The 57671-nt window shown below is 37.2% G+C and carries 52 protein-coding genes and 2 pseudogenes (2 of these 54 cut by a window edge); 34 read left to right on the forward strand and 20 right to left on the reverse strand.

What is annotated here, in order from left to right; genetic code table 11:
- The 4 genes from rsxC to H4J73_RS19255 form a co-directional block, all read right to left on the reverse strand.
- Positions 1-2098: the 5' portion of an electron transport complex subunit RsxC gene (gene rsxC, locus H4J73_RS19240; RefSeq protein ID WP_182182075.1), read on the reverse strand. The gene continues 32 nt to the left of window position 1, outside the view; 2098 of the gene's 2130 nt are visible here — the first part of the coding sequence; it begins with the start codon at positions 2096-2098; its stop codon lies beyond the left edge, outside the window.
- A gap of 10 nt (positions 2099-2108) precedes the next feature.
- Positions 2109-2675, reverse strand: coding sequence for an electron transport complex subunit RsxB (rsxB, locus tag H4J73_RS19245; RefSeq protein ID WP_220460131.1), 567 nt, complete (start codon positions 2673-2675; stop codon positions 2109-2111).
- Positions 2675-3256: an electron transport complex subunit RsxA gene (gene rsxA / locus H4J73_RS19250; protein WP_182182076.1), complete on the reverse strand. Its 582-nt coding sequence runs from the start codon at positions 3254-3256 to the stop codon at positions 2675-2677. The genes rsxB and rsxA overlap by 1 nt, the downstream gene beginning before the upstream one ends.
- Positions 3257-3412: 156 nt before the next feature.
- Positions 3413-5206, reverse strand: a complete 1794-nt coding sequence (locus H4J73_RS19255; RefSeq protein ID WP_310649682.1) for a GGDEF domain-containing protein — start codon at positions 5204-5206, stop codon at positions 3413-3415.
- Positions 5207-5779: 573 nt separating this feature from the next.
- On the opposite strand from H4J73_RS19255, the gene rimP reads away from it, so the two are divergent.
- From rimP to H4J73_RS19300, 9 genes are all read left to right on the forward strand, one after another.
- Positions 5780-6247, forward strand: coding sequence for a ribosome maturation factor RimP (rimP, locus tag H4J73_RS19260; protein WP_182182078.1), 468 nt, complete (start codon positions 5780-5782; stop codon positions 6245-6247).
- 101 nt (positions 6248-6348) lie between these two features.
- Positions 6349-7842, forward strand: coding sequence for a transcription termination factor NusA (gene nusA, locus H4J73_RS19265; RefSeq protein WP_182182079.1), 1494 nt, complete (start codon positions 6349-6351; stop codon positions 7840-7842).
- 20 nt (positions 7843-7862) lie between these two features.
- Positions 7863-10526, forward strand: coding sequence for a translation initiation factor IF-2 (gene infB / locus H4J73_RS19270; protein ID WP_182182080.1), 2664 nt, complete (start codon positions 7863-7865; stop codon positions 10524-10526).
- A 172-nt stretch (positions 10527-10698) separates the two neighbouring features.
- Positions 10699-11121 (forward strand): 30S ribosome-binding factor RbfA, encoded by a 423-nt coding sequence (gene rbfA, locus H4J73_RS19275; RefSeq protein WP_182182081.1) that lies wholly within the window; start codon positions 10699-10701, stop codon positions 11119-11121.
- Positions 11122-11133: 12 nt separating this feature from the next.
- On the forward strand, positions 11134-12096 hold the full coding sequence (gene truB, locus H4J73_RS19280) for a tRNA pseudouridine(55) synthase TruB (protein WP_182182082.1): 963 nt from the start codon (positions 11134-11136) through the stop codon (positions 12094-12096).
- 232 nt (positions 12097-12328) lie between these two features.
- Positions 12329-12598, forward strand: coding sequence for a 30S ribosomal protein S15 (gene rpsO / locus H4J73_RS19285; RefSeq protein ID WP_070376186.1), 270 nt, complete (start codon positions 12329-12331; stop codon positions 12596-12598).
- A 344-nt stretch (positions 12599-12942) separates the two neighbouring features.
- The gene (gene pnp, locus H4J73_RS19290; RefSeq protein WP_182182083.1) at positions 12943-15060 is read left to right on the forward strand and encodes a polyribonucleotide nucleotidyltransferase; all 2118 of its coding nucleotides are present in this window, start codon (positions 12943-12945) and stop codon (positions 15058-15060) included.
- Positions 15061-15158: 98 nt separating this feature from the next.
- Positions 15159-16055, forward strand: coding sequence for a lipoprotein NlpI (nlpI, locus tag H4J73_RS19295; RefSeq protein WP_182223383.1), 897 nt, complete (start codon positions 15159-15161; stop codon positions 16053-16055).
- Between the two features lie 32 nt (positions 16056-16087).
- Positions 16088-17485: a hypothetical protein gene (locus H4J73_RS19300; protein WP_182223384.1), complete on the forward strand. Its 1398-nt coding sequence runs from the start codon at positions 16088-16090 to the stop codon at positions 17483-17485.
- Between the two features lie 132 nt (positions 17486-17617).
- On the opposite strand, the gene H4J73_RS19305 is transcribed toward H4J73_RS19300, so the two are convergent.
- Positions 17618-17806, reverse strand: coding sequence for a hypothetical protein (locus H4J73_RS19305; RefSeq protein ID WP_182182086.1), 189 nt, complete (start codon positions 17804-17806; stop codon positions 17618-17620).
- A 180-nt stretch (positions 17807-17986) separates the two neighbouring features.
- Here H4J73_RS19305 and H4J73_RS19310 point away from each other — a divergent pair, with 180 nt between their 5' ends.
- The gene (locus H4J73_RS19310; protein ID WP_182182087.1) at positions 17987-19666 is read left to right on the forward strand and encodes a SufS family cysteine desulfurase; all 1680 of its coding nucleotides are present in this window, start codon (positions 17987-17989) and stop codon (positions 19664-19666) included.
- Here H4J73_RS19310 and tcdA read toward each other — a convergent pair.
- Both tcdA and H4J73_RS19320 read right to left on the reverse strand, forming a co-directional pair.
- Entirely contained in the window at positions 19663-20463 is an 801-nt protein-coding gene (tcdA, locus tag H4J73_RS19315) for a tRNA cyclic N6-threonylcarbamoyladenosine(37) synthase TcdA (RefSeq protein WP_182182088.1), read from the reverse strand. The two genes, H4J73_RS19310 and tcdA, sit on opposite strands and share 4 nt — an antisense overlap.
- A 775-nt stretch (positions 20464-21238) precedes the next feature.
- Positions 21239-22525 carry a citrate synthase gene (locus H4J73_RS19320; RefSeq protein WP_182182089.1) on the reverse strand — a complete coding sequence of 429 codons (1287 nt, stop codon included), beginning with the start codon at positions 22523-22525 and terminating at the stop codon, positions 21239-21241.
- A 407-nt stretch (positions 22526-22932) separates the two neighbouring features.
- Here H4J73_RS19320 and sdhC point away from each other — a divergent pair, with 407 nt between their 5' ends.
- The 8 genes from sdhC (at position 22933) to sucD (ending at position 32842) form a co-directional block, all read left to right on the forward strand.
- Positions 22933-23307, forward strand: a complete 375-nt coding sequence (gene sdhC / locus H4J73_RS19325) for a succinate dehydrogenase, cytochrome b556 subunit (protein ID WP_182182090.1) — start codon at positions 22933-22935, stop codon at positions 23305-23307.
- Positions 23301-23648, forward strand: coding sequence for a succinate dehydrogenase, hydrophobic membrane anchor protein (gene sdhD, locus H4J73_RS19330; protein WP_182182091.1), 348 nt, complete (start codon positions 23301-23303; stop codon positions 23646-23648). The genes sdhC and sdhD overlap by 7 nt, the downstream gene beginning before the upstream one ends.
- Entirely contained in the window at positions 23649-25421 is a 1773-nt protein-coding gene (gene sdhA / locus H4J73_RS19335; RefSeq protein WP_182182092.1) for a succinate dehydrogenase flavoprotein subunit, read from the forward strand. It abuts the gene before it with no gap.
- Positions 25422-25434: 13 nt separating this feature from the next.
- The gene (locus H4J73_RS19340) at positions 25435-26145 is read left to right on the forward strand and encodes a succinate dehydrogenase iron-sulfur subunit (RefSeq protein ID WP_182182093.1); all 711 of its coding nucleotides are present in this window, start codon (positions 25435-25437) and stop codon (positions 26143-26145) included.
- A 159-nt stretch (positions 26146-26304) separates the two neighbouring features.
- A complete protein-coding gene (locus H4J73_RS19345; RefSeq protein WP_182182094.1) occupies positions 26305-29112 on the forward strand; it encodes a 2-oxoglutarate dehydrogenase E1 component in 2808 nt (935 codons plus the stop codon).
- Between the two features lie 19 nt (positions 29113-29131).
- Complete coding sequence (odhB, locus tag H4J73_RS19350; protein WP_182223385.1) at positions 29132-30607, forward strand: 2-oxoglutarate dehydrogenase complex dihydrolipoyllysine-residue succinyltransferase; 1476 nt, start codon at positions 29132-29134, stop codon at positions 30605-30607.
- A gap of 196 nt (positions 30608-30803) precedes the next feature.
- Positions 30804-31970, forward strand: coding sequence for an ADP-forming succinate--CoA ligase subunit beta (gene sucC, locus H4J73_RS19355; RefSeq protein ID WP_182173260.1), 1167 nt, complete (start codon positions 30804-30806; stop codon positions 31968-31970).
- Positions 31970-32842: a succinate--CoA ligase subunit alpha gene (gene sucD / locus H4J73_RS19360; protein WP_182182097.1), complete on the forward strand. Its 873-nt coding sequence runs from the start codon at positions 31970-31972 to the stop codon at positions 32840-32842. The genes sucC and sucD overlap by 1 nt, the downstream gene beginning before the upstream one ends.
- 73 nt (positions 32843-32915) lie before the next feature.
- Here the strand turns inward: sucD and H4J73_RS19365 are convergent, their stop codons facing one another.
- Positions 32916-33206, reverse strand: coding sequence for a hypothetical protein (locus tag H4J73_RS19365; protein ID WP_182182098.1), 291 nt, complete (start codon positions 33204-33206; stop codon positions 32916-32918).
- A 72-nt stretch (positions 33207-33278) separates the two neighbouring features.
- Entirely contained in the window at positions 33279-33794 is a 516-nt protein-coding gene (locus H4J73_RS19370; RefSeq protein WP_182182099.1) for a TIR domain-containing protein, read from the reverse strand.
- Between the two features lie 1119 nt (positions 33795-34913).
- On the opposite strand from H4J73_RS19370, the gene H4J73_RS19375 reads away from it, so the two are divergent.
- The 4 genes from H4J73_RS19375 to H4J73_RS20700 all read left to right on the forward strand — a co-directional run bounded on the left by H4J73_RS19375 (position 34914) and on the right by H4J73_RS20700 (position 38548).
- Positions 34914-35618: an outer membrane beta-barrel protein gene (locus H4J73_RS19375; protein WP_182182100.1), complete on the forward strand. Its 705-nt coding sequence runs from the start codon at positions 34914-34916 to the stop codon at positions 35616-35618.
- Positions 35619-35898: 280 nt separating this feature from the next.
- A complete protein-coding gene (locus H4J73_RS19380; RefSeq protein WP_182182101.1) occupies positions 35899-36972 on the forward strand; it encodes a hypothetical protein in 1074 nt (357 codons plus the stop codon).
- A 98-nt stretch (positions 36973-37070) separates the two neighbouring features.
- Positions 37071-38213, forward strand: coding sequence for a transposase (locus H4J73_RS19385; RefSeq protein WP_259367955.1), 1143 nt, complete (start codon positions 37071-37073; stop codon positions 38211-38213).
- 65 nt (positions 38214-38278) lie between these two features.
- Positions 38279-38548 (forward strand): hypothetical protein, encoded by a 270-nt coding sequence (locus tag H4J73_RS20700; RefSeq protein WP_182250278.1) that lies wholly within the window; start codon positions 38279-38281, stop codon positions 38546-38548.
- Here the strand turns inward: H4J73_RS20700 and tnpA are convergent.
- The 3 genes from tnpA to H4J73_RS19400 form a co-directional block, all read right to left on the reverse strand.
- On the reverse strand, positions 38520-38837 hold the full coding sequence (gene tnpA, locus H4J73_RS19390) for an IS200/IS605 family transposase (protein ID WP_259366624.1): 318 nt from the start codon (positions 38835-38837) through the stop codon (positions 38520-38522). The two genes, H4J73_RS20700 and tnpA, sit on opposite strands and share 29 nt — an antisense overlap.
- Before the next feature lie 127 nt (positions 38838-38964).
- Positions 38965-41013 (reverse strand): hypothetical protein, encoded by a 2049-nt coding sequence (locus H4J73_RS19395; RefSeq protein WP_182223386.1) that lies wholly within the window; start codon positions 41011-41013, stop codon positions 38965-38967.
- Positions 41014-41079: 66 nt separating this feature from the next.
- Positions 41080-41619 (reverse strand): hypothetical protein, encoded by a 540-nt coding sequence (locus H4J73_RS19400; protein ID WP_182176830.1) that lies wholly within the window; start codon positions 41617-41619, stop codon positions 41080-41082.
- 210 nt (positions 41620-41829) lie between these two features.
- Between H4J73_RS19400 and H4J73_RS19405 the strand changes: the two genes are divergently transcribed.
- Together H4J73_RS19405 and H4J73_RS19410 are read left to right on the forward strand one after the other, a co-directional pair.
- Positions 41830-42993: a transposase gene (locus H4J73_RS19405; protein ID WP_182176831.1), complete on the forward strand. Its 1164-nt coding sequence runs from the start codon at positions 41830-41832 to the stop codon at positions 42991-42993.
- Positions 42994-43210: 217 nt separating this feature from the next.
- Entirely contained in the window at positions 43211-43492 is a 282-nt protein-coding gene (locus tag H4J73_RS19410; protein ID WP_182176832.1) for a hypothetical protein, read from the forward strand.
- A gap of 266 nt (positions 43493-43758) precedes the next feature.
- Here the strand turns inward: H4J73_RS19410 and H4J73_RS19415 are convergent, their stop codons facing one another.
- The 4 genes and pseudogenes from H4J73_RS19415 to H4J73_RS19430 form a co-directional block, all read right to left on the reverse strand.
- Positions 43759-44028: a hypothetical protein gene (locus H4J73_RS19415; protein WP_182250278.1), complete on the reverse strand. Its 270-nt coding sequence runs from the start codon at positions 44026-44028 to the stop codon at positions 43759-43761.
- A gap of 65 nt (positions 44029-44093) precedes the next feature.
- A complete protein-coding gene (locus H4J73_RS19420) occupies positions 44094-44660 on the reverse strand; it encodes a transposase (protein ID WP_182250276.1) in 567 nt (188 codons plus the stop codon).
- A gap of 25 nt (positions 44661-44685) precedes the next feature.
- Positions 44686-46260: pseudogene (locus H4J73_RS19425) on the reverse strand (IS3 family transposase).
- 173 nt (positions 46261-46433) lie between these two features.
- The gene (locus H4J73_RS19430) at positions 46434-46907 is read right to left on the reverse strand and encodes a transposase (RefSeq protein WP_182188773.1); all 474 of its coding nucleotides are present in this window, start codon (positions 46905-46907) and stop codon (positions 46434-46436) included.
- Between the two features lie 166 nt (positions 46908-47073).
- Between H4J73_RS19430 and H4J73_RS19435 the strand changes: the two genes are divergently transcribed.
- On the forward strand, positions 47074-47973 hold the full coding sequence (locus H4J73_RS19435) for a hypothetical protein (protein ID WP_182178377.1): 900 nt from the start codon (positions 47074-47076) through the stop codon (positions 47971-47973).
- Positions 47974-48168: 195 nt separating this feature from the next.
- On the opposite strand, the gene H4J73_RS19440 is transcribed toward H4J73_RS19435, so the two are convergent.
- On the reverse strand, positions 48169-48570 hold the full coding sequence (locus tag H4J73_RS19440; protein ID WP_182178379.1) for a hypothetical protein: 402 nt from the start codon (positions 48568-48570) through the stop codon (positions 48169-48171).
- An 872-nt stretch (positions 48571-49442) separates the two neighbouring features.
- Here H4J73_RS19440 and H4J73_RS19445 point away from each other — a divergent pair.
- Positions 49443-49937 (forward strand): ABC transporter substrate-binding protein, encoded by a 495-nt coding sequence (locus H4J73_RS19445; protein ID WP_259366632.1) that lies wholly within the window; start codon positions 49443-49445, stop codon positions 49935-49937.
- Positions 49938-50104: 167 nt separating this feature from the next.
- On the opposite strand, the gene H4J73_RS19450 is transcribed toward H4J73_RS19445, so the two are convergent.
- Complete coding sequence (locus H4J73_RS19450) at positions 50105-50650, reverse strand: phage tail protein (RefSeq protein WP_182178381.1); 546 nt, start codon at positions 50648-50650, stop codon at positions 50105-50107.
- Positions 50651-50783: 133 nt separating this feature from the next.
- Positions 50784-51494, reverse strand: a complete 711-nt coding sequence (locus tag H4J73_RS19455) for a PEP-CTERM sorting domain-containing protein (RefSeq protein ID WP_182178383.1) — start codon at positions 51492-51494, stop codon at positions 50784-50786.
- A 534-nt stretch (positions 51495-52028) separates the two neighbouring features.
- On the opposite strand from H4J73_RS19455, the gene H4J73_RS19460 reads away from it, so the two are divergent.
- Together H4J73_RS19460 and H4J73_RS19465 are read left to right on the forward strand one after the other, a co-directional pair.
- Complete coding sequence (locus H4J73_RS19460) at positions 52029-52358, forward strand: nuclear transport factor 2 family protein (protein ID WP_310649646.1); 330 nt, start codon at positions 52029-52031, stop codon at positions 52356-52358.
- A 217-nt stretch (positions 52359-52575) separates the two neighbouring features.
- On the forward strand, positions 52576-52749 hold the full coding sequence (locus H4J73_RS19465) for a hypothetical protein (protein WP_182178387.1): 174 nt from the start codon (positions 52576-52578) through the stop codon (positions 52747-52749).
- A gap of 127 nt (positions 52750-52876) precedes the next feature.
- On the opposite strand, the gene H4J73_RS19470 is transcribed toward H4J73_RS19465, so the two are convergent.
- Complete coding sequence (locus tag H4J73_RS19470) at positions 52877-54397, reverse strand: M4 family metallopeptidase (RefSeq protein ID WP_182178389.1); 1521 nt, start codon at positions 54395-54397, stop codon at positions 52877-52879.
- 481 nt (positions 54398-54878) lie between these two features.
- Here H4J73_RS19470 and H4J73_RS19475 point away from each other — a divergent pair, with 481 nt between their 5' ends.
- From H4J73_RS19475 to H4J73_RS19505, 6 genes and pseudogenes are all read left to right on the forward strand, one after another.
- A complete protein-coding gene (locus tag H4J73_RS19475; protein WP_182178391.1) occupies positions 54879-55025 on the forward strand; it encodes a hypothetical protein in 147 nt (48 codons plus the stop codon).
- Positions 55026-55271: 246 nt separating this feature from the next.
- Positions 55272-55826, forward strand: a pseudogene (locus tag H4J73_RS20705) (DUF2785 domain-containing protein).
- Positions 55827-55889: 63 nt separating this feature from the next.
- A complete protein-coding gene (locus tag H4J73_RS19490; protein WP_182223389.1) occupies positions 55890-56189 on the forward strand; it encodes a DUF1835 domain-containing protein in 300 nt (99 codons plus the stop codon).
- Positions 56190-56213: 24 nt separating this feature from the next.
- On the forward strand, positions 56214-56603 hold the full coding sequence (locus tag H4J73_RS19495; protein WP_182223390.1) for a hypothetical protein: 390 nt from the start codon (positions 56214-56216) through the stop codon (positions 56601-56603).
- A 232-nt stretch (positions 56604-56835) separates the two neighbouring features.
- Positions 56836-57423, forward strand: coding sequence for a phospholipid scramblase-related protein (locus tag H4J73_RS19500; protein ID WP_182178399.1), 588 nt, complete (start codon positions 56836-56838; stop codon positions 57421-57423).
- A 17-nt stretch (positions 57424-57440) separates the two neighbouring features.
- Positions 57441-57671, forward strand: partial view of a glyoxylate/hydroxypyruvate reductase A gene (locus tag H4J73_RS19505; protein WP_220460007.1) — the start only. The gene runs 729 nt beyond the window's last position; 231 of the gene's 960 nt are visible here — the first part of the coding sequence; its start codon is at positions 57441-57443; the stop codon falls past the right edge of the window.

The following is a 57671-nucleotide window of genomic DNA, read 5'->3' on the forward strand; positions in this document are numbered from 1 at the left end:
CAAGTTTGCTTGCTTTGGCTTCGGTAACTGTGGCTGCAATTTTCGCTTTTTTATCGTTAACAGGCTTTGCGACCACCTTCGATATAACGGTGTTGTCGTCGAGCGTATTTTTATTCGCAGCTAGTGCGGTATCATTGCTTTTCTCAGCAAGCTTTCTTGCTTTAGCCTTGGCAACTGCGGCAGCAATTTTAGCTTTTTTATCGTCAACAGACTTTTCGACCTGCTTTGATATAACAGTGTTATCGTCGAGCGTATTTTTATTCGTGGCTAGTGCGGTATCATTACTTTTCTCAGTAAGCTTTCTTGCTTTAGCCTTGGCAACTGCGGCAGCAATTTTAGCTTTTTTGTCATTAACAGGCTCGATTGCGATATCATCTGTTGTATCAACTGATACAGATTTTTCTGTTGGTATGTTTTGCTGAGCAGCAAGTTTTTTTGCTTTTGCTCTAGCAATAGCCGCACTTACCTGACTTTTTTGTTCTACGTCTATTGGTGTAACTGTGTGGTCAGCAGTTACGCTATCGCCGATTTTAGTTTGTTGAGCTTTCTTGGCTTTGACGCGTGCTAAAGCCTCAGCAACCGCTGATTTCTCAGTTTTTGCTTGGGGTGTACCTGAGTTCATTCGTACTTTACGTGCTTCGGCTGCTGCTTTGTGCTTTTCTTCTCGTGCTATTTTGTCTCTTGCCAGGCGTTCTTTACGCGCTTCAAACCTTACTTTTGCATGTTCTGCTTTTATATCTAATTGCTTTTGTGTGCGAATTTCAGATTTTGCTACACGATAATAGTGTACTAATGGAATTTGGCTTGGACAAACATACGCACAAGCGCCACATTCGATACAATCGAATAGGTTGAGTTTTTCAAGTTGTGGCTGATCTTTTGCTTTAGCGCTCCACTGTAATTCTTGTGGTAAAAGTTGGCTAGGGCAGACATCACTACATTGCCCACATCGAATGCATTCAATTTCCCCTGTGCCAGTGGAATAAGGTGACGATATCTCTTGCTCACTTGGGGCGAGTACACAGTTGGTTGTTTTTACCACAGGCACTTGATCTGTTGGCAAACTGTAGCCCATCATCGGACCGCCCATAATGATATGCTTTTTATTTTTATTAGCGTAACCACACTGCTCAAGTAAAAAACCTACAGGAGTTCCAAGTAATGACCAGACATTTTGAGGCTTTTTTAAAGCCTGGCCACTAACCGTAACCACTCTTTTTATTAGAGGTATATCGTTTATTACGGCATCAGCAATAGCAAAACAAGTCGCAATATTATGCATAACAATACCTAAAGAACTTGGTAAAACACCAGATGGCACTTCTTGACCTGTTAATATTTGAATGAGTTGTTTTTCACCACCTGTAGGATATTTAGTGGGTACTACACAGACTTGAATATGCTCATTATGGGCGGTTGCTTGTTGTAACACTTTTATTGCTTCGGGTTTGTTTTCTTCAATTCCGATAAGAATATAAGCAGGCGAAAGAATACGGTCGAGTATATTAATACCATCTAAGATTGACGGGCTGTGTTCACGCATTAATAAATCGTCAGCGCTAATATAAGGTTCACACTCGGCGGCATTAATAATAAGAAATTTTATTTTTTCTCGAATACTGACCTTTACTTGTGTAGGGAAGCCCGCGCCACCCATACCTGAAATACCAGCGGACGCAATTTTATCAATTAATTCATTATTTGTTAGTTGATTAAAATCAATACAAATATGGCGTTCTCGCCATTTGTCTTCACCATCAGGCGTAATAAATAAGCATAATTCACTTAGACCTGAAGGATGCGCAATAACCGCATTTTTGACAGCACTAATAGTGCCACTTGTCGGTGCATGAATAGGCACGGCCATTGGGTGCATACTGTGTGTAAGTGCTTGCCCTTTTAATACCTTATCACCAACTTTTACTTGTAACTCACCAGCAATACCGATGTGTTGTTGTAATGGTAATATTAGTTGTTCAGGTATACTAACCGCTCTGATTGGCTTGTCAGTGGTTAAAAACTTTTGTTCAGGAGGGTGAATGCCGCCATGAAAAGTCCAAAAGTTGCCTCGTTTTATACGTTCAATCACTGATCCCACGAATCCTCACCTAATCAAGCTGTACTAAGGGTATATTATTAAGATCCCATTGCCAGTTTTGTGGCGTTTTAGCAATAGGTATCATTACTATGCAATCAACTGGGCAAGGTTCAACACATAAATCACAGCCGGTACATTCATCGGCTATTATGGTGTGCATTTGTTTGGTTGTTCCTAAAATTGCGTCAACAGGGCAGGCTTGGATGCATTTTGTGCAGCCGATACAATCTTCTTCAATAATGAACGCAACTTTAGGAGAGTTATCTGTATCATGGCTTTCATCTAATGGTGGTGGTTCAACTCCCATCAAATCGGCAATTTTTTTGATAGTGTCTTCACCACCAGGAGCACATTTATTTATTGCTTCACCATTTGCTACTGCTTCTGCATAAGGTTTACAACCAGGGTATCCACATTGACCACATTGTGTTTGCGGTAATATAGCGTCAACTTGTTCGGCAAGAGGATCTCCTTCGACATGGAATTTTACCGAGGCAAAACCGAGGATAGCACCAAAGACTAATGCCATACAGCCAAGGACTAATATGGCCAAAAGAGTGGTCACTAGTACGCTCATTATAACTTCACCAATCCAGTAAAACCCATAAAGGCAAGCGACATTAAGCCCGCGGTTATCATCGCAATAGCAGAACCTTTAAAAGGTTTAGGGATATCTGCATTAGCCAGTTTTTCGCGCATGGCTGAAAACATAATAAGAACAAGAGAAAACCCTACAGCGGCACCAAAACCATAAACGATTGATTCAAGAAAGTTATGTTGCTCATATATATTTAATAAGGCGACACCTAATACTGCGCAATTAGTCGTAATGAGTGGCAAGAAGATACCCAGTAAACGGTATAAGTTGGCACTGGTTTTATGTACGACCATTTCGGTAAATTGAACAACCACGGCAATGACTAATATAAACATCATTGTCGTTAAATATTCTAGACCCAAGGGGGCTAAAATATAGGTGTTAACGATGTAACTGAGCAACGAAGCAATAGTCATTACAAAGGTGGTGGCAAATGACATACCGATAGCAGTTTCAGTACGAGAAGACACACCCATAAATGGGCATAAACCTAGGAACTTTACGAGTACAAAGTTATTGACTAATACTGTGCTAACTAACAGCAGTAGATAATCTGTCATTTGAGAATTAATTTTATGAGATAATTCGCACTATTATCCGACTTTATTCATCAGATGACAACCGCTCAATGGCTTAATTTTTGTTGCATATGCAACACCTTGTTATGGTGTAAGGACAATTTTACTAAAGATTATTAATATTTTAGCTTTTTTAGATTAAAGAACATCAGGTTTTCCTAAATAAAAACCTTGGCAACCATCAATGAATAACTTTTCTAAAGTAAACTTTTCTTCTTGACTTTCAACACTTTCAGCTAAAACTGTTATGCTAAGTCTATGTGCAAGGTCAACCATCAATCGGATGAAATATTGATTGTTCTTATCATCATCGATATCACGTGTGTAGGAGCTATCCATTTTAATAAAATCAGGTTTAAGATCACGAAAAAACTTAAATGAGGTTAATCCAACACCAAAACGTTCAACAGTAATGCGTGAGCCGACACGGTGAATCATATCGATAAAGCGTTTACTGGTTTTGATGTTTTGTTGCAGGCCATATTCAGTAATTTCAAAAATTAATTTCGACGCAATTGTTGCCTCTTTTAATAAACGACGTTCCAACCAAATTAAAAAATGTTCATCATGAATACTTCGAGCACTGATATTGATACCAAAAAACTGCTCATGTAAGTTTTTTACTTTAATTTCATTGATGACTTTTTCGATAATCATTTTGTCTACAGCAACCATTTTATCGAGCTTTTCCGCCATAGCGATAAAAGAGGCGGTAGGGAGCACTTCACCACTTGAATTTAAAAACCGAGCAAGAATTTCGCCATAAACTTTATTGTTACGACTATTGGGTTTTATCTGCTGAACAAGTAATTTTAGGCGTTGATTTTCTAAGACACTCTCTATTTCTTGACGCCAGTTCTGGTTACCATAATTAGCACTCGCGCTCTGTAAAATATCTGTGTTACTTTGTGAAAACCAGGCGTTTATTTGCTGAGTTTGTGCAATGCTTATACCCGTGTCTGCTAATGCGAGTAATTCACCCAGTGGTTTGTCTTTATCAAAATAAACTAATCCAGTATAGCCAACTGAATCTAGATCTGATGATTGTTGATAAGCGTTAAACTTACGCGATAATTCATTTGCTGCGTTTTCTGCTTCTTTTAGAGTAATATTGGGTAAAAGGGTTGCAAAGTCAGAGCTGTTGAGTCGATAAACATTAGCACCGCGATAGGTTGCAGTAACACTTTTGATGATTTCTGCTACTTTACAAATATAATGGTCACCTTCATTGTAACCGTGTATTTGATTAATTATTTGCAGTTCAGAGCAACGAGTTATAGCTAAAACGCCAAATTCAACTTGGTTTTCGTCATTAGCAAAGAATTGAATAAATCGATTACGGTTCTCTAATTTTGTCAATGGTTCAATATAGGCTTGTTTTTCGAGTGCCGTAGTGTCATCGATATGCGATGAGATAAGCGCTTCAACCTTTTTTAATCCAGAGGTTAATTCAGGAATATCCATAACTTCATCGTCAGGTTCAAGTTTATTCATCGAGATGACTTGTGCGATGCCGTGTTTAATTTTTTTATTGACGACAAAAACAAGCTGTTTAGTGTGTTTAACACTTAAAGAGCAAGCAATAAAAATAATAATAAGGCTAACAAGAATGGATATAGTCATTATTTTCAACACTAATGTTGCTGAAGTATTGCTATTTACTTGGTAACTGATAGTTGTTTTTAGTTCGCTTGTAAAAACTATTTTTTCAGGGGAAATTAAAGTGACAAGAATATTTGAACGGGGTGTTTTATGCTCAAATATATCTTTGTTTTCTTTTGTTAATGAGAATAACTGAAAATCAGCTAAATTCATCAATTTATTAACGCTTTTAAATTGATCGTTTCTTTCTGAAATATCAACAACAGCGGCAATGGATTTTTGTATATCTAACTGTCTGCTCGACAGAGCAGAAGAGAAAATATAGCTCACGATTACAGCGATAAGAATATTAAAAAAAATCCCTAAAAGGACATTGCGAATTAATAATTGAAAATAGCTATACATAATATGTCGATTTACTGCAAAGATTAGACTTACTTAATTTATAGCATGCTTGATAAAAAATTACTAACTAGCTGTTATTTAGAGTGATATATTATATTAAGAGCAATGCCCCACATAAGTTGAGCTTTTATTGCTTATAGTATGAATTAGGCTTGCGATTCGCTGGTAGGCGCTATATAATTAGCTTAGCTTAAATACAACAATATTTCACTGAAATTCATTTTTTAGTTCCTTACGCTTGAAGTAAAGTTAAAAGTGCTTAAAGCAAAACTTTAAAATAATTTTATATTGTTGTATCGATTTAACGGCTTAGTTTATAAGTCACTAGGTTAAATCAACATCGTGGGTCAGTGTAATAAGCCCCGCGTAATGGGGCTTTTTCGTATCTGGAACCTTTTCAGCACGATAAGTTTTAAGAATTGCTGGGCTATAAGCCCTTTTTTTGTATCTGAATGTTGATACAGAAAGATAAAGTAAGATTTTATTTGGAGAAAATGATTGGCTAAGTTTGAACATAAATTAACAGACATGTTACGTCCTGCTGTTGAAGAAGTTGGCAAGGAATTATTAGGTATTGAATATATCAGTGCAGGTAATAATTCAGTATTACGTTTATTTATCGACCATGAGAATGGTATTGATGTTGATGACTGCGCAGAAGTTAGCCGTCAGGTAGGAGCTATTCTTGACGTAGAAGATCCTATCAGCAGTGAGTTTAATTTAGAAGTATCATCGCCAGGTTTAGACCGACCTTTATTCGATAAACCCCACTATGAAGCAGTGATTGGTGAAATTATCGAAGTGAAATTGTCTATACCATTAAATGGTCGTCGTAAATTTAAAGGGCGTTTAGTTGCCGTTGAAAATGACACGTTAATTGTAACGGTTGATGGCGAAGACTATGATTTAGTGCTCGGTAATATAGTTAAGGCTAATTTGGTTTTTAACCATAATAAAAAGACTTAATCAAAAAATCATAATAATAAAATAAAAAATACGTAGTTGTTCAATTTTGTACCATAAACACAAGTTGGACTGTTCAGAAACGATTAAAAAGGCTAAGTAGCATGAGTAAGGAAATATTACTGGTTGTAGATGCCGTATCTAACGAAAAAGCATTACCACGTGAAAGTATTTTTGAAGCAATGGAAACTGCTTTAGAGACAGCAACAAAGAAAAAATATGAAGGCGACATTATTGTTCGTGTTGCTATTGACCGCACTAATGGTGAATTTGATACATTCCGACGTTGGTTAGTTGTTGCTGATGACGCAGTAGCAGAAAACCCGTTTGCAGAAATGAGCCTGTCAGCAGCACAATACGATAATGAAGAGTTACAGCTTGGTGATTACATTGAAGATCAAATTGAATCAGTTAAATTTGACCGTGTAACTACGCAAACAGCGAAGCAAGTTATTGTACAAAAAATTCGTGAAGCAGAACGTGCACTTATCGTCGAAGCTTACCAAGAACAAATCGGTGAGTTAGTTACGGGTGTTGTTAAGAAAGCGAGTCGCGATAGTATTATCATTGATTTAGGTAATAACGCAGAAGCTGTTATTTATCGTGATGATATGTTGCCTCGTGAAACATTCCGTCCAGGTGACCGTATTCGTGGTTTGTTATACGAGATAAAGACAGAAACACGTGGCGCACAATTATTAGTGACTCGTTCTAAACCAGAAATGTTGATTGAGCTTTTCCGTGTAGAAGTACCGGAAATTGGCGAAGAAATGTTAGAAATAAAAGGTGCTGCTCGCGATCCTGGTTCACGTGCCAAAATTTCAGTTAAGTCAAACGACAAACGTATCGACCCAGTCGGCGCTTGTGTCGGTATGCGTGGTTCACGTGTTCAAGCTGTATCGACTGAACTTGGTGGTGAACGTGTGGATATCGTTTTATATGACGATAATTCAGCACAGTACGTAATCAACGCAATGGCTCCAGCTGAAGTTGCATCAATTATTGTTGATGAAGACAAAGGCACTATGGATATCGCTGTTGAAGAAGGCAATTTAGCGATGGCTATCGGCCGTAGTGGTCAAAATATCCGTTTGGCTAGCCAATTGACTGGCTGGGAACTGAACGTAATGACTGTTGCTGATATGAACGAAAAACATCAAGCTGAAAATGATAAAGTTATTTCTTTATTCACAGATAACTTAGATATCGATGACGACTTTGCTAATTTATTAGCAGAAGAAGGTTTTGCTACGTTAGAAGAAATTGCTTACGTACCAGCCGCTGAAATGCTAGAAATTGATGGCATGGACGAAGAAATTGTAGACGCGCTTCGCGAACGAGCAAAAGCGGCATTAACGACACGAGCATTAGCAAGTGAAGAATCTCTTGAAAATGCTGAACCAGCCGCTGATTTATTAGCATTAGATGGTTTAGAACGTCATTTAGCTTTTGTATTAGCGAGTCGTGGTGTCATTACCCTTGAAGATTTAGCTGAACAAGGCGTAGACGAAATTGCCGATATTGAAGAATTAGATGAAACCAAAGCGGGCGAGTTAATTATGGCTGCGCGTAATATTTGTTGGTTTAACGAAGAATAATTCCCGGGAGAATATAGTAGATGTCAAACACAACTGTAGCAGAACTTGCTCAAGAAATTGGTACACCGGTGGACCGCTTAGTTAGCCAATTGGCTGATTCTGGCGTGAACAAATCCGCAACTGATTCTGTATCACAAGATGAAAAAGAAGCATTGTTAGATCACTTGAAAAAGCAACATGGTGACGACTCAACAGCCGGACCACTAAAGATGACGCTTAATCGTAAATCTAAATCAACGTTAACGATGGGACATGGCAGTAAAGCTAAGTCGGTTAATGTAGAAGTACGTAAAAAGCGCACTTATGTTAAACGTAGCGAAGTTGAAGAGCAACAACAGGCAGAAGCAGAAGCTCAAGCCAATGCTGAAGCTGAAATTGCTGCTCAAGCAGTAGCAGAAGCAAAAGCAATTGCTGATGCTAAAGAAGCTGAAAATGGCAAGGCAGTCGCTGCAGCAAAAGCAGAAGCCGAAGCTGAACGTAAAGCTCAAGCAAAAGCCGAGGCGGATGCTAAAGCTAAACAAGTTGCCGCAGCAAAAGCAAAAAATGCTGAAGAAGCGCCAGTAAAAGTTGCAGAAAGCGATGAAGCTAAAAAAATTCGTCTTGCTCAAGAAGCTGAAACAAAAGCTAAGCTTGAAGAAGAAGCTAAAGAAGCTACTGCCGCAGCTAAGAAGCTAGCAGAAGAAAATGAAGCACGCTGGAAAGAGCAAGAAGCTGAACGTAAAGCTAAAGAGAAGGAAGTTGTACATTTAACTTCTTCTAAGTACGCGCAAGAAGCTGAAGACAAAAGTGACTCAGCTGATGAAAGTGGTCGTCGCCGTAAGAAGAAAAAAGCACCTGCTGCTCGTGGCCGTAATAACGGACGTGGCAAAGGTAAAACGTTATCTTCACCTGAAAGTTTAAAGCATGGTTTTACAAAACCTGTTGAAACTAAAGTACAAGATATTCGTATTGGCGAAACGATTTCAGTAGCAGAGCTTGCCAACAAAATGGCAAAGAAAGGTGCTGAAGTTGTTAAAGCTATGTTTAAATTGGGTGCAATGGCAACCATTAACCAAGTAATTGACCAAGAAACCGCAGCACTTGTTGCAGAAGATATGGGCTTTGACGTTGTACTTGTTAAAGAAAATGCTTTGGAAGAAGCCGTACTTGCTGATCGTAGCCATACCGGTGAAGAAATTACTCGTGCACCTGTTGTTACTATTATGGGGCATGTTGATCATGGTAAAACATCACTACTTGACTATATTCGTAAAGCGAAGGTAGCAGACGGTGAAGCTGGTGGTATTACTCAGCATATTGGTGCTTATCACGTAGAAACGGGTCATGGTATGATCACGTTCTTAGATACTCCAGGTCATGCTGCCTTTACTGCAATGCGTTCTCGTGGTGCTAAAGCAACTGATATTGTTATCATTGTTGTTGCTGCAGATGATGGTGTTATGCCACAGACTGTTGAAGCTATTCAACATGCTAAAGCTTCTGAAGTGCCTATTATCATTGCCGTAAACAAGATGGATAAAGAAGGTGTTGATATCGAACGTGTTAAGAGTGAGTTATCTCAACACGGTGTTTTATCTGAAGAGTGGGGCGGTGAAGTTCAATTCTGTCATGTTTCAGCTAAAACAGGTTTAGGCATCGACGAATTACTTGATTCAATATTACTTCAATCTGAAGTATTAGAATTAACCGCTGTTGTCGACAAAATGGCAAGCGGTGTTGTTATTGAATCTAAATTAGATAAAGGCCGTGGTCCAGTAGCAACGGTGTTGGTACAAGAAGGTACGTTAAAGCAAGGTGATATCGTACTTTGTGGTTTAGAATATGGCCGTGTTCGTGCAATGCGCGATGAAAATGGTAAAGATATTCAATCTGCGGGTCCATCTATTCCTGTTGAGATTATCGGCTTAAGTGGTGTTCCACAATCTGGTGACGAAGCGACTGTTGTTAAAGATGAAAAGAAAGCACGTGAAGTTGCTTTATTCCGTCAAGGTAAATTCCGTGATGTGAAACTTGCTCGTCAACAAAAAGCTAAACTTGAAAATATGTTTGCAAGTATGGCTGAAGGCGAAATTTCAGAAGTTAACGTTGTAATTAAGTCAGATGTTCAAGGTTCACTTGAAGCGATTAGTGACTCATTACTTAAGTTATCTACTGATGAAGTTAAAGTAAGAATCATTGGTTCAGGTGTTGGTGCTATTACTGAAACTGATGCAACGTTAGCGGCGGCTTCTAATGCCATTGTTGTTGGTTTCAATGTTCGTGCCGATGCATCTGCACGTAAAGTGATTGAATCTGAGAACATCGATTTACGTTACTACAGTGTTATTTATGCATTAATCGATGAAGTTAAACAAGCCATGAGCGGCATGTTAGCGCCAGAGTTTAGACAAGAAATCATTGGTCTTGCACAAGTACGTGACGTGTTTAAGTCACCTAAAATTGGTGCGATCGCTGGTTGTATGGTTACTGAAGGTCTTATTAAACGTAGCGCACCCATTCGTGTCTTACGTGACTTGGTTGTTATATACGAAGGTGAACTTGAATCACTTCGTCGTTTCAAAGACGATGTGCCAGAAGTTCGTAACGGTACTGAATGTGGTATCGGTGTTAAGAACTACAACGATGTCCGTGTTGGTGACCAAATTGAAGTATTCGAAACAATAGAAATTAAGCGTACGCTGTAACACTAAATTTTTGCTAATGGGTTGATTCTATATTTATCTATTAGCGTTAATTCAATGTGACATGTAACTTACTGTTGGTAAAATACTAAATGGGGGCTTTGCCTCCATTTTTGTTCATATATTAAAGGTTATCAGGCAAAGAACCTTGATAACCTCATTAGGAGAATTTCTTATGGCAAGAGAATTTGCCCGTACCGACCGTGTCGGACAAGAAATACAAAAAGAAATCGCAACGATATTGATGCGCGAAGTTAAAGATCCTCGTTTGGCGATGACAACAGTTTCAGCTGTGGAATTAACGCGTGACTTAGCTTACGCAAAAATATTTGTTACTTTTTTTACTAACGAAGCGTCAGAAATAAAAAGCTCTATTGAAGTGTTAAATGATGCAGCTGGCTTTATTCGCTCGTTATTAGCAAAAAAACTACGTGCGCGTATTATGCCGCATTTACGTTTTGTCTATGACAGTTCTATGGCTGAAGGTGTACGTATGAGCTCACTCGTTGACGAAGCTGTAGCGAGCGACAAGCACATAGCGGAGAGTTCAGAACGAGACGCTACTGCTACTGATGTAAACAATGAAGAAAATTCATAGGGTATAAGCTAGATGGCTAAACGCAGAAAAGGTCGCCCAATTAATGGGGTGATCCTACTTGATAAACCTTATGAAATGTCATCGAACAGTGCTTTGCAAAAAGTTAAGCGACTTTTTTTCGCACAAAAAGCTGGGCATACTGGTGCATTAGATCCCCTTGCAACGGGAATGCTGCCTATTTGTTTAGGTGAAGCAACTAAGTTTTCACAATTTTTGCTGGATACTGATAAAACTTATCAAGTGACTGCGAAATTAGGTGTCCGCACCACAACAAGTGATGCTGATGGCGAAGTTGTTGCAGAAAAACCAGTCAATGTTTCAAGTGAGCAGTTAGCACTCGCGCTTGAATCTTTTTGCGGTACAACACAGCAAATTCCTTCCATGTATTCAGCATTAAAATATAAAGGTCAGCCTTTATATAAATATGCCAGAGAAGGTGTTGAAGTACCTCGTGAGTCACGCGACATTACGGTTTTTCGTTTAGATTTATTACGCTTTGAAGCTGACGAAGTTGATTTAGATATTCATGTATCCAAAGGGACTTATATTCGTACTATTATCGATGATTTAGGTGAATTACTTGGTTGTGGAGCACATGTTGCGAACTTACGTCGTAGCGCTGTAGGTAATTATCCAACAGACAAAATGGTAACACTTGAGCAGTTACAATCATTAGTTGAGCAGGCTGAAGAACAAGAGTTATCGGCCAGTGAATTGCTAGACCCATTATTATTACCGATGACGACGGCTTGTGATGGCATTCCTGAAGTTTTCATTGATGATATGTCAGCGAATTTTTTACGCCACGGTAATCCAGTACAAGCATCAAATATACCCAGTGAAGGCTTAGTGCAAGTTTTTGTCGGTGATAACATTATTGATGGCGAGTTTATTGGTGTTGGCCATATAGATGACAACGGTTTAGTTGCCCCTAAACGCATTGTAGTTTTAGATGAGTTTTTGAAAACACTGTAATTAAGCGACTTTAGGCACTGATAGCTTGGTTGCAATAGCACTTACCTTAAGCATAAATATTTCTACTGAAAATTATTTATACTTAACGGCGAGTTAATGATATTAAAAATATCGGTTGCAATTACACCTTGCGCTGATACAATGCGCGCTCTTTTGTCATCTTCGCTGAATTAGTGTTTGGCTGGGTGCGAATTTTTAAGTACTTTCGGGTACATAACACTAAGGATTATTTATGTCTTTAAATGCTACAGAAAAAGCTGCAATTGTTGCAGAATATGCTCAAAAAGAAGGTGACACTGGTTCACCAGAAGTTCAAGTTGCTTTGTTAACTACTCAAATCAACCACTTACAAGGTCACTTCAAAGAGCACATCCATGATCACCATTCACGTCGTGGTTTATTGCGCATGGTTGCACAACGTCGTAAATTGCTTGATTACTTAAAAGGCAAGAACGTTGAGCGTTACACAACTGTAATCGCTAAACTAGGTCTACGTCGTTAAGATGTAACTTATTTATTATCTTTTCTAAAGATAGTATCGAAAAAAGGAGCTAATAAGCTCCTTTTTTTATACCTTTTTTTTATGAACCGTTACCCAAATGGTCACAAACCTTCCTTTTTTGTCTTTTCTTAATAACATTTCCCTTTTGTCGCTAGTAAATACGTGGTGAGGTAGTATAATGTGCGTGCAAATTTTTAGAAGTACTAAGCTTTTGCAAAACTAATCAATCCAAACTGTATAATTTTTTGTTCAACTTAAGCAGTGCAAAGTTTGCTCTAAGTGAATAAATAATTGTACAGATTGGTTAATAACTTAAGAATATTAATTTAATAAAAGGAACATTTATGTTCAATACTGTTACAAAAACATTTGAATTCGGTCAACATACCGTAACTTTAGAAACGGGCGCTATCGCTCGTCAAGCAACTTGTGCTGTTATGGCTAGCATGGACGATACGTGTGTATTAGTGTCTGTTGTTGGTAAAAAAGAAGCGAAGCCAGGACAAGATTTTTTCCCATTAACGGTTAATTACCAAGAACGTACATACGCTGCAGGTAAAATCCCAGGTGGTTTCTTTAAACGTGAAGGCCGTCCTTCTGAAGAAGAAACATTAATTTGTCGTCTAATTGACCGTCCAATTCGTCCACTATTCCCTGAAGGGTTTACTAACGAAGTTCAAGTGGTCATCACTGTAGTTTCTGCTAACCCAGAAATTGCCCCAGACATTATCTCTTTATTAGGTACTTCTGCGGCATTAGCTATTTCAGGAATGCCTTTTAGTGGTCCAGTTGGCGCAGCACGTGTTGGTTATACTGACGGCAAATACATTCTTAACCCATTACAATCGGAATTAGAAACGTCTAAGTTAAACTTAGTGGTTTCTGGTACTGATTCAGCCGTATTAATGGTTGAGTCTGAAGCTGATGTTTTATCTGAAGAAGTTATGCTTGGCGCCGTTATGTATGGTCATGAGCAAATGCAAACAGCAATCACAGCGATTAAAGAAATGGCTGCAGAAGTTAACAATCCTAAGTGGGATTGGGTTGCACCAGTTAAAAACGCTGATCTTATTGCTAAAATTGCAGAATTGAGTGAAGCACAAGTTAACGAAGCTTACCAAATTACTGAAAAAGCAGTTCGTTACGAAAAAATTAAAGAAATTCGCGATGGTGTTGTTCAAACATTATTGGCAAGCGATGCAGAGCTTAACGTTCAAGAAGCAAAAGATTTATTTCACGACCTAGAAAAAACGGTTGTTCGTGGTCGCATCACAAAAGGCATGCCTCGTATCGATGGTCGTGATCCTGAAATGATCCGTGCTTTAGACGTAATGACAGGTGTATTACCAAGAACTCATGGTAGCGCAGTATTTACACGTGGCGAAACTCAAGCATTAGTTACTGCTACTTTAGGTACACAACGTGATGCACAACGTCTTGATACTATTATGGGTGAGAAGACTGATGCATTTATGCTTCATTATAATTTCCCTCCATACTGTGTAGGTGAAACTGGTTTTGTTGGCAGCCCTAAGCGTCGTGAAATCGGCCATGGCCGTTTAGCAAAACGCGGTATGTTAGCTGTTATGCCTTCACTTGAAGAATTCCCATACGCTGTGCGTATTGTTTCTGAAATTACAGAATCAAACGGTTCATCTTCAATGGCTTCAGTTTGTGGTGCTTCATTAGCATTAATGGATGCTGGTGTACCAATTAAAGCTTCTGTTGCTGGTATTGCAATGGGCCTAGTTAAAGAAGGTGACGACTTTGTTGTTCTTTCTGACATTTTAGGTGATGAAGATCACTTAGGTGACATGGACTTTAAAGTAGCAGGTACTACCGGTGGTATTACTGCACTTCAAATGGACATTAAAATTGAAGGTATTACTCAAGAAATCATGCAACTTGCTTTAAACCAAGCTAAAGCTGCACGTACTCATATCTTATCTGTAATGGACGAAGCTATATCTGGTCACCGTGATGATATTTCACAGTTTGCACCACGCATTCACACCATTAAAGTTAGCCAAGATAAAATTCGTGACATCATTGGTAAAGGCGGTGCTACTATCCGCATGCTTACCGAAGAAACGGGTACAACTATCGAAATTGACGACGACGGTACTGTCAAAATTGCTGCAACAAATGGCGATCAAGCTCAAGATGCCATTAACCGCATTAAAGCATTAACGGCTGAGATTGAAGTAGGTACAATTTACCAAGGTAAAGTAGTACGTATCGTTGATTTTGGTGCCTTTGTTAACGTACTTCCAGGTAAAGATGGTTTAGTTCACATCTCTCAAATATCTGAAGAACGTGTAAATGCTGTAAGCGATGTATTAACTGAAGGTCAAGAAGTTACTGTTAAAGTACTTGAAGTTGACCGTCAGGGCCGTGTACGTTTAAGTATTAAAGAAGCTTCTGAAAAGAAAGAAGCGACAGTAGCTGACGCTGCTGAATAGCATACTTAAAAAGTTACATAAAAAGGGAGCCTGATGGCTCCCTTTTTTATATACTGAAACTAAATTAATAAAAATATTTTATTAGGTACCTTATTTCTGTGAATAAACTCTTTAAAGTAGCATTTGTTATCGCTATCTCTGCCCTTCAAGGTTGTGCAAGTAATCAACCAGAGACTTCTTCTATTGCTATGAATCAGCTCATCATTGCCGAGCCCTTGGCAATAAACTATAAAAGTGAAATAGCTATAGCTCGACTGACTGACGTTATTCAAAGAGCAGAAATAACCGACGCACAACGAGCTGAACTTTATTATGACCGGGGTGTTATTTTTGACAGTGTGGGTTTACGCTCACTAGCTCGCCTTGATTTTAATCGGGCACTAAGGTTAAAACCTGATTTTGTCGATGCTTATAATTTTTTGGGGATCCACTACACACAATTACAAGAATTCGAGCAAGCGTATCAAGCCTTCGATTCCGCGATTGATTTAGATCCTGAACATGAATATGCATATTTAAATCGAGGTATTGCCTTATATTATGGTGGCCGCCCAGGTCTTTCAATTGATGACTTTAGCACTTTCCATCAACGTAAAAAAAACGACCCTTATCGTATTTTATGGTTGTATTTAGCTGAATCAGCAACAAATGATTTAACTGCTCAGATAGCATTAAAACGAGCTGTTGATTTAGTCGATGATAGCGTTTGGGCTAAAAATATCATTCAGTTGTATCTTGGCGATATTACTGAACAACAATTTGTTAACCAATTATCAAGCGGCACAAGCTCAAGTAAAGCGTTAAGCGAACGTTTGTGCGAAGCTTATTTTTACCTAGGAAAGTATTATCAACTTAAGGGAAGCAATGATATTGCGGCTAACTTTTTTAAAGTAGCACTCAGTACCAATGTTTACGAATTTGTTGAACACAGATACGCTAAACTTGAGTTAGACTTAATGCGACAAGAAACACTACAAGCTGATAAGTCGTCTTAGTGGCTTATATAAATATTTTATCGATACCTTAAATGAAAGTTAAAGTTAGCCTAACAATCATGAGCTTATTGATCCTCCTATCAATAAGCTCTTTTTTATGGATAAATTCACTGATCCAACGGGTAGAAGATGGCTATGCTAGCCACTCACAATTAGCGCTTATTAATCAGCTTGGTCTACATTCAATATTATATAAACGCTTGAACTTATATGGCCAGCAAGATGAGAATAAGCAATGGCAAAATATTGCTAAAGCGCTTGCAAAAAATGATGGGGAAATAGCATTCAAGTTAGCCAACTATTATCTTGCTAAGCCTAAAGAAAATTATCGAAAAAATCGAAATGGTGAACTCTGGCTTAAGCAAGCTATTCGCTTAAATCATAAGAAATCGAGAATCACATTAGCTAAAATTTATCTTAATGAGCATAGCTTCTTAGCCGCCAAAACATTACTTCTTCCGATAGAATCCGATCCATCAGCGTTAAAGCTTTTAATTGAAATTTCGATTTTAACGGGAGAATATAAAAAAACTGATCATTATATTCAAAGGTTTACCGCCATTAGTTCAGAAGATAAAACAGATGAACAACAGTCTTTTTATCAAAAATTAAAGCGTTATAAAATAATAAATAAGCCTGTAATAGCTTCCGAAGTTAGTTGTTTAGCGACAATATCTCCCTTTGCAACCAGCTTAGAAAACTTAGAGTACTTTGAAGAACTTATATCTTCAGCAAGACTAGCTCCATTAAAGCCTTACCTCTGTTTTTCACCCGTAAAGTATATCAGCAAAATACAGCTCGATTGTCAGCATGATGAAAAGGAACCGATTCGATGCAACGAGTCTATCTGGCAAGAGAATAAATTAGTGGGCAATAACCGTTTTATTGCAGTACTTGTTGAAAAAGGAGGTGCTAATGTAAATGCGGGTATCTTATATATCGATAGCAATGATAATGAAGATGTTTTTTTTCATGAGTTGGCGCATCTATTTGGCTTTATTGATGAATATCAATTGGCAGAAAATCATTATCGCTGCTTAGCGATTCAAAATTCAATGTTTTCACATAATATTGCTATTTTACCCCGTTTTTATCAGGGGTCACGACTGGTTGTACGTGAGAAAGTTTTAAGTGAACTGCCATGGGCTAAATACATTGAAAGTCATACCCCCTTGGTGAGTAAAGCTGAACAAGGCTGGAAGCTAGGAACAACTAAAGATAAGTCAGGTAGTGTTGGGGCATATATTGCTGAAAGCTGCGATGAGCAAAACTTTGTTGCAATACAACCCTTAAATCAAAGAACAGCTATGCGATATTATGAAGAAGCTTTTCCAAATTTATATTTACAGATGTTGGCTGATAATCCAAAGAAATTTTTAATGCCTCATTATTTACAAAATGTGAATAGGGCATTGAAAGCAAAAAAATAACGCCTTCGCGTTACTTTATGGCAGGAGTCATTTTAACCACTATTCTTGACCTAAGGGAACACTCAGAAAACTGGGTTGTTCTACGCTGGTCTTAGCTTTATTTTTCTTGATATTATGATGCAAATTAATTGCTTAACTTGGCTTTTTAATCATCATTGTTGTGGTTTTTACCTTGGCTATTGGCCACATCGTATTGTTATTAAAAGTATGCACTTCATCATAAATAGTATTTTCTAAAGGTACTTTATTTAACAATGCTGATTGTTCCTGTTTAGCCTTTGAGTTGCTATTTGCTTTAATGAACCATGAAAATAACTTCATACATATCACCTTTCATTTTCTTCACTCATTAACTTTAGTTGATAATTTGCAAATTTACCTCTCTTATTTGGATCATTGTACAAATAAGGGAGGTGGGCACTTAATTGTTTAAATGATCTGAACTTTAGGTAATGTAAGGTATAATTGTGTCAGTAATATTATCTTTCAATGTAACTTTTTATGAATAAATTTGATGTCAGTACATTTCGTCGGTATTTTCCTTTGCTCAGCAAAAAAATTAATAATTTACCTTTAGTTTATTTTGACAATGGTGCTACCACCCAAAAACCTAATGTAGTTATTGATACTGAAACTGAGGTATATCAACAATATAATGCTAATGTTCATCGAGCTTCGCATGCGTTAAGTGCTAGAGCTACATTGGCTTTTGAGCAAGCTCGAACCGTAGTTCAACGCTTTATTCAAGCCAAGCACGTAGAAGAAGTTATTTGGACTTCAGGTACAACCAGCGGCATCAACTTAATTGCACAAAGCTGGGGGCATAATAACTTATGCTGTGGTGATGAAATATTATTAAGTCATGTTGAACATCATGCCAATATCGTACCTTGGCAAATGATTGCCGAAAAAACAGGTGCTGTTATTAAAGTATTACCTTTAGACACTAATGGTCTGATTGATGAAAATGCACTAGCAGGTTATTTTAATGAAAGAACTAAGGTGGTGAGCTTTGCACATATTTCTAATGTGATTGGTAAAGTTAACCCAGTAAAAAAATTAATTACTTTAGCTAAAAAATACAAAGCAATAACCGTTATTGACGGTGCCCAAGCTTGTGCTCATTTAGCACTTAATATGCAAACCCTTGATTGTGACTTTTACGTGTTTTCAGCACACAAAATGTTTGGCCCAACAGGTGTCGGTGTTTTGTATGGGCGCCGTGAATTACTCAATAGTATGCCCCCGTACCAAGGTGGTGGTGAAATGATTAAACGGGTGAGTTTTAAGGGAACATCATTTAATGAATTGCCTTTTAAGTTTGAAGCAGGAACACCTCATTACGCAGGCGTTATTGCTTTTTCAGCGAGTATTAAATTTATCAATTTATTTTCTTTAACTCAGTTAGCTGAATATGAATATAAGTTGACAACATATTGTTATGAAAAACTGCAAAGTATCGAAGCAATAAAATTTGTTGCCAAGCAGCAACCCGATATTGGAGTAATTTCTTTTACCGTTATTGGTTCTCATAATCACGATATTGCTACCGGGTTAGACGCATATGGTATTGCTATTAGAAGTGGTCATCATTGTGCAATGCCATTAATGGATTATTTAAAACTTAGTGGCTGTATCCGAGTGTCGCTAGCCGCCTACAATACTTATGCTGAAGTCGACTTTTTCATTGAAAAGCTAAATTTACTGATTAAAAATGCCAAAGAAAATGATGAAGGCGTGATCAGTGACCCTGTTATTGACCAAGACGCCCCTAATCGAAATAACGAAACAGCGATGATTGAACGATTTATCCCACTAAAAGGATGGGATACTCGCCATCGAGAAATAATGTTATTGGGTAAAACCTTAGATAGAATGGATAAAGTTTTACGCAACCATACTACTTTAATACAAGGTTGTGAGAGCAATGCTTGGATATATGCCACGACAAACGCTCAGGGTCAATTTTATTTTAGTTGCGACAGCGATGCTAAAGTTATAAGAGGGTTAATGATGATTATTTTAGCCGCCTTTCAACATTGCTCTGCGCAGAAAATATTAGCGTTTGATGATCACGCTTACTTTCTCAAGCTGGGTCTGTCGCAGCACTTGAGTCCTTCGCGAAGTAACGGCGTAAAAGCGATTGTAGAAAAAATTAAAACTATCGCAAACGAGTATTAATTGCTGTTTTTCGCTAAGTATTTTTTAATCGCGCGGCTTGTTGCAAAAAAAGCAAAAGTCGCAGTAACGTGAGTAACGGCTCCAAAACCAGAACTACAATCTAAGCGCACCGAACCTTCATTCACTTGTTTAGCATGACAAACATTTCCTTCATTATCTGGATAAACCAGTTGTTCTGTAGAAAAAACGGCATCAATTGAGAACTTTCGTTTATTACTAGTCTTTGCATCCGCTTTTGGAAAGTTGAATTCACGGCGCAGTTGATTTTTTACTTTAGCGAGTAATGGATCTTGAAAAGTCTGGCTTAGATCGCAAAGTTGAATTTTACTGGGATCTGTTTGACCACCAGCACCACCAATAGTAATAATAGGCAACTTGTTACGTCGGCAATGCGCAATAATCGCTGTTTTTACTTTGACTGAATCAATAGCATCAATGACATAATCAAAATCTTTGTTTAATAGCTCTCGTAAATTATCTAAAGTCACAAAGTCTTCAATAACAGTAACACGACACTCTGGATTAATTTGTTTTATACGCTCAGCCATAACCTCGACTTTACTTTCACCAATGGTTTGGCTGAGAGCATGAATTTGACGGTTAATATTGGTCGTGCAGATATCATCGAGGTCGATTAATGTTATTGCACCAATGCCTGTTCTTGCTAAAGATTCTGCGGCCCAAGAGCCAACACCACCAATGCCAATGACACAGAAGTGCGCTTTTTCTAATAAGGCTGCACCCGCAACACCATAAAGGCGGGCAATACCGCCAAATCTCATTTGATATTCAGACATACTGTTATATTCAGTTCATAAAATTTTTAACATTATAAGGGGCAATGAGTGGTGAAGACAATAAATCAGAGATCGAATTAGCTATTTTATTTTTCTATTAGCCTTTTCAGAGGATTACGCTCTTTTATATTTATCTAGGTATGATTAAGTGTGATGGAAGTCATAGATATTAATATTTCTGTATAGGATAACGGATGAAAATATTAACGGATAGACCGATAAATAGAATATTAAATGGATAAAATACATAATATAAGTGCAGTAGCCATTAAATATGTGATGTATCTCGTGATATTTTAAATGATTTAGCGCTTGAGCAAGAGATGTGTAAGAGCGAATCTTCAGGAAATTGAATTGAAAATTACTCTTGTTTTATCTATAGGGCAATTTTATTCCTTCGAAATTAATATTTTAGTACTTTAAAATCCTTATATACAACATTAAAAATAATGTTTTGACCGAATTTTAACTATATTTTATTTACATCAGTGACTTTTTTTATTTTATTGTTTTTAATCATTATTTTTTACATGAATTATTATAATCCCTTTAGATTATAATGGTTTTTTTCTGAGCGATACTGCTTATTTATGTGCTAAACCAATAATTGTAGATGGAAACTGCGTAAATATTAAAAGGTGTTTATGGCGATATTATCTTGATGATGAAGGCTCGAAAGATAATAAAACGGTTATATATGATGATTAAATTAAATTAAATTAATAAAAAAGGTAGCACATGCTACCTTTTAATAAGTTATTTAAATAAGAGGTTATTATCTATTATTTAATGGTACAAACTCACGATCAATTTCACCAATATAGTTCTGACGAGGACGACCAATTTTTTGACCTGGTTGACCTAGCATCTCATCCCAGTGAGAAATCCAACCTACTGTACGAGACATTGCAAATACTACTGTGAACATATTTGTAGGAATACCGATAGCTTTCAAAATGATACCAGAGTAAAAATCTACGTTAGGGTAAAGTTTTTTCTCAATAAAGTATGGGTCTTCAAGAGCTACTTTCTCAAGAGCCATTGCTACGTCTAAAAGTGGGTCATTGATACCTAATTCTTTCAGTACTTCATGACAAGTTTCACGCATTACAGTAGCACGTGGATCGAAATTCTTGTAAACACGATGACCAAAACCCATTAAGCGGAATGAATCGCTTTTGTCTTTTGCGCGAGCAACAAATTCATCAACACGGTCTAATGTGCCAATTTCTTCAAGCATTTTTAAACAAGCTTCGTTAGCGCCGCCATGCGCTGGGCCCCACAAAGATGCAACACCTGCTGCAATACAAGCATAAGGATTAGCACCAGATGAACCAGCTAAACGTACTGTTGATGTAGAAGCATTTTGCTCATGATCAGCATGTAACGTAAAGATCCTATCCATTGCGCGAGCAACTGTTGGACTAACAATATATTCTTCAGCAGGTACAGAGAACATCATGTGTAAGAAGTTTTCTGCGTATCTTAAATCATTACGTGGGTAGACGAATGGCTGACCGATACTATATTTGTATGCCATCGCTGCAATAGTTGGCATTTTAGCAATTAAACGATGTGCACTACGCAAACGTTGTGCTGGATCTTCTATGTCTAAATCACTATGATAAAATGATGATAAAGCACCAACAACACCACAAAGCATCGCCATTGGATGTGCATCAGGTAAGAAACCTTGAAAGAAGTGAGCTATCTTCTCATGAACCATCGTATGGTTGGTAATAATCTTAATAAATTCATCGTATTGTGTTTTTGTTGGCGCGTCGCCATTTAACAAAATATAACAAACTTCTAAGTAATCAGCTTGTTTCGCTAAGCTGTCAATTGGATAACCACGATGTTGCAAGATACCTTTGCCGCCATCGATAAAAGTAATAGCTGATTCACATGAAGCGGTTGCTAAGAAACCCGGGTCATAAGTAAAATAACCATAATTCCCTAAGGTTCTGATGTCTATCACGTCGTTACCGGCGCTACCTGAAAGTATTGGTAAATCTGCAACTACGTTACCATCAATACTGAGAGTGGCTTTAGATTCAGCCATATGTTTAATCCCCTATAAATTATTAATTCGCTTTTCTGATTTCAGCTTTTGAAAACTTAATCAGTTTTTATGAATATAAAACTAGCCGTATTCTACTTCATTATACCCCCTTAAAGTCAAACGTAATGTTTTAACATTAGACTAAAGTTAAATAAGCACTCTAACTGGTTAAAAAACAAACAGAGATTTGTAAGATAAAGATGAATTGTCGCTTAAGAAAATTGTAATTAAAAATGTTCAGCTATATAATCACATTGATTTAATTTTAATTTGTTTGTTATTTTATTAATATACAAATATAAACCGAGATCACTAGGGGATTGTTCAATTAAGGGTAAATATGTTTGGTTATCTCATTGGACAATAGTAAAAAAGTTAAAGACTCAAAAAACTCTTTAGGCGAAATTGTGAAAAAACAACGTCCTGTAAACCTAGATCTGACTACAATCAAAATGCATCCTTCGGCAAACGCCTCGATATTGCACCGTATTTCCGGTGTCATTATGGTATTTGCTATTGGTATTTTATTGTGGACACTTTCATTATCTCTATCTTCCGCTGAAGGATTTGCTCAAATTCAAGCATTTCTTGATGGCTTCCTATTCAAATTCATTTTGTTTGGCATAATCTCTGCGTTAACCTTCCATATATTAATGGGTGTTCGTCACTTATTCATGGACTCAGGCTATTTTGAAGAATTAGCTTCAGGTAATACCAGTGCTAAATTTGCTATGGCTCTTTGGTTTGTATTCACTGTAGTAGTAGGAGTATGGTTATGGTAAGTAACATCGCTACTGTAGGCCGAAATGGCGTACATGATTATATGCTTGTAAGAGCGAGCGCGATAATATTAACAATATATACGTTAATAATTGCTGGCTTTTTTGTGGTTACCCCAGAAGTTACTTTTGAAACATGGCATGGCTTTTTTAGTTTAATGTCAGTGAAAATTGCAACACTGCTTGCTCTTTTATCACTTGTAGTACATGCGTGGATTGGTATTTGGCAAGTATTGTCGGATTATATCAAACCAGCATCTTTACGTGGGTCATTACAATTTCTCTTTTCTGTTACTTTACTAGTCTACCTTGCGGCAGGCTTTTTAATTGTGTGGGGTGTATAAGTGAGCGTTCCAATTCGTGAATTTGACGCTATAGTCATTGGCGCCGGTGGTGCAGGTATGCGCGCTGCATTAGCTATTTCTGAATCAGGTAAATCTTGTGCCTTGATTTCTAAAGTTTTTCCTACTCGTTCTCATACAGTATCGGCTCAAGGTGGTATCACTGTTGCGCTAGGTAATGCGCATGAAGATCATTGGGAACAACATATGTACGATACCGTTAAGGGTTCTGATTATATCGGCGACCAAGACGCTATTGAGTATATGTGTAAAACAGGTCCTGAATCTATTATTGAGTTAGAGAAAATGGGTCTACCTTTTTCTCGTACTGAAGAAGGTAAAATTTATCAACGCCCTTTCGGTGGCCAATCTAAAAACTTTGGTGGCGAACAAGCTGCACGTACAGCAGCCGCAGCCGATCGTACTGGTCATGCTTTATTACATTGCTTGTACCAACAAAACGTTAAAAATAAAACTAATGTCTACTCTGAATGGTATGCACTAGATTTAGTTAAAAATAGTGACGGTGCTATTGTTGGTACAACCGCTATTTGTATTGAAACAGGCGAGATTGTTTACTTCAAAGCCCGTGCTACGGTATTAGCTACCGGTGGTGCTGGTCGTATCTATGCATCAACAACTAATGCTCACATCAATACTGGTGACGGCGTTGGCATGGCAGTTCGTGCTGGCATACAGATGCAAGACATGGAAATGTGGCAGTTTCATCCAACAGGAATCGCCGGTGCAGGTACGCTTGTTACTGAAGGTTGTCGTGGAGAAGGTGGTTACCTACTTAACAAAGATGGCGAGCGTTTCATGGAACGTTACGCACCAAATGCTAAAGATTTAGCAGGTCGTGACGTAGTTGCTCGTTCTATGATGACAGAGATTCGTGAAGGTCGTGGTTTTGACGGTCCTATGGGTCCGCATCTTAAACTTAAACTTGATCATTTAGGCCGTGAAACGCTTGAAAAACGTTTACCAGGTGTTTGTGATTTATCGAAAACATTTGCTCACGTAGATCCAGCAGTAGAACCTATTCCAGTTATACCAACTTGTCATTATCAGATGGGTGGTGTTCCTTGTAACGTGAATGGCCAAGCGATTAATTTTAATCCAGAAACGGGTAAAGAAACTATCGTTGAAGGATTATTTGCCGTTGGTGAAATCGCTTGTGTATCTGTTCATGGTGCAAACCGTTTAGGTGGTAATTCTCTTCTTGATTTAGTGGTCTTTGGTCGTGCAGCGGGTAATTTCTTAGGCACTTACTTAAATGATACGCAAAGCGGGAAAGATGCCTCTGAGTCTGACTTAGAAGCTTCATTAGCACGTACTAATCGTTGGGAGTCATCTGTTAAAGGTGGTGAAAGTCCAACTAAAATACGTAAAGACTTGCAAAAATGTATGCAATTTAACTTCTCGGTATTCCGTGAAGGTGATGCTATGGCTGAAGGCATGAAAGAGTTGACTGAAATCCGTGAACGTCTTCAGCATGCTAGCCTCGATGACAAGTCTTCAGAATTTAATACGCAACGTATCGAGTGTTTAGAATTAGACAACTTGATGGAAACGGCTTTTTGTACAGCCAAAGCGTCTAACTTCCGCACTGAATCACGTGGTGCTCATGCGCGCGCAGATTTTGCTGTTCGTGATGATGAAAACTGGTTGTGCCATAGTATTTATACGCCAGAGACACAAGCTATGTCTAAACGTAAAGTAAATATGGAACCCGTTCACCGTGAAGCTTTCCCACCGAAAGCCCGCGTATATTAATAGGAGCATTGCAATGAAACAAATTTTTTCGATTTATCGTTACAACCCTGATGTTGATAATGCACCTTACATGAAAGATTATGAGCTGGAAATTCCAGAAGGCTCAGATATGATGGTACTTGATGCACTTATTTTATTAAAAGAGCAAGATACTACTATCTCTTTCCGTCGTTCATGTCGTGAGGGAGTATGTGGCTCTGATGGTATGAATATTAACGGTAAGAATGGTTTAGGTTGTATTACACCATTATCGGCTGTTCCAGCAAAGAAAATAGTGTTACGCCCTTTACCTGGTTTACCGGTAGTACGTGATTTAGTTATTGATATGACACAGTTCTATAATCAATATGAAAAAATTAAGCCGTTCTTAATTAATGATGGTAAAAACCCTCCAGCACGTGAGCATCTTCAATCGATTGAAGAGCGGGAAAAGCTTGATGGTTTATATGAGTGTATTTTATGTGCTTGTTGTTCAACTTCTTGTCCGTCTTTCTGGTGGAACCCAGATAAGTTTATTGGACCAGCAGGTTTGTTGCATGCTTATCGCTTCTTAATTGATAGCCGTGATACTGCAACTGAAGAACGTTTAGATGGTTTGCAAGATGCCTACAGCGTATTCCGTTGTCATGGTATTATGAACTGTGTTGATGTTTGTCCAAAAGGATTAAACCCAACGAAAGCTATCGGCCACATTAAGTCGATGTTGATTTCACGCGCAGTATAAAATTAAATAGCAGAGTGTTAGATGAAATTATCTAGCACTTTGGTGTTTTAAAACAGGAATAGTCATCATTAGCAGATGACAATTAGCTATTAGTCTAGTTGACTTGCTAACGATAATTGTTTATTTTTTTATTGCTTTTATCCCATAAAGGAACAGGCAATGCCCGAAGGTACAATGAAGGCTTGGTTAGAGTCTTCTCATTTAAGTGGTGCTAACGCTACTTACATTGAAGAATTATACGAATCTTATTTGGATAACTCCCAATCTGTTTCTGCAGAATGGCGAACGTTATTCCAACAACTTCCAAAAATTGAAGGTGCTGACTTAGAATTCAGGCACTCTGAAATCCGCAATGAATTTAAAGAATTAGCTAAGCAATCCCATAAAACTGTTGTTGTTTCTGGTAGTAGTGATGCCAAACAAGTTAAAGTTTTACAGCTAATTAATGCTTTTCGTTTTCGTGGACATCAAAATGCTAACCTTGACCCATTAGGTTTGTGGAAGCGAGATAAGGTACGCGATTTACAACTGTCGCATCATGAACTTTCAGAAAATGACTTTGATACCGAGTTCAACGTCGGCTCATTTGCTACTTCTCAAGATGCGATGAAGTTAGGTGACTTATACAATGCCCTTAAAACTACCTATTGTGGTTCTATCGGTGCTGAATATATGCACATTACTGACACCGATGAAAAACGTTGGATCCAACAACGTTTAGAGTCTGTTCAGTCGCAAGCAAAATTTTCTGTCGACCAAAAAGAAGAAATTCTTAAAGGTCTTATCGCTGCCGATGGTATTTGTAAATACCTTGGGGCTAAGTTTCCAGGCGCTAAACGTTTCTCCCTTGAAGGTGGTGATGCGTTAATACCTATGCTAAAAGAGCTTATTACTCGTGCTGGTACGCAAGGCACTAAAGAAGTTGTTATTGGTATGGCTCACCGTGGCCGCTTAAATGTCTTAGTTAACGTGATGGGTAAAAATCCATCAAAGTTATTTGACGAGTTTGGCGGTAAACACGATGAAATTTTATCTTCAGGTGATGTTAAATATCACCAAGGTTATTCATCCGATTTTGTAACGCCTGGTGGCAATGTTCATTTAGCTTTGGCCTTTAACCCATCGCATCTAGAAATTGTTAACCCTGTTGTTATTGGCTCAGTCCGGGCACGTCAAGACAGACGTGGTGATAAAGTCGGTGATACGGTTCTTCCGGTTACTATTCATGGTGACGCTGCTATTGCCGGTCAGGGTGTGGTTCAAGAAACTTTTAATATGTCACAAGCACGTGCATTTAAAGTGGGCGGAACGATACGTATCGTTGTCAATAATCAGGTTGGGTTTACAACGTCTAATCCTGCAGATACGCGCAGTGGTGAATATTGTACTGAAATAGCAAAAATGGTTTCAGCTCCGATTCTTCATGTTAATGGCGATGACCCAGAAGCTGTTATCTTGGCTACACAAATTGCCCTTGATTATCGCAACGAATTTAAGCGTGATGTCGTTATCGACCTTGTTTGCTACCGTCGTCATGGTCACAATGAAGCTGATGAGCCTAGTGCAACGCAGCCATTGATGTACAAAAAAATTAAAAAACATCCAACACCTCGTCAGTTATATGCCCAGCGACTTGACACGGAAGGTTCAATTAACCTCGAACAGTCGAATGAATTATCGATGTATTATCGTAAGTTACTTGACGAAGGCCAGTGTACCGTTGAGCAATGGCGACCAATGACTGAACATTCAGTTGATTGGTCACCATACATCGGCCATAACTGGGATGATGATTACGAGAAAGAAATTTCTATTGAGAAGTTAAAAGAACTTGCAGGGACACTCTCAACATATCCTGAATCTCATCCTGTGCAAGGTCGTGTCAAGAAAATATACGACGACCGTGTTAAAATGGCATCGGGAGAGAAATTACTCGACTGGGGTATGGCTGAGAACTTAGCTTATGCATCTGTTGTTGACCTAGGTAAGCGTGTTCGTATTACCGGACAAGATTCTGGTCGTGGCACTTTTTTCCACCGTCACGCTGTTCTTCATAACCAAGAAGATTCAAGCAAGTACTTACCTTTAAAAAACATTCGTGAAGGTCAAGGTCCATTTGATATCCATGACTCAGTCTTGTCTGAAGTATCAGTGGTCGCTTTTGAATACGGTTATACCACAGCAGAACCTGCTGGTTTAACTATTTGGGAAGCACAATTTGGCGACTTTGCTAACTGTGCACAAGTAGTATTTGATCAATTCATTAGTTCTGGTGAGCAAAAGTGGGGTCGCTTGTGTGGTTTAACTATGTTGTTACCACATGGCTATGAAGGTCAAGGTCCAGAACATTCATCAGCACGTTTAGAGCGTTTCTTACAACTCTGTGCTGATCACAATATGCAAGTTTGTGTGCCGTCAACGCCTGCGCAAGTATTTAATATGCTTCGTCGTCAAGTCGTACGTCCAATGCGTCGCCCTTTAATTGTTATGTCACCTAAATCATTATTACGACATCCTTTAGCTGTTTCTTCATTAGAAGAACTTTCGACGGGTGTTTTCCATAATGTTATTGGTGAAATTGACGATATCGACCCTAAAAAAGTTGAACGTGTTGTATTTTGTAGTGGTAAGGTTTACTACGAATTACTTGACCAGCGTCGCAAGAGTGAGCAAGACAATGTTGTCATCATTCGAATCGAACAACTGTATCCATTTCCAGAAGAAGAGCTGCAAGCAGAGTTGGCGAAATACCAGCATGTGAAGCAATTCGTTTGGTGCCAGGAAGAGCCGCAAAACCAAGGTGCATGGTATTGTTCACAGCATCATTTTAGAGCGGCAATACCTGAAAGTACTTATTTGACATATGCAGGTCGCAAGGCTTCTGCAGCACCAGCTGTAGGTTATATGTCTGTCCATGTAAAAGAACAACAAGCGCTAGTCAATGACGCGCTATCTGTTGAAGACTAGTGAGTAAGGAATAAAATAAATGACCACCGAAATTAAGGTTCCCGTTTTACCTGAATCAGTTGCTGACGCAACCGTAGCTACTTGGCATGTACAAGTAGGTGATAAAGTTTCACGTGACCAAGTATTAGTAGATATTGAAACTGACAAAGTCGTGCTTGAAGTACAAGCCGTCGTTGATGGCGTAATCACTGAAATTTCTCAAGTTGAAGGCGCAACAGTATTAGGCGAGCAAGTTATTGCTATCCTTACTGAAGGCGACGCATCAGCTGATATTTCAGCTCCTGCAAAGCCTGCAGCTTCAGCTCCAGCGGCAACAGCAGTAAAAGTTATCGACATTATTGTACCGGTTTTACCTGAATCTGTTGCTGATGCAACGGTTGCAACTTGGCATGTTGCGGAAGGCGATACGGTTTCTGTTGACCAAAACTTGGTTGATATTGAAACGGATAAAGTGGTACTCGAAGTTGTTGCTCAAGACAATGGCGTGATTGGTAAAATCATTCATGTTGAAGGCGATACGGTATTAGGTTCACAAGTTATTGGTCAACTAAATGCGGGGGCAACAACTAGCGCTCCTGCTGCAACTGCAGAAGAAGCAATCAGCTCTGACGAATTAGCGAGTCCTTCAGTACGTCGTTTAATGACGGAAAAAGGCTTAACTGCTGCTGATGTTTCAGGTACAGGTAAAGGCGGACGCATTTCTAAAGAAGATGTTGAAGCGGCTATGAATAAACCTGCTGCTGCACCTGTAGCAAAAGCTGCTGCTCCAGCTCCTGTTGTTCAAGATCTAGGTGAACGTACTCAAAAGCGTGTGCCAATGACACGTTTACGTAAAACGATTGCGAAGCGTCTATTAGAAGCTAAAAACTCAACAGCAATGCTAACGACGTTTAACGAAGTTAACATGAAGCCAATCATGGATCTTCGTAAACAATACAAAGATTTGTTCGAGAAAACACATGATACACGTTTAGGTTTTATGTCGTTTTATGTTAAAGCTGTTACTGAAGCATTGAAACGTTTCCCAGCGGTAAATGCTTCAATCGATGGTGATGATATTGTTTATCATAACTTTTTTGATATATCTATTGCTGTTTCTACACCGCGTGGCTTAGTTACACCTGTTTTACGTGATGCTGACCAATTAGGTATGGCCGCTATTGAGAATGGTATCCGTGGCTTAGCAATCAAAGGTCGTGACGGTAAGCTTTCAATTGAAGATATGACAGGTGGTAATTTTACGATTACTAACGGTGGTGTTTTTGGTTCATTACTTTCAACACCAATCTTAAATTTACCGCAAGCGGCTATTTTAGGAATGCATAAAATCCAAGACAGACCAATGGCTGTTAACGGAAAAGTTGAAATACTCCCTATGATGTACTTAGCACTTTCTTACGACCATCGTTTAATTGATGGTAAAGAATCTGTTGGTTTCTTAGTGGCAATTAAAGACTTGTTAGAAGATCCAACTCGTCTACTTCTTGATATTTAATTGAGAATAATTAACCTTTCGATTTAGACTATAGTATTAGCTCTAGGGGCTTTGTTCCTTAGAGCTTTTATATTATAATCCATCGACTTTTTTCGATGATAGCAACTTTTTATTTATATATATGATTAAGACTTTTACTTATATTTATAATTAAGAACAGCTGTCATTATCATTCACAGATAAATGGAAATACACCATGAATTTGCATGAGTATCAAGCGAAACAATTATTCGCTGAATATGGTTTACCAGTTTCTGAAGGTTTCGCTTGCGATACACCTCAGGAAGCGGCAGAAGCGGCTGATAAAATCGGCGGCACTATGTGGGTTGTTAAAACTCAAGTACACGCGGGCGGTCGCGGTAAAGCTGGCGGCGTTAAGCTAGTTAAATCTAAGCAAGAAATTAAAGACTTCGCTCAAAACTGGTTAGGTAAGAACTTAGTGACTTACCAAACTGACGCAAACGGTCAGCCAGTAGCAAAAATTTTAGTAGAAAGCTGTACAGATATTGCTAACGAATTATACCTTGGTGCTGTTGTTGACCGCGCAAGTCGTAAAGTCGTATTCATGGCCTCTACTGAAGGCGGTGTTGATATTGAGAAAATTGCTGAAGAGACTCCTGAGTTAATTCATCAAGCTGAAATCGATCCACTTGTTGGCGCTCAACCTTACCAAGCACGTGAATTAGGCTTCAAGTTAGGTTTAAACCCAACGCAAATGAAGCAATTTGTTAAGATCTTTTTAGGTCTTGCAAAAATGTTTGAAGATTTCGATTTCGCCTTATTAGAAATTAACCCGTTAGTTATTACTGATGAAGGTAATCTTCACTGTTTAGATGGCAAAATTGGTATCGATGGTAATGCTTTATACCGTCAACCTAAAATGCGCGCGTTCCACGATCCATCTCAAGAAGATGAACGTGAAGCTCATGCAGCACGCTTTGAATTAAACTACGTAGCCTTAGACGGTAACGTTGGTTGTATGGTTAACGGTGCAGGCTTAGCAATGGGTACTATGGATATCGTAAATCTACACGGCGGCAAGCCAGCTAACTTCTTAGATGTTGGCGGCGGAGCGACGAAAGAACGTGTTTCTGAAGCATTCAAAATCATTCTTTCTGACGACAACGTTAAAGCTGTTTTAGTTAACATCTTTGGCGGCATCGTACGTTGTGACATGATTGCTGAAGGTATTATTGGCGCGGTTAAAGAAGTAGGCGTTAAAGTACCAGTTGTAGTACGTTTAGAAGGTACTAATGCTGAATTAGGTCGTGAAGTTCTTAAAAACTCTGGCTTAGATATCATTGCTGCTGAGTCATTAACTGATGCAGCGACAAAAGTTGTAGCAGCTGCGGAGGGCAAATAATGTCTATCTTAATTAACAAAGATACTAAAGTAATCTGTCAAGGTTTCACTGGTGGTCAAGGTACATTCCATTCAGAACAAGCACTTGAGTACGGTACACAAATGGTTGGTGGCGTAAGCCCAGGTAAAGGCGGTCAAACGCATTTAGGCCTACCAGTATTTAATACAGTACGTGAAGCAGTAGCAGCAACTGGCGCAACAGCAACAGTTATCTACGTTCCAGCTCCGTTTTGTAAAGATGCAATTTTAGAAGCTATTGATGCGGGCATTACACTTATCGTTACGATTACTGAAGGTATTCCAACTTTAGATATGGTTGACGTTAAAGCTAAGCTTGATCAATCTGGCGTTCGTATGATCGGTCCTAACTGTCCTGGCGTTATTACTCCAGGCGAAACTAAGATTGGTATCATGCCTGGTCATATCCATTTACCAGGTAAAGTAGGTATTGTTTCACGTTCTGGTACGCTTACGTACGAAGCCGTTAAGCAAACAACTGATGCTGGTTTTGGCCAATCTACTTGTGTAGGTATTGGTGGTGACCCTATCCCAGGTACTAACTTCATCGACGTATTGGAAATGTTCCAAAACGATCCACAAACTGAAGCAATCGTAATGATTGGTGAAATTGGCGGAACTGCTGAAGAAGAAGCTGCTGAATACATCAAAGCACACGTTACTAAACCTGTTGTATCTTACATTGCTGGTGTTACTGCACCAGAAGGTAAGCGTATGGGTCACGCTGGCGCGATTATCGCCGGTGGTAAAGGTACTGCTGATGAAAAATTTGCAGCATTAGAAGCGGCCGGTGTTAAAACTGTTCGTTCTTTAGCTGATATCGGCGTAGCACTTAAAGAGAAAACAGGTTGGTAGGCTAATGCTTACAACTTGTAATTCTTAATAAAAACCCGCTAGCTAGCGGGTTTTTTGTTTAATAATATGAATTCTATATATTTTTAATCTGCGGATTAAATCCGCCAAACTGTTGTTGGGGTTGCTGAGTTTGTTGCCTTGCCTGTTCCTCTTCAAGCCTAATTATCTCATCTAGTCTTTGTTCGTTTTCTAATAAATACTCAATACCACCATTTGTAATTGTGAAGCCATATCCACTATTACCGTTATAGTCTTCGGTGATCATTCTAGATATATAGCCTATTCGAGTTAGTTTTATCAAGGCTATTTGAAGCTGGGCTTCTGTGAATGGAAGTGCTTTTTGCTCTATATCCCAAAAAAACATACCATTTACTGTTGTCGTATGAGTAGATAATAGCTCGGATAACAAACGGAGAGATTTGTCATTTATTGAGTATTAGCTTTTGGAAACCTTAGGAGACAACACTTTATCTGTGGCAAAACTTTTTGTAAATGCTCCTTGCTGCTTCATTTGAGTAGCTATTTTTATACAAGCAGCATTCACAGCACAATCTAAATTTGTATCACTTCTATTTATATCAAAGCCAAGAGTATTGATTCCAGCTAAGTCACTGGCAATATATAGTTCGGTATTACGTGGTTTTAGAATGAAACAACGTTCTTTACCAAGTGAACCTATAAATAAGCCTAATTCAAAAAGAACATTATCTCTCACCGTTGGTTGGTTTTTTCCTCTCATAGTGACCACATCATCGGGAGAAAAAACAAATAGTGCATAATCAACGTTATCAGCTTTTGTCATTAAAGAGCTCAAAGTGTCAGTTCCAGCTTTGTCAAATATGTTTGGCCAAACGGATACTTCAGCGGAGTAATCTAATGCTACGTTACATGCATTAGCTATATCTATACTATCGCTTGATGACCCAATGAAAATTCTAGGTTTGCTTTCCATTTATATTACGCCTATAACTTTTAATGATCCAACTTTCTTAATGTTAACAACTTATTTAGTTTAATTATACTGTACATTGTCGCGGTGGCGACGACACCCAAAGGGAGGCTGACGCCGACCTCCCTCTGGACTCCCTCGGCACTGCTAATCAAGTGTTATCCTATATTCAAGGTAATATCTTAGACGTAACAGCGCTGATGGCACATCCATGTGCCGACATCGCTTTGTTCATCATCCCTGATGAACATACGTGAATATTACCTTTCATTTCGGAACTTGATTCAAGCAGACTTGGTGCGCGTTGGTAGGGTGGGGGGGAGCTACCGTCATTCCGTAAGTCTCTTGTACGGAATCTAGTCCAGTAAAACGGTGAACCTTGAATAAATAGTGTCAGGGTAAAATTAATTAGCGTACGTTATTCATGCATTATCGCTGTGGTGACGACACCCAAGAAGAAAAGCATACTGCCTCCACTCTAACCTTCTGCTTTGGACTCACCCGTCGCTGCAACATTAAACGTGTTTTCTCCATGCTCCTCAATATTCTCGACGTACCAGCGCTGATGCCACTTCCCTGTGCCAACAGCGCTTTCACTGGCATCCATGCCAGTGATACGTGAATATTGGTCATCATTCCGGCGTTTAATGGAGCAGATTTGGTGTTTGGTTCTTCTGTAGTTAATATATACTCATTTTTGTTTTTTTCGTTAGTCATCACGACTAGTCCAACAAACTCCAGTTCCCTCACAGCAACGGAGACTTAATTTAGATAAGTGCAATATTTATCGAAGCAATGGATGGCTATAACTAACGCCGCGCAGGGACGAGCATTCGTTAGGTATAGAAAACGGCAAAAATTAAAATTAATATTTCAGTTTTAGCTTAGCAGGGTGCTTTTGGGATTGGAAAGGGGAGCGTTCGTTCCCCTTTCTGTACCATCGCCACCGCGATGCCAAACAGTTAATCAAACTCCAAGCATTGCTGTTTTTTAGCTGTATACCTTCTTACAATTTCTCACGTTACGCCTACATTTAATCAACAAAACCCATAAGGAAACGAACGTAACAACACTTTACTATTCCCTTATAAACTACAAACACAAAAATTGGGAATTAACATTATGAACAAATCACTTATTAGCATCGCGTTACTTTTAGCATCATCAACTGTTTTTGCAGAAACGGAATATCCTGAAAATCCCGTATTACGACCATTAACATTAACAGATGGCACAATTTCTGTTGGTGGGGCATTAGCATGGGGCGAAGAAAAAGATCAGAGGCATGTAGCATTAAATATAAATGCTGCTTATGGTTTAACCGATAACCTAACCGTCGGCTTAGGCGGCCTTAATTACCGTTTTTTAGCTCGTCAGGATAATGATACAGGTTTAGAGTTAGCCGTAGGCTTAGGTGTTAGAGGTTATCAAGAGTCAACAATTAACGGTGATTCTGTTGCTTATGGCGCTGATTTAAATGGTAAGTATGTCTTTGATAAAAACCTCGCCTTAGTTTTCTCTGTAGGCTACGTAAAGTGGGATGAAGAAAAGCTCAAAAATAAAGATGAATATCGTTATTCGGTAGGCTTACAAACTAATATAGCAAAAAATTGGACCGCAACAGCTAATTACACTTACCGTGATTTAAAAGACTTCAATCAAAGCGGCGCAAATGAAATCAGTGTGGGTGTTAATTATGCCCTTACTAAGAATACAGATATTGGTATGTATGCTGGATATTCAGACTTCGATGCGCAAGAAAATGGTTATAAACTTGATAATAGTTATGATCGTTTTGTTGGTATTTATGCTACCTATCGTTTCTAAAATACTGTGTTTTTTAGCCCATGAAATCAAGCGCAATATAGCTGCTTAATGGTTAAGTCAGTTTCAAATCATTAATAACGGAAACATTGAACGTGTTATATAACACGCAACCGATAAATCACGATATTGTTTACTTTTTTATATCATTGTGCAAAAAAAGTAACTTTACTATTAACAGTAATTTAATCTTTTGTTAACCTGCACGCCTTATCGAAGGGAGTTCAATAAGGCGTGAAGGTTAATGTGTCTTTCCCTTCTAAATTTTAAAAGGAAAATTAAATTGAAGTATGTAAACCTCGTATTGATAACCACTTCTTTATGCTTGTTAACAGCATGTATAGAAGTTGAAGACGATAGTAATTCAGATGTAGCACAAGCCATTCAGGCGCAAAATGAAATTCTTAGTGGCACTAATCCTACAACTTCCGAAAATTCAACAGTTGCATTAACCGGCTTAATTGTTAATGCTGTTGACAATACCGAAGTCTCTGCAGCCAATATTACCGTGATTGCGGCAGATGTTGTTATTCAGGAAAACCTTGTTTTTACGGGGGGCGAATTTAAGATTGAAAACCTTCCATCTAGCTCTGACATTACGCTTATAATTTCAAGCAGTGATAACCGTTTTTTATCCCGTACATTCTTTATAAATACCGGTGATTCAAACGGGGTTAATACGCCAAAAGACTATGGAACATTAACAGTGTCAGAAGCTACAGATGTGCAAGTTACTGTTATGAACAATACGACAGGTCTACCGCTGCCAACCTTAGAATTTATCGCATATTCTCATTCTGGTAACAGTTCAAGAGCTAACAAGTATAAGCATGTTTCAGTTTATGATGCGGTGAACGGTGTTTATAACATCACGTTACCAAAATTCATCAATACCGGGATAAGAGCTAACTTAGATCTCAACGGAGATGGCGAAGTAGACTTTATTCCTGAATCTAACAATTTGCAGGATAACGATTTATATTACCCATCTGCCAATAAGCAAGAGTCATTAACTATATATGTTGAAGACAAAATGCCATTAGCTGAAGTTGAGTATCGCATAACACTTATTGATGAAAGTGCTAACACTATTTTAGGGGCAGATCTTACAGCAACAGGTTCAGATGGAGAGAAATCTACCTCTACTTATGATGAATTAACTGAGCAATATGTTTTATCTGCAAAATTTGCTAATTCTTCAACGATAGAAATACCTTCTTTCACTGCTAATGATGTCGTTTATCGAAGTAGTTCTGTACAATTAAATCTTGATGATATTGAAACTTTAACAGTATATGTTTCTGGTACTTCAGGAAATAATTATTATAACTCAAGTTTCGGAGTTAAAACTAGGTAATAAAAATAAAGTAAACTTATGATTTTAAATAGGTTGATGTCTCATTGTGGTAAAATACTTGTTATCTAGACAAAGTAAAAAACAACAAGAGACATCACATGAATTCTCCCACAAAGAAAGTAGCTTTACCATCATTAACCGCTGATTTACTGAGCCAAGCAAACCTTAATATTGATAACACATTTAGTTCAACATGGAAGCGCCTTAACGTTAACTCCATGTTGCTCCAAGCTAAATTTTCTAAGCGCTCAGGTACACCTGTCGGTGAAGTTGTTTTTCTATTGATGCTTTGGGTTTGGCTAAAAGTGGACTCGGTTGCCATGTTTTCAAAGGATGCGTTGCTCAGCTTCTCTGCGGCAAAAAAAGATGCATTATATGATCTAATTAACCGCGAAGATGCGGATTGGCGAAAGTTGCAATTGTTGATGGCTAAAAAAGTACTCAAGGCTAATGATAAGAGTAAGCTTAGTGCCTTTGTTATTGACGACTCTGTCAAGATGAGACGTGGTAAAAAGATGCCAGGCATATCGAGCCACTTTGACCATTTAACAGCCCGCTGCGTTATGGGGCAACAAATAGTTACGTTAGGTGTCGCTAATGATGAGCAGTTTGTTCCTGTTGATAACGAAATTTTCATCAGCCAGAGTAAGGAGCAAATGTTAGACTATAAATTTAATGATGGTCGCAGTATTGCGGCAAAACGCTATCAACAATCAAAGCAACAAACGAAACCAGAAATGGTTTGTGACATGATAGCCAGAGCTATCCGCGCAGGCATTAACGCTGATTATTTTTTAGCGGATGCATGGTTTGCCACCAAACATATTCTTAAAATGACGATAGAGCATTCGCTTGTTGCTGTTGTCAGAATGAAAAAAAACAAAATGAAATATCGTATAGTGGAGAAAGGTGTTAACCACTTGCTCTGCGCTAAAGAGCTATACAAACAACATGTTAAAGGTCACTGGCAAACACTTAATAATGTGCCTTACCAAAGTAAATCCGTGGTTGTTGAGTTGAACTTAACGAGCTCAGATAAAGAGCCAGCGCAATGGGTTAAAGTAAAATTGTTGTTTGTACGCTCAATAGATGAAGCTAAACAACAGGCAAGTAAACATGACTGGGCGTTATTTTTAACAACTGACTACCAGCTTGAAGATGAAAAAATACTTGAAGTTTATGCATTACGTTGGGGATTGAAGTTTACTTCAAGGAAGCCAAACAAAAACTCGGTTTCTTAAGAGAGCAAAGCCGACATTACAGTGCCTACATCGCCTCAATACACTTAACAGGATTAAGGTTTTGCTTGCTACTATTCGCTAAACAAGAGGAAGGGGCAGCAAGGCTTAGCGACGTTAGAAATAATTTTGAAGAAAGCCTATGTTGCTTGAATTTCGCCAGTAAATTGTGGGGCTTATTTAAAGCGTTAATTGCAGGAGCATTAAGTGAAATGGCAAATTTAACAAGCATTGAAAAATTTGACGTGCTAAACAAAATTGAACAAACGGTTATTGATTTTTTTACGCAAGTCATGCAAATGGATAGTTTTACCTTACGGCAAGAGGCGTTAGAATGATAAAAAATTCATTTTTCACCTTAGAAATGAACTCCGAAACTTGAGTTTTAACTATTTGCATCACATCACTTGGCGATTGTTTTGGTATTCCTCTAATAACCATGTGAATATGATCATTTGGTATTTCCAACTCAACTATATCAATATCGTAATCATACCCAAATTTTTGAATTATCCCCTTCATCGTTGAACGATAAGGCTCAACAAAAACTTTATGTCGATACTTAGGTATCCACACAAAGTGGTACATTAGCCTAAATACATGATGTGTATTTCTTTGAAGTTCCATGAGCCGAATAGCATAAACTGGGGTTCCCCCAGTATACACTATCCAGCACGGGGGCAAGCCCCCGAGATTTACGCTTCGCTAGTTAAAACCCGCACTTTCAATGGTGACGGGTATATAAGACTATAGTTTAGATCTCTAATTGAGGAAACTGTTTCAAAATTTGATCGTAAAGATTGCGATCATTTTCTTTAAAACTTAAAACTTTTTCTTTGTGGCTTTGCACAACTGTTATTCCATTCCTTAAAAGAGTATCAATAATATTTAATACACTAAAGTCTGATTTTACAAGTAATAAAGCTTGATCTAATGAGTCTAAGCCTCCGCTATTGACATTTACAGAGACACCTTGACTAAGTAGGTAATCAATAATATCTTTAGCTTTATGTATCACTCCGTGATAAATAGCATTATTTCCTGCGGCGTCTTTAAGATGTATATCTAAACCATATGAATATAACTTTCGGGTTAAACTTACATTGTTATTTCTAGTTAATATAAAAATAATATTAGGCCCAAGCTTTGCTCCATTTTCAAGTAGCTGCCTTATCGTTTCCCAAGGTTGACCTGTAGTGATGGCAAAATTAAGTTTTATTGCTAACTTCGTTTCATTATTTTCGTTTTCGATATCAGAAAATTCAATATCTGAAATGATTTTTTCTGTGGACTCCCAATTCTTAGACGCGGCAGCAAAGGCTTCATTGATAGCTTTTGTTTTACTTTTAGGATAACTTTTATGGATAAGTTTTTGTTTTTCTAACTTTTTAATTAGATCTTTGTTTACAAAATCTTGAAGCACCAATTTACTAGTAAGATCTTTTTTACCTTTTAAAGTTTCCTTGACCATTTCGAGAGTCTGATTTTTCAAACTATACTTTTCAATTAATTTAAGTTTGTCTATATTGCTTTTTAAATGCCGACTCCCATCATTATTTTTATTGTCTGGTGAAGAGTCATTTAAAGCCAAACGGAGCATTTTGTTACCCGTTTTAAGAAAACATTTATTTAATATTGTATCACTTCCAATGAGTTTTAAGTGACCGTGTAAAATAGCTCTATATAAATCTATTATTTTGAAATTTATAAAAGGCTCCGATTTTATTGGTAGAGAATTATCCGAAATATCTGAGTAAAAGTCCAAATACTTTCTAGATACATCATCAGGTAACCAGAGAGTCAATCTATCTACGATAAGTGAGTTACTTGGCTTAACTGAGTATTTCATTAATATTAGGAATATTTCTAAATATTTTTCCTTTTGCTTATCATTTTCAGGACTAGCAATTAAATCAAGAGCATTACTGTAAAAACCATCAAAAGGGTCTGGTGTATGTGGGCTATTTAATGATAACCAATATTCTACTAATTCAGGCGAGGATGAGCGTACAGCAATAGTTGTTAAGCTTTTATATCGGCTAAGTTCATGAAAAATGATACCAACATCAAGATTACTAGCACGGTATAAAGCATCAATAAAACTTACTGACAAGTTTAATTCAGTAGCGGTGATTAAATCAATATATGTAGGTCTAATCCCGATATTTATAAGTCTAAACGCTAATTTAACTCCTTCATGTTTGTTTTTTAAAAGTAAGTGTGAAATTGGAGATACATTTTTCAAAGAAATATAAGAATAGTTATTTAATGGCAATGCCCCCTCAGAAAATGCATTGAAAAGCTCATTATAATTTTCTTTTACTAATAAAGCTTGAAATAAACTAGCCTCAGATGAACTCATTAGTTGTGCGTTAATATCAGCAAGAAAAGGCAAATTCATCCTATATTTATTTGGAGCAGTAAAATTTCTTCCTTGTATTATTCCAATGCCCGATAATTTCGAAAAGTGATCTAATAACGTGTTATCTACACCATCGTTTTTAAGTTTATTTATAAATCTATTGATTTCTGCTTTTTTACTTACCTTCCAAGCTTGCAGATCATTTATTTCAGTTAAGTAGTCATCACATAAATTCGAAAAAGCATTTATTGATTTACTATTAAGAGTGTTATTAGAAGATATATCTTTTATTAATTTTTGAAGGGGAATACTTTTTGATGTTTTCTGATCTATAATTATTTCATTTTGAGTTGTTTGAGTATTATATTCACTAAAATTAAAAAATATAGCCCCTCCCCCTAGAACACATATACAAAGTAATAAATATTTAATTTTTTTCATAATATGGCCAAGATAACTTATGAGTAGATAGCAGGTATATTTACCTGCTATTATTATTTTTTATTATTATAATCCAATCTTCATGCAATCTTTTTTAACAGATTCTACCGCATTAGCACAGATATTTTCCGCAGAAATATTCACGATAGCGACCCCTACTCCACATGATACCCCAACTGCAATTCCTACTGCAGTTCCTAGAGGCCAAGCTGGCATAATCGAACTGGTTAAAACAGAACATGCAGCACCTGTTGCTATCAAAGCATACTGAAGCTCACTTACACAGGCTGGTATTGCAGCATCAGCCTGCATATAACACCTTGCTACTAACTGAGCGCGGATATTTTCTAAATTTATTGCTGACATATTAAAACCTGAAGCAGCAAATGCGCCTTCACCGTAGGCGTCATCATATAAAACACCAATTGATACCCAATCATCTGAAAATTGATGCTGACAGGCATAATCACAAGGCACTTCAATCCTCTCCATAATAATAACAGCATTTGCCGTATTGAATTGTAATGAGATTTTATTATTTTCTGTGTTTATTTGTATCGAAGTAAAAAACAGTATTGAGGCTATTACTCCTAAAAAAATTTTCATTAAATTTCCTTTTTTTTTGCAAGATATTTACATTTGTGTAAATATCATCGTAGTATTATAATAATTGGTTAACGTGTAAAGGTAAAAATCCCCGCAGCAAGGAGGATGTCGCGAAAGCCAGTCAGACACATAACAGTTTGAATTGTTTAATTTTACTTGGTTTTATTGGTATAATATTGACATGTTTTATTAGCGCTTTTATCTATTGTAATGACAACCAATTCGAAAATTTTTATCGACACAAGTGGGCAATCAGATTTATTTGCCTACCATGCGGCACAGGCGAGAAGTGAAAAACCAATCCTTACTGAAGCAACCCCTGGTATTAAACGTCGATTTAACGCGCCAGATCCAACAAACATTACCATAGGCAATACACTGCTTGAGGAGCATTTAACACTGGCGAAGCAAAAACTACCGCTAGTGATAGCTCAGGTTTTGGATAATCAAAGCTGGATAGTGTTCGAGCAGCGCTATTCAAACCAAGGGCGTCCTCCTTATGCACCGCGCAATATGCTCGGCCTGATCCTTTACGGGTTCATGCAAGGTGTCTCCTCATTGAGAGGGCTGGAAAGGCTTGCACGACTTGATCTTGGTTGCATGTGGGTCACTGGTGGTATTGCACCAGATCACGCCAATATTGGCCGATTCATTAATATGCATAGTGAATCATTGACAGAGTCTTTTTTTGAATCAATCGTACAAACAACATTAATAATGACTGGCTCAGGCATAGCATCGTTGGCTGGAGACGGGACTGTGATTGAAGCCGCTTGTTCACATTACAAAGTCTGTAGGGAAGAAGCATTGAAAGCTGCCGAAGAAGAAGCCCAGAAAGCCTTGGATAAAGACCCAAAGAATAGCCATCTTCAAGATGGCGTTGATCAAATAACCAAAGCGGTGAAAATATTTGATGAGCGTAAGAAAAACAGGGAAGCCAATGGGAGAAAATCGCACACGTTATCAATTAGTCCATCAGAGCCAGAAGCGATGGTACAACAGGCAAAGCGTGGACGGGGATATGCGGCAAGTTACAAGCCATCTGTGCTAGCCAATGAACAGCGAGTTGTTGTTGCCATCGCGGTAGATCCAAGTAATGAAAATATTGTTATACCGAAGATGCTTGATAGGGCAATGAGTCTAACCTCACAGAAGACGGAACAACTTTTACTCGATGCAGGATATTGCACTGACAACATTATTAATGACACACTGGATCGCGATATCAGCCTACTGTGTCCTGAAGGAAAGAAACCAGGTAAACCAAAAGATTCAAAGAAGTTTGCAAAAGGCCGCTTTCGTTATGATGCTACGCAAGATGTATATATCTGTCCTGCTGGTGAGCAACTAATAAAATCGCGATCATCGCGATGATATATCGAATTTTTCAGATAAAAGGTAACAAAGTAAAGCTCGCCCGTTAGTTAGCGCTACTGACCAAATTTGACTTAGTAATTTGTGAGCCAAAAGGTTTTTGCACCATCCTCCAAGGGAATTAAACCCCCAAGAGATTAAATACATACTAAATTCCTTTTTCATTTTAAATAGGTTTATGGTATAAGTTAAATATAATAATAGGTTAGGCACTAGTATGGATCCGGTAGAAGAAGTAATTGCACTTAATAAAATTAAAAATATTCAAAAAATACAAGGATACGAAAAAAAATATCATCAACTAGGTTATATGCCATTCTTCTTATTTATTATAACAATAGTTATTTTTTTATTCCTCCCTTTGCCTACACTTATCAGGACGGAGATATTTTATGTACCTTATTTTTTATTCATTATATTTATTATGTTTTTTCAAATGAATGAGAAAATAAAACTATTAAAAATGATCTTTGAACTAAAATTTAAAGATTCTATTTAGATCCCCCCCACGGCAAGATCATTATAAATTGAATTAATGTTGTAGCTGTGATCAAATCCATGCCTTACAAAGCATTGGTTTCCCCGTATGAGCACTACTTTTTTAAAACATTTTGAATCAATAAGGGGTTTTGGGCACTTATAGATAGCTAAAAGTATAATCAAATAATACAAGCTACTGATATTTGTATTATAAAAAGATAATTATTTTTGATTATATAACTCAAGTTTCGGAGTTCATTTCTAAGGTGAAAAATGAATTTTTTATCATTCTAACGCCTCTTGCCGTAAGGTAAAACTATCCATTTGCATGACTTGCGTAAAAAAATCAATAACCGTTTGTTCAATTTTGTTTAGCACGTCAAATTTTTCAATGCTTGTTAAATTTGCCATTTCACTTAATGCTCCTGCAATTAACGCTTTAAATAAGCCCCACAATTTACTGGCGAAATTCAAGCAACATAGGCTTTCTTCAAAATTATTTCTAACGTCGCTAAGCCTTGCTGCCCCTTCCTCTTGTTTAGCGAATAGTAGCAAGCAAAACCTTAATCCTGTTAAGTGTATTGAGGCGATGTAGGCACTGTAATGTCGGCTTTGCTCTCTTAAGAAACCGAGTTTTTGTTTGGCTTCCTTGAAGTAAACTTCAATCCCCAACGTAATGCATAAACTTCAAGTATTTTTTCATCTTCAAGCTGGTAGTCAGTTGTTAAAAATAACGCCCAGTCATGTTTACTTGCCTGTTGTTTAGCTTCATCTATTGAGCGTACAAACAACAATTTTACTTTAACCCATTGCGCTGGCTCTTTATCTGAGCTCGTTAAGTTCAACTCAACAACCACGGATTTACTTTGGTAAGGCACATTATTAAGTGTTTGCCAGTGACCTTTAACATGTTGTTTGTATAGCTCTTTAGCGCAGAGCAAGTGGTTAACACCTTTCTCCACTATACGATATTTCATTTTGTTTTTTTTCATTCTGACAACAGCAACAAGCGAATGCTCTATCGTCATTTTAAGAATATGTTTGGTGGCAAACCATGCATCCGCTAAAAAATAATCAGCGTTAATGCCTGCGCGGATAGCTCTGGCTATCATGTCACAAACCATTTCTGGTTTCGTTTGTTGCTTTGATTGTTGATAGCGTTTTGCCGCAATACCGGCGTTTTTCAAGCTAGTTGTCGCCTAAAGTTTAAATTTATGCCGCCTTGTTCTCTACTACCTCTGATTTCCCTTTTTCAGGGTTAAGGTAAACTTCTTCAATATGATCCCAGTTTTTAATTTCACCTGACCATCTATTGGGATTTTCTAACTTAGCCTTTTTATACACCAACGTTCGAGCCACTAATATTTCAATATCTTTACCTGTATGGCGCTCAACGGGGGTAGTAAATTTAATACCGCTATGGCGGTGTTCATGGTTATACCACTGCACAAAACACTTAACCCAATCTCTTGCTACCCCTATATCTGCAAAAGGTTTTTCAGGATATTCAGGTCGATATTTTAACGTGCGAAATACGGATTCTGAATAGGGGGTTGTCATTACTTACTGATGGTCTACTAAACGAAGGAACCACCCCTAACTCTTGTAAAGTAGCTAACATGGTCGCTCCTTTCATAGGGCTACCGTTATCCGAGTGCAAGGTCACTTGGTTTTTTTCTACTTTTTCTCTGTTACATATATCGGTCATCAAATCAGCCGCTAATACGCTGAGTTCTTCATGGTGAATTTGCCAGCCAACAATTTTACGACTGTAAATATCGAGCACCAAATATAGGTATAAAAAGATACCTTTAACTTGTGTTGGCAAATAGGTGATATCCCAGGTATAAATTTGATTCGGCGCTTTTGCGGTTAAGGCTCTTGGCTTATTAATCTTTCGGTTAGGTTTGCTTTTATCTCGATGTTTTAACTGTTTACACTCGTTCAATACACGATAGAAACTGGCTTCTGATGCAATATAAATACCCGTATCCGCTAACCTTGGTACTATTTGGCAAGGGGGTAACTTGGCGTATTCTGGCTGGTTAGCTACTTTGATAATACGTTGTCGCTCTAGCGCTGATAATTTATGCTTAGGCGTATGTTTAGGCGCTATACGACCATCTTGTTTGTTGGGGTTAACATTCCAGCGCTGAAACGTTTTAGTACTGATACCAACGATGTTACAAGCCTTTTCTTGCTTGGCTCCTGTGTTACAAGCGTCAGTGACTAAACCGATAATATCTTCTCGCTCTACGTTCATAGTGAGCTGTCCTCGTCGCTTCCCCAAATCTCGTGGACTTTTTTTTGGAGAACGAGCAAAGCAGCAGTCTCGGCGAGTGCTTTTCCTTTGCGATTTAATTCTTTTTTTAACACTTTATTTTCATGTTTAAGATTTTTGATTTCAGTACGAGAAATAGGTTTATTAAGCTCAGTATTTCCACTAACAAAATCTAACTTCCATTGCGTTATATGATGAGGATAAATACCATGCTCGCGACAATACTCACTTAATGCTTCACCATCTAATGAGTTACAACTTAACACCATGTTAAATCGTTCTTCTAAAGTCCAATCTTGTGGGCGTTTTTCTTGAGTCAAAAGAGTTTTCTCGTTTGTTGACGTTGTATTAAGTTTTTGCTGTTTAGCTTCAACTCTCCATCGATTTAAAGATGAAAGATTAACACCTAAAGAATCAGCAACTTCTTTTATTGTCACATTATCTGCTTTAAGTAATATCTTTTCTACTGCTTGTATTTTAAATGCTTGTGAGTAATTTCGACTCATATTTATTACCTCTAACTAAAAAATTAGAGGCGACAACTAGTCTGACACAGGGGGATACTGCGACCATCATTAAATTTATAGTCTAACATTTGCTCCTTACTCTGGCTGATGAAAATTTCGTTATCAACAGGAACAAACTGCTCATCATTAGCGACACCTAACGTAACTATTTGTTACCCCATAACGCAGCGGGCTGTTAAATGGTCAAAGTGGCTCGATATGCCTGGCATCTTTTTACCACGTCTCATTTTGACAGAGTCGTCAATAACAAAGGCACTAAGCTTACTCTTATCATTAGCCTTGAGTGCTTTTTTAGCCATCAACAATTGCAACTTTCGCCAATCCGCATCTTCGCGGTTAATTAGATCATATAATGCATCTTTTTTTGCCGCAGAGAAGCTGAGCAACGCATCCTTTGAAAACATGGCAACCGAGTCCACTTTTAGCCAAACCCAAAGCATCAATAGAAAAACAACTTCACCGACAGGTGTACCTGAGCGCTTAGAAAATTTAGCTTGGAGCAACATGGAGTTAACGTTAAGGCGCTTCCATGTTGAACTAAATGTGTTATCAATATTAAGGTTTGCTTGGCTCAGTAAATCAGCGGTTAATGATGGTAAAGCTACTTTCTTTGTGGGAGAATTCATGTGATGTCTCTTGTTGTTTTTTACTTTGTCTAGATAACAAGTATTTTACCACAATGAGACATCAACCTATTTAAAATCATAAGTTTACTTTATTTTTATTACCTAGTTTTAACTCCGAAACTTGAGTTATAATATCCCGTATTCAAATGTTGTTGAGTTGGCTGTAATGCCAAGAGTGCTCGATAACGGCTCTTCTGCTTTAGAAGTGATCGCAGTTGCTAATAAAGTAGACTTTGTTGATCATAGCTTTAGCGTGTTTTATTCACAGCCAATTACGGTATCTGCAAGCAGTCTTTCATTAACAAATACTTCTGGTTTTACAGTAATAAAAGGCAATGATGACTCAAATGATATCGTTTTAGCAGGGACTACTATTGTAAGTGGTAATGTAAATATCCCTGTAACATTCGAAACAAGTTTAAACGATACAAAATTAACGGTTACACCAGTTAGTACGTTAACTTCAGGGCAAGATTATAATTATGAGGTTAATTCTTTAGCTGTGAAAGCGACTGAAAAATTAGTTGATGTTAATGGTGATTCCCTTTCATTTTCTATTGAAGATAACAGTGATACTTTTGATATTAATGACATTCGTCTAGATAATAATAACTATAAGACTAATGGAGTAATTATAACTCCAACTAATTCAGCGGGCGACTCGTCTAGTCCATACAATTACAATCGTGATGCTTATTTGTACTTACCTACAAGTATTAACGCTTTACAAACGCTTTCACTGCGTAGTGTTTCTATAACTCAAGACGGCGTAAACTCTAATTCAATAAGAGACTTTAACCTTGTCAGAAATGGTAACCCTTATAATGCGTATGCTATAGGATTAGTGCAATTAGCGGAAAACGAAACTTTAATTCGTGATAATCTAAACATAAGTATCGAAATTGGTAGCGCTCAACTTGATAGTCAAAAAGTTTATCGCACTAGTACAAACGAATATATGTCTGACAATTTGGTTGGTTCTGAAAACAGCATGACGTTTGAATATGCCTATGAAACTAAAACTGGTGTTGTCGCTACAGGCACCCTAACTATCCCTGTGCAATAAATCACGTTTGAAAGTGTCTAATATCAAGTGTTTAAGTGAGGATATATATCCTCACTTAAAACGTTACACTATTCAGTAAAATGAATGATGGCGTTCACTTATTATCTAAAACCCGCTGAACTGCGGGTTTTTTATTGTTTTTAATCCCCCATAATAGTTACGATTGTAGTCTTTGACACCTAGGATACAGAGATATTATTTAACTTTACTATCACATTGGTATTCAGGCTTCTTTAACAAGGTGAATGTAAAGATAGCCCCATAAATTGCAGTAAAAAATATGCTTGGCATAATCGTCAGTAGTAAGTTGGGTGTTTGATTAAGGACATTAATCAAATAAACCATGCTTGATTGCATTAACAAAGGAGGAAGAATCGCCATGTATGGGTGGTCGTGGCATTTCATTTTATTTATTACCCAAATTAACAGCGTGCTAAAAGTTAATGTCATAAACGCGCTGTACGTGCTCTGAATGAGCGCTGTTCGTAATAACAAGGCTACATCATCTGTTACTCTACTATTGGCGTACCACGTCCATGCAAAGTAAAAAATAAAACTGATCAATACAGGTAATATTGTGTGTTTATTTGCGATCATTGAATAGCCTAAATAATAAAAAAGTCGCTTACTGATGTTTAAACAGTAGCATAATCGTCGACTCATATAATTGAATTTCACCGCGAGCAGGGTAATCTTGCTTTAAAATACTCTGTTTATTCTACTTATGTTTAGTGTAACCACAGCCTAAAGTTGTTATGAATATAAAAAATAATTTTTACTATCATCTAGACTGAATTAATCAAAATATCATGATTTAATTGTTTTTACTCTATTAAATTAGCTCAAGTTTTGTCTTCTTACTTTGAAAATACAACCCTGGCTGAAGCCTTTTTCGCTAAAACTGTAACCCATTTTATAGCTATTATAACCAAGTGTGCAGAGTATACAGGGGAGACACGTAAACGTTTTACTTGCCCTTTTATTCACCAATTTATACAATAGTCCTATTTTATAGACCATACTTAGTCAATTAATATTTCAAATGTTGTTATTAAGCCAAGTCAAAAGAACACACATGGAGGTCAAGCGAACAGCGTTATATTTTATAAATACTCAGTTAAAGGTGTAGGGTAATTGAAGATACTCTTCAGCCAATATTTTTTACTTAAGCTTAATGCTATATGCATTTTGTTTATAGTTTCGCTTCCTGTTTTTGCCACTTCAACAATCATAGCGCCAACCTTTATTGTAAATGTAATATCAGACGTTAATGTAAAAAAAAAACCGACGTTATTCCCCAAGTTATCCATTACAATTTTGCTTCAATTGAACTATTAATTGAGCAAGAAATTGGTCGAATTGTTCTCCCTCAAATTTATAAAAATATAGGTATTAATATCACGGTTACCCCATTACCAGCACAAAGAGCGCAACTTGTCGCAAACACGGGGGAGAAGGACGGGGAAATAATGAGAATTTGGTCATATGGCATTGAAAATAATCAAATGATTAGAGTAGCCACTCCTTATTATTACCTGGAAACCATGCCTTTTAGTCTTAAAGAACGTCAACTTATTATTCATGAAATAGACGATTTGAAAAAGTATAAATTGGCTAAGATCCGTGGTGTAAAGCATACGAGTAATATAACGAGGGGTTTAAGTGAAATTTATGAAATGAACAGTACTGAAAATATGTTTAAGGTACTGAAAAAGGGGCTAGTCGATGTCGTATTAACGAATACGCTTGATGGAGAGTTGACCTTAAAGCGTTTAGGTTACAAAAATATTATACCGACGAGTAGACCTTTAGCTGTGTTACCGCTTTATCATTATATTAATAAAAACCACGCAACACTAGTGCCTATTATTAATCAAGAAATCTTACGTCTTCAAGAAAGCGGTGAATTGAAAAAGTTAATAGAATTGGCTGAGCTAGATGTTTTCAGTGTTAATCGTCGGTAATTTATACTCATTAGCGATCATTAAGTTGAATAGCAATTTGTATAATGGCTAAAAATCGAATCATTATTTATTATTATTTTCAAAGAATAACCATTATAAGTAAAGTGTAAATGATTACTAGGGTAAATATGAATAGGGTGAATCGTTAAGTGATATCACCCTTGGGATTAATTACGAGATGGAAATTGACCTTCCGTACATATAATGTAATTTACCGCTAAGTAAGGAGGCAAATTATTAATTGGTTGATTTTCTCCCTTACTTTCTTGTTGAACTTCTATGGTACTTCCATTCATTTGTGTATCTGAAGCTAGATTAGAATAAGAAATAGAGGTACCGCCAGCATCAGATGACCAACTATTTTCAACAGGTGTACTAGTATTACCTGGACCATTAACACACATTGCCCTGGCAGTAACTTGGTGGTTATGACTCGGCATTTGTTCTTCAATAAGTGTGTGTTTCTCGCTACCCCCGTGTTGACCTAATCTAACAGGCGTCAAGCCTGGTCCTCCCCCTGGATGGGTAGATGTTCTTCCTCGTAAATCAGGTAAAGCAAAAGTGCTGCGTCCATCTCCTCCGTAAGTTGTCCCTATAATGGCATATAGTGATTGGTTTTGTGAAATAGCGATTAGCTGACCATCACATAAAGCCCAATTTCTTGGTGCAAAATTACCTGCAAACATTAATAGTTGACCTATGTATCCTTCCATAATATTTTCCTTGTATATTAATTTTATGTTGCTGGTTTTTACTAACACTCAGTAAAATCAGCATATTAATGATGAAGAGGCAACATTGTTATCTCTTCATCCTATCGATACCATCAGGTATTGAAATAAGGGCTTATCTGCGGCTATAGCGTTTAAAACTTAACAATGCGACTGCAAACAATAATAAAGTACTTGGCTCAGGTACATCAGTAGGGGGTTCAGGGTCAACGACATCTTGAGTGGTTATATTTAATGTTGAATGAACTAAGAGAAAAGCATTATATCGTGACTCACTTACTACTTGTGTTAGTCCATTAGTGAGTAAACCTGTTCCACCAATGTCTAAATTAGCTGAAAATAGCCCATCAGCTAAACTAGCAAAAAGGCTAGTGCTTAAATTCATCGTGTAAATTTTGAATTGTCTATCAAGGGAGCCTCCAGCAGACTCAAACAATGCATCTAATTCAGTGGTAAGGTTCATGCCATCTAGTGCAAACGAATCTAACTGACTACCTGATGCAGAAGAGTCATGATCCCAAATACCAAAACTAAATGTTGCACTAAGAATCGTATCGGTAATTGGACCATAATTGAATGACCAATTAACATTTTTGGGATCCGATATAATCTCATGCCCTCTAACAGCGTCAAAAGGGGGGACCTGGCCGTATGATATACCACCGGCACAGACTAGATCACAGGCGGTAGGCATGTCGCCATCAACTAACCCTGATGCACCATTTCCTAATGTAATGCTGATAATGCCAGCATTAGCTACCGAAGTGAGTACGAAAAACGACAAAGCGCATAGTGATAATAATTTATTAGATACAGAGTTTTTCATGTCTAAATTCCATTTTAGTGATGCTTGTTTAGTGACTTAATCGTGATATATGCATGTAGCGTACCAAGGTATAAAAAATGCACTGTACAGAAAGAAAACGATTTTTGTTTGTTATAAAGTGTAAAGAATGCTGACATGATTAGGGTGTTTTTACCTATAAAGTATCCGATATTTATCCTTATCTAAAAGAGAAGGAACGAACATGGTTCTGACTTATTTATCACTTTAAAGCTCTTTAATTATCTAAAAATAATTTAGTTTTGAGGTTGAATAATTATAAGGATTTATTTTCTCCCTCTTGAATTAAATACTGCGCTTTGGGACATAGAGGAGTATTTTAATATCCGTTTATTATTGATATGGTGGATGTATATTTTTGAGTTTTATCAAAGTGTATTTAGAGGTCTCAGTTCATTTTATTAAAAGTATCTTAGTGTTATTTATTACTTTATCGAGTTGGGCTGTTTTAGCTCAGGAAGATAGTTCAGACCGATCAGATATCTTGGCGCAAAATAAAGCTTTCTCTAAGCTTTCATTAATGGTGATATTGATAAGCTGATGGCTATCTATACACCAAATGCTCATGTTATGAGTGGTGATAAGAAAATCACAAGTGATAATTTAGCCATTAAAAAATATTGGACACCAAATAAAGAAAGTCAATGGCAGCTTATTTCATATACTGTCATATCGGAAGAGTTAATAATAGAAGGAAACATGGCTAGCGATATTGGCTATTATACTGGCGATTCTCAGTATCAAGAGGGTCGTAAAAGAGAGTTTAATGGTGCTTATGTTATTGTTTGGAGAAAAATAGACGGGGTTTGGCTTATACATCTTGATATGTGGAATAGCTCAAAATAACCAGGTTAATAGTAAAATTAGAGTGTATAGATTAAAGGAAGGATTCATTCATTTTTTGCAAGTTGCTCAATTCTTTTTTTAATATAAAAAAAGATGCATAAAAAACAAATCCTGACTTTTAAACCCATTGTTTTTTCAATGGTTTATTTTTATTTGTTTGTGGCATTATTAATGCAGCCTTAGGTACTAAGCTATATTTAAAACCGAGGGTAGTAGTATGATTAGCAATAATTTGACGCCAAAAAGACGATTAATACTTTCAGCAAAAAATCTTTATTCTTTTCAGCAAGAGAGAAAAGAAATATTGGATAACAGCCACAAAAATGAAAGTATTGATATTGAATTATCACTCAATGAAGATAATGAACATTATATACTTGGGTATAATTAAACGACAGTTAGCTCCTCTTTATTATGGAGTGAGAATTTATTAGCTATGCTAATTTGGACAATAAATTATGTTATTAGAACTTTAAAAGGCCAGCATTGCTGGCCCTCATATTAATGTCGTTTTATACTTACTGACAGTTGACACCAACAGCTGAAAAAGCTGATGATACGTCACTTGAATTTAAACCAAGATCCGCTGCTGCAGATTCAACACCACAAGCGCCCGCATTAAAAGTAGAACTTGCTGTCCAGTACAAATCGTTGGCTCGTAGCATTACACCAAATGCCGTTTCAACAGACCAGCCATTAGTCATTGCTAACAAGTAGAAAGCTTTGTTGTAAACGCCTGAGCTCAAATGTACATCTAAGCCATTAGTCATATCCGAAGCATGAGCAATTGAGCGACCATCTTTTGTTGGATCATCCATATAACGTAATGCACCGTTACCTTTAAATATTTGCTCTCCAACCATCCAGTCGTTCGTGCCGTGCATAAAGTTTTCTGCAGCTTCACCCGCCATATCAGAGAATGCTTCGTTCATACCACCAGATTCACCACTATAAACTAAACCAGAACGTTGTTCTGTAACACCATGGCTAACTTCATGAGCAGACACATCAAGGCTAACTAATGGGTGGAATGTCGTTGCCCCATCACCAAAAGACATTGCTGTTCCATCCCAAAATGCATTTTCATAGTTACGTCCGTAATGAACACGCATTTCTAATTTTTGTGATAAAGGAGTTACGCCGTACCATTCGCCGTACATATCAAATATAACATTACCAAAAGCTTGAGCATCGTTCATTGGCGCAAAAGCACCATTTGTTAAATCTTCACCTGTATCGCCACAAGTTACTTGTGCAGTACTTCCGCGACGTGTGCTGTTACCCATATCAGTTGTTATAACATTTGGGCTATCTAATGAACAAGTCGAGCCATTTGAAGTGGCTATAAGATTCGCGAAGTCAGTGCCATAATAGTAAATGCCTGTTTTAGAGTTACCACCGGGGCCTGTTAATGTTGTAGGTGTTGTTGACCCGCCACCACTACCGCCACCAGGTTTACCTTTTACTGATTTTTGCGCATGATTAATGCCTTCCCAAGACATTAATATTTCGCCATCGTTTGCATCAATAAATGCCATTGGACGACTTGGTACATCACTCTCACTTGTTAGGTATTCAACTCGATAAGCTAACTGTGCTTTATTGTCACTGTTTACATAAATAACTAAATCAGTTTTTGAATTTTTAATATTATTGTGACCCAGTAGCTGTTTTAACTTACCAAGCGCTTTGCCGTTCAGCATACCTGGTGTTACTGAATTTAAATCATCAGAAATGTTAACCATTAAAGAACCCTGCAAACCAACATTACGACCAGCACTATCTTGTTCTACTACTAGTGACTGTCCGAATACGGGAACACCTTTATAAAACATTTGCGCTTTTTGTTTGGTATTTCCTTTTACGGTTGAAAAGGACTTACCATTGTTAAAACTGTAATCAGCACTTAATTGTGCAACATTATTAATTGATTTACCGTTCATGTTGCTGTGATTTGCACTGACACTATTAGCAGCCATTACTGATGTTGATGCTGAAAGAGCTATTAAAGTTGCTACAGATAATTTTGTTAAGTTCATTATATTAAACCTCTGATTATTATTTTATAGTTTTTATATGTACTAACGTAAAAGTATTATCAAATGATGTTGATAATCATTAAGTTTGTAACTTGATATTAAAGATTCACTTAGTGTGACGCTTTAATAAAGCATGCAATGAGTATTGTAGTTTTATGGGATATATTAATAGCAAAAAAACGGCGATTTTTAGGATTAAAACGACAAAATATAAATGAATTTGATTGTGCCATTTGAATATGTTTTGGGTTTTTAATAGTTAACTGCCTGTTATTTTGCGTAATTTTATATATTTAAACAATTAGATTATAATTTATGTGGTCAATGAAAAAGAGTAGTGCTAAGTAACTCATAATTTTTTCTTGTTACCTTACTTATCCGTTATTTCATCGTTTTAAGCTTTTACTTTGTAGCTTAAATATTGTTTTTTTGTTGTGAATAAATGGATAAATGGATAAAAGTTTACTTATTAAGGAATAAAATGAAAAAAACACTTCATATATCGATAATTACTTCGGTGTTACTTTTTAGCTGTTTTGCTTTTTCATTTGATGAAAAAAAATTTATCAGTGTTGAACCAATTAATACTCAGTGTTTATCAAACAAATGGCAAAAACAAAATTTATAGCAATTAAAAGAAAATAAATTTACGCTTGAAAATAAAGTAAAAAAAGAAGCTTTAGCATTACAATTACTTCATTGTTTAGCACATCCTGACACAAAAATAAGAGATGGAATTGCGTTTAATGCATTAAGTTTTTGACTAAGGACAGGGCAACTTAGTGAAAAAGTACAACTAGATATGTATCATTACTTAACCAACGTTCCTTTATCTAAAGTATATGATTTCGAAGGAGTTTAATAAATATTTTTAATGTTAATTTTGTCTGAAGTTTCGAGAGTAGATCGTAAAAAACCTTTTTTAACTGATGTTCAAAGAGACTACTTAGTTACTATTGGTACTGATTTTTTGATTAATTTAAGGGACTATCGTGGCTTTTCAACTAAAGTGGGTTGGAGACATGGGGTTGCACATTCATCAGATCTTATGCTGCAATTAGCTTTGAATCCCGCAATTACAAAAACTCAATGAGATAAAATGCTTAAATCTTTAGCAAGTCAAATTACCGCGCATGAACAACACTATTATATTAATGGTGAGCCAAAGCGTATTGCTATGGCAGTCATCTATATTTTCTTGCGAGGAGAGCATTCTGGAGATGATTGGAATAACTGGTTGAAAAGCGTAACTGACTCATCTCCTTTTAATCATTGGCGAGCAGCATATCAAGACGAAAAAGGTTTAATAAAATTGCATAACACGCAGAGTTTTATTTATGCTTTATACGCCACCATTAAGCCAAGTAAGAACGAAACACTAACGCAAATGGTTCCTAACCTAGAAATGGCAATCAAAGAAGTTAACTAATGAATAACCGCTATCACATACTTAATGGAGATACGCTGAAAAGCCAATGGCCAAAATCTGTTTTTGGGGGAATTAATTGTTGCTCGTGAATGCTTAGTTGATGGGAATATTCAAGGGGACAACTTGAGTGACTTATTTGGCAACCGAGCTGAATATTTAGAGCGTTACCCTCAAGTATCAGTAGGGATTTATTTAGAAATTACCGTACCAGAAATAGCAAAAATAACAAATATTCCTCAAAAATTAATTGTATACTGTTGGTTTGAAGATGATCTGTTTTGTCAGGTCAACTTTTGGTTCGTCTTACATTTACTTGCTAAAAATCAGCAGATATACAAAATATACTTAGTTAGACCTAATTAAGGCAATGAATATAGTTTTGGTGATATGAGCCAAGAAGAGTTAATCACAGCTTTTAATTCAGCTAGCATTATCGAGACACTTGAATGTAAGCGCTTAGAAAATTTGTGGGCTCATTATCAACAAAAGAATTTTGATGAAATGTTAAACATTGCTGACAGTCACTCAGATAAGTTTCCTTTTTTACTTCCTGCTATTAATGCAGAAATAGACAGATTACCTGATGATAGTGGTTATGGCAGGCCTGAAAGACAGTTGTTATTGACGATGAAAAATCTAGAGACTCAAGATTTCGCAACGGTATACCGAGTATTTCACCAAAATGAAGCTATCTACCGTTTTGGTGATCTGCAAGTTAAACGAATGTTTGATGAACTTATTAAATCTAGTTCACTGGGTAAAAGCCAAATATTTTAATTTTTTAATAAAACTCAACTTTTGGATGACACGTTTTCAATTCGGACCTTTTGAATAGTTATGGCGAAGTATGACTTATAGAAAACGTCAATCGCTTAAAATAACTTAATAGTTTATAAATTACTGTTAATATTATTCAACGTAAGCACGGCGTCGGCTGTTTTTCGTTTAGTCTTACTCTCAGATAAATTTAAGTCACTGATTAGTATAAAATGAAAAAGGATTTCTAAAAATGACAAGCATACTAAATAACAATCTATTTTTAATCAAAGAGCATGTCGGCATATTCAAAGCGGCTAATAATTATGATGTTTATGATCCTGAAACGGGCAATATCATTATGGAATGTCGAGAGCCAAATTTAGGTTTTTTTACGAAAATGCTGCGTTTTAGCGACTATAAAACCATGACACCTTTTGATGTTCAGATACGCACACCAAACGATCAACGTATTATTAGAATTCAGCGAGGTATATCGCTTTTTGTTTCAAAAGTGACGGTCACTGATAGTGAAGGTAATGATATCGGTTATTTTCAACAAAAACTTTTTTCAATTGGCGGTAAGTTCGATCTTTTTGACAATCAAGACAACCTTGTCTGTCAACTTAAAGGAAACTGGGTTGGCTGGAATTTTCGTTTTATGGACGGTGATCAGGAGTTAGCTCATATTTCAAAAGAGTGGGGCGGAATAGGTAAAGAATTTTTTACCAGTGCAGACAATTATGTACTGGAAATATCTCAAGATGTTCCTGATGATCATCCTGTTAGAAAGCTAATACTGGCTGCCGTTATGTGTATCGATATGGTGTTAAAAGAATAATTGAAAAGAGAATCGTCGTGAATTCCCCTATAATTACTTTTGTTAGTCAACTTTCTCAACGCGAGCAAGCCGATTGGTTAGCGCTATTATCGGCTAAACTGCCTAATGAATGTATAAAGCTCGACCAAGACTTATCTGATAAGGAAAGGCTTCAATGTGAAATTGCTATTGTTGCTAACCCAGAACCCACTATTTTTGCTCAATACCCTAAGTTAATATGGGTACAGAGTTTATGGGCAGGTGTGGAT

Source organism: Colwellia sp. MB3u-41 (assembly GCF_014076845.1).
GTDB lineage: Bacteria > Pseudomonadota > Gammaproteobacteria > Enterobacterales > Alteromonadaceae > Colwellia_A.

Excerpts from the sequence above, each read along its gene's own strand:
- H4J73_RS19395 (WP_182223386.1), bottom strand. The coding sequence starts at position 41,013 with ATGAAAAAAATTAAATATTTATTACTTTGTATATGTGTTCTAGGGGGA.
- H4J73_RS19370 (WP_182182099.1), bottom strand. The coding sequence starts at position 33,794 with ATGGAAAGCAAACCTAGAATTTTCATTGGGTCATCAAGCGATAGTATA.
- H4J73_RS19500 (WP_182178399.1), top strand. The coding sequence starts at position 56,836 with ATGACAAGCATACTAAATAACAATCTATTTTTAATCAAAGAGCATGTC.
- H4J73_RS19400 (WP_182176830.1), bottom strand. The coding sequence starts at position 41,619 with ATGAAAATTTTTTTAGGAGTAATAGCCTCAATACTGTTTTTTACTTCG.
- H4J73_RS19445 (WP_259366632.1), top strand. The coding sequence starts at position 49,443 with ATGAGAATTTGGTCATATGGCATTGAAAATAATCAAATGATTAGAGTA.
- H4J73_RS19305 (WP_182182086.1), bottom strand. The coding sequence starts at position 17,806 with ATGAAGTTATTTTCATGGTTCATTAAAGCAAATAGCAACTCAAAGGCT.
- H4J73_RS19375 (WP_182182100.1), top strand. The coding sequence starts at position 34,914 with ATGAACAAATCACTTATTAGCATCGCGTTACTTTTAGCATCATCAACT.
- H4J73_RS19410 (WP_182176832.1), top strand. The coding sequence starts at position 43,211 with ATGGATCCGGTAGAAGAAGTAATTGCACTTAATAAAATTAAAAATATT.
- H4J73_RS19310 (WP_182182087.1), top strand. The coding sequence starts at position 17,987 with ATGAATAAATTTGATGTCAGTACATTTCGTCGGTATTTTCCTTTGCTC.
- rsxB (WP_220460131.1), bottom strand. The coding sequence starts at position 2,675 with ATGAGCGTACTAGTGACCACTCTTTTGGCCATATTAGTCCTTGGCTGT.
- truB (WP_182182082.1), top strand. The coding sequence starts at position 11,134 with ATGGCTAAACGCAGAAAAGGTCGCCCAATTAATGGGGTGATCCTACTT.
- H4J73_RS19470 (WP_182178389.1), bottom strand. The coding sequence starts at position 54,397 with ATGAACTTAACAAAATTATCTGTAGCAACTTTAATAGCTCTTTCAGCA.
- H4J73_RS19440 (WP_182178379.1), bottom strand. The coding sequence starts at position 48,570 with ATGATCGCAAATAAACACACAATATTACCTGTATTGATCAGTTTTATT.
- H4J73_RS19455 (WP_182178383.1), bottom strand. The coding sequence starts at position 51,494 with ATGAAAAACTCTGTATCTAATAAATTATTATCACTATGCGCTTTGTCG.
- tcdA (WP_182182088.1), bottom strand. The coding sequence starts at position 20,463 with ATGTCTGAATATCAAATGAGATTTGGCGGTATTGCCCGCCTTTATGGT.
- H4J73_RS19340 (WP_182182093.1), top strand. The coding sequence starts at position 25,435 with ATGAAACAAATTTTTTCGATTTATCGTTACAACCCTGATGTTGATAAT.
- H4J73_RS19320 (WP_182182089.1), bottom strand. The coding sequence starts at position 22,525 with ATGGCTGAATCTAAAGCCACTCTCAGTATTGATGGTAACGTAGTTGCA.
- rpsO (WP_070376186.1), top strand. The coding sequence starts at position 12,329 with ATGTCTTTAAATGCTACAGAAAAAGCTGCAATTGTTGCAGAATATGCT.
- odhB (WP_182223385.1), top strand. The coding sequence starts at position 29,132 with ATGACCACCGAAATTAAGGTTCCCGTTTTACCTGAATCAGTTGCTGAC.
- H4J73_RS19405 (WP_182176831.1), top strand. The coding sequence starts at position 41,830 with ATGACAACCAATTCGAAAATTTTTATCGACACAAGTGGGCAATCAGAT.
- H4J73_RS19300 (WP_182223384.1), top strand. The coding sequence starts at position 16,088 with ATGAAAGTTAAAGTTAGCCTAACAATCATGAGCTTATTGATCCTCCTA.
- H4J73_RS19365 (WP_182182098.1), bottom strand. The coding sequence starts at position 33,206 with ATGTTTTTTTGGGATATAGAGCAAAAAGCACTTCCATTCACAGAAGCC.
- H4J73_RS19430 (WP_182188773.1), bottom strand. The coding sequence starts at position 46,907 with ATGAATTCTCCCACAAAGAAAGTAGCTTTACCATCATTAACCGCTGAT.
- sucD (WP_182182097.1), top strand. The coding sequence starts at position 31,970 with ATGTCTATCTTAATTAACAAAGATACTAAAGTAATCTGTCAAGGTTTC.
- sdhD (WP_182182091.1), top strand. The coding sequence starts at position 23,301 with ATGGTAAGTAACATCGCTACTGTAGGCCGAAATGGCGTACATGATTAT.
- sucC (WP_182173260.1), top strand. The coding sequence starts at position 30,804 with ATGAATTTGCATGAGTATCAAGCGAAACAATTATTCGCTGAATATGGT.
- H4J73_RS19465 (WP_182178387.1), top strand. The coding sequence starts at position 52,576 with ATGATTAGCAATAATTTGACGCCAAAAAGACGATTAATACTTTCAGCA.
- H4J73_RS19450 (WP_182178381.1), bottom strand. The coding sequence starts at position 50,650 with ATGGAAGGATACATAGGTCAACTATTAATGTTTGCAGGTAATTTTGCA.
- infB (WP_182182080.1), top strand. The coding sequence starts at position 7,863 with ATGTCAAACACAACTGTAGCAGAACTTGCTCAAGAAATTGGTACACCG.
- pnp (WP_182182083.1), top strand. The coding sequence starts at position 12,943 with ATGTTCAATACTGTTACAAAAACATTTGAATTCGGTCAACATACCGTA.
- H4J73_RS19495 (WP_182223390.1), top strand. The coding sequence starts at position 56,214 with ATGAGCCAAGAAGAGTTAATCACAGCTTTTAATTCAGCTAGCATTATC.
- rsxA (WP_182182076.1), bottom strand. The coding sequence starts at position 3,256 with ATGACAGATTATCTACTGCTGTTAGTTAGCACAGTATTAGTCAATAAC.
- H4J73_RS19435 (WP_182178377.1), top strand. The coding sequence starts at position 47,074 with ATGCCAAGAGTGCTCGATAACGGCTCTTCTGCTTTAGAAGTGATCGCA.
- tnpA (WP_259366624.1), bottom strand. The coding sequence starts at position 38,837 with ATGGAACTTCAAAGAAATACACATCATGTATTTAGGCTAATGTACCAC.
- H4J73_RS19385 (WP_259367955.1), top strand. The coding sequence starts at position 37,071 with ATGAATTCTCCCACAAAGAAAGTAGCTTTACCATCATTAACCGCTGAT.
- nusA (WP_182182079.1), top strand. The coding sequence starts at position 6,349 with ATGAGTAAGGAAATATTACTGGTTGTAGATGCCGTATCTAACGAAAAA.
- H4J73_RS19475 (WP_182178391.1), top strand. The coding sequence starts at position 54,879 with ATGAAAAAAACACTTCATATATCGATAATTACTTCGGTGTTACTTTTT.
- H4J73_RS19345 (WP_182182094.1), top strand. The coding sequence starts at position 26,305 with ATGCCCGAAGGTACAATGAAGGCTTGGTTAGAGTCTTCTCATTTAAGT.
- rbfA (WP_182182081.1), top strand. The coding sequence starts at position 10,699 with ATGGCAAGAGAATTTGCCCGTACCGACCGTGTCGGACAAGAAATACAA.